This is a genomic window from Bifidobacterium sp. LH_413 (genome assembly GCF_056357015.1).
This window is the reverse complement of record NZ_JBKEVK010000005.1, coordinates 115,344-161,179: the sequence shown is the minus strand read 5'-3', so window position 1 is coordinate 161,179 and position 45,836 is coordinate 115,344. Positions and strand designations below refer to the sequence as shown.

At 65.5% G+C, this 45,836-nt stretch carries 32 protein-coding genes, 1 rRNA gene and 2 pseudogenes; 5 read left to right on the top strand and 30 right to left on the bottom strand.

The features are described 5' to 3' along the window. The 4 genes and pseudogenes from AC1AYN_RS08845 to leuS form a co-directional block, all read right to left on the bottom strand. Positions 1-367 (bottom strand): 16S ribosomal RNA (locus tag AC1AYN_RS08845); the annotation flags it as partial. A gap of 640 nt (positions 368-1,007) precedes the next feature. Then, positions 1,008-2,672 carry a ComEC/Rec2 family competence protein gene (locus AC1AYN_RS08840; RefSeq protein WP_476532961.1) on the bottom strand — a complete coding sequence of 555 codons (1,665 nt, stop codon included), beginning with the start codon at positions 2,670-2,672 and terminating at the stop codon, positions 1,008-1,010. 104 nt (positions 2,673-2,776) lie between these two features. Beyond that, positions 2,777-2,977, bottom strand: a pseudogene (locus tag AC1AYN_RS08835) (ComEA family DNA-binding protein); the annotation flags it as partial. A gap of 900 nt (positions 2,978-3,877) precedes the next feature. Next, on the bottom strand, positions 3,878-6,820 hold the full coding sequence (gene leuS, locus AC1AYN_RS08830; RefSeq protein ID WP_476532960.1) for a leucine--tRNA ligase: 2,943 nt from the start codon (positions 6,818-6,820) through the stop codon (positions 3,878-3,880). A gap of 317 nt (positions 6,821-7,137) precedes the next feature. Between leuS and AC1AYN_RS08825 the strand changes: the two genes are divergently transcribed. Beyond that, on the top strand, positions 7,138-7,284 hold the full coding sequence (locus AC1AYN_RS08825) for a hypothetical protein (protein WP_476532959.1): 147 nt from the start codon (positions 7,138-7,140) through the stop codon (positions 7,282-7,284). 611 nt (positions 7,285-7,895) lie between these two features. On the opposite strand, the pseudogene AC1AYN_RS08820 reads toward AC1AYN_RS08825, so the two are convergent. From AC1AYN_RS08820 to AC1AYN_RS08765, 12 genes and pseudogenes are all read right to left on the bottom strand, one after another. Beyond that, a pseudogene (locus tag AC1AYN_RS08820) lies at positions 7,896-8,427 on the bottom strand (ABC transporter ATP-binding protein); the annotation flags it as partial. A gap of 161 nt (positions 8,428-8,588) precedes the next feature. Next, entirely contained in the window at positions 8,589-9,836 is a 1,248-nt protein-coding gene (gene glgA, locus AC1AYN_RS08815; RefSeq protein WP_476502412.1) for a glycogen synthase, read from the bottom strand. 122 nt (positions 9,837-9,958) lie between these two features. Continuing rightward, positions 9,959-10,429, bottom strand: a complete 471-nt coding sequence (locus AC1AYN_RS08810) for a tripartite tricarboxylate transporter TctB family protein (RefSeq protein ID WP_476532958.1) — start codon at positions 10,427-10,429, stop codon at positions 9,959-9,961. Between the two features lie 294 nt (positions 10,430-10,723). Next, positions 10,724-10,834, bottom strand: coding sequence for a type I-E CRISPR-associated protein Cas6/Cse3/CasE (locus tag AC1AYN_RS08805; protein WP_476502410.1), 111 nt, complete (start codon positions 10,832-10,834; stop codon positions 10,724-10,726). A gap of 163 nt (positions 10,835-10,997) precedes the next feature. Further along, positions 10,998-11,402 carry a helix-turn-helix domain-containing protein gene (locus AC1AYN_RS08800; protein WP_476502409.1) on the bottom strand — a complete coding sequence of 135 codons (405 nt, stop codon included), beginning with the start codon at positions 11,400-11,402 and terminating at the stop codon, positions 10,998-11,000. A gap of 326 nt (positions 11,403-11,728) precedes the next feature. Beyond that, entirely contained in the window at positions 11,729-12,043 is a 315-nt protein-coding gene (locus AC1AYN_RS08795) for a hypothetical protein (protein WP_476502408.1), read from the bottom strand. Between the two features lie 317 nt (positions 12,044-12,360). Next, complete coding sequence (locus AC1AYN_RS08790) at positions 12,361-13,899, bottom strand: glutamate synthase subunit beta (protein WP_476502407.1); 1,539 nt, start codon at positions 13,897-13,899, stop codon at positions 12,361-12,363. A gap of 2 nt (positions 13,900-13,901) precedes the next feature. Beyond that, entirely contained in the window at positions 13,902-18,473 is a 4,572-nt protein-coding gene (gltB, locus tag AC1AYN_RS08785) for a glutamate synthase large subunit (protein ID WP_476532957.1), read from the bottom strand. A gap of 182 nt (positions 18,474-18,655) precedes the next feature. Beyond that, positions 18,656-19,693: a LacI family DNA-binding transcriptional regulator gene (locus AC1AYN_RS08780; RefSeq protein WP_476532956.1), complete on the bottom strand. Its 1,038-nt coding sequence runs from the start codon at positions 19,691-19,693 to the stop codon at positions 18,656-18,658. Positions 19,694-19,875: 182 nt separating this feature from the next. Continuing rightward, positions 19,876-21,456, bottom strand: coding sequence for an amidohydrolase family protein (locus AC1AYN_RS08775; protein ID WP_476532955.1), 1,581 nt, complete (start codon positions 21,454-21,456; stop codon positions 19,876-19,878). An 84-nt stretch (positions 21,457-21,540) separates the two neighbouring features. Further along, positions 21,541-24,900, bottom strand: a complete 3,360-nt coding sequence (locus AC1AYN_RS08770; RefSeq protein ID WP_476532954.1) for an ABC transporter permease — start codon at positions 24,898-24,900, stop codon at positions 21,541-21,543. Between the two features lie 2 nt (positions 24,901-24,902). Continuing rightward, on the bottom strand, positions 24,903-25,604 hold the full coding sequence (locus tag AC1AYN_RS08765) for an ABC transporter ATP-binding protein (RefSeq protein WP_476532953.1): 702 nt from the start codon (positions 25,602-25,604) through the stop codon (positions 24,903-24,905). Between the two features lie 281 nt (positions 25,605-25,885). On the opposite strand from AC1AYN_RS08765, the gene AC1AYN_RS08760 reads away from it, so the two are divergent. Continuing rightward, positions 25,886-26,500: a TetR/AcrR family transcriptional regulator gene (locus tag AC1AYN_RS08760; protein ID WP_476532952.1), complete on the top strand. Its 615-nt coding sequence runs from the start codon at positions 25,886-25,888 to the stop codon at positions 26,498-26,500. Positions 26,501-26,575: 75 nt separating this feature from the next. Here the strand turns inward: AC1AYN_RS08760 and AC1AYN_RS08755 are convergent, their stop codons facing one another. Then, positions 26,576-27,838, bottom strand: a complete 1,263-nt coding sequence (locus tag AC1AYN_RS08755; RefSeq protein ID WP_476532951.1) for an NADH:flavin oxidoreductase/NADH oxidase family protein — start codon at positions 27,836-27,838, stop codon at positions 26,576-26,578. A 72-nt stretch (positions 27,839-27,910) separates the two neighbouring features. On the opposite strand from AC1AYN_RS08755, the gene AC1AYN_RS08750 reads away from it, so the two are divergent. After that, positions 27,911-28,516, top strand: a complete 606-nt coding sequence (locus AC1AYN_RS08750) for a TetR/AcrR family transcriptional regulator (RefSeq protein WP_476532950.1) — start codon at positions 27,911-27,913, stop codon at positions 28,514-28,516. Positions 28,517-28,559: 43 nt separating this feature from the next. Here AC1AYN_RS08750 and AC1AYN_RS08745 read toward each other — a convergent pair whose 3' ends face one another. The 10 genes from AC1AYN_RS08745 to AC1AYN_RS08700 all read right to left on the bottom strand — a co-directional run bounded on the left by AC1AYN_RS08745 (position 28,560) and on the right by AC1AYN_RS08700 (position 39,172). Next, a complete protein-coding gene (locus AC1AYN_RS08745) occupies positions 28,560-28,883 on the bottom strand; it encodes a hypothetical protein (protein ID WP_476502398.1) in 324 nt (107 codons plus the stop codon). Positions 28,884-28,984: 101 nt separating this feature from the next. After that, entirely contained in the window at positions 28,985-30,406 is a 1,422-nt protein-coding gene (locus tag AC1AYN_RS08740) for a DHA2 family efflux MFS transporter permease subunit (protein WP_476532949.1), read from the bottom strand. 32 nt (positions 30,407-30,438) lie between these two features. Then, positions 30,439-31,677 carry a radical SAM family heme chaperone HemW gene (gene hemW / locus AC1AYN_RS08735; RefSeq protein WP_476532948.1) on the bottom strand — a complete coding sequence of 413 codons (1,239 nt, stop codon included), beginning with the start codon at positions 31,675-31,677 and terminating at the stop codon, positions 30,439-30,441. Next, entirely contained in the window at positions 31,677-33,557 is a 1,881-nt protein-coding gene (gene lepA, locus AC1AYN_RS08730; RefSeq protein WP_476532947.1) for a translation elongation factor 4, read from the bottom strand. Before lepA ends, hemW begins: the two co-directional genes overlap by 1 nt. A 121-nt stretch (positions 33,558-33,678) precedes the next feature. Beyond that, on the bottom strand, positions 33,679-33,939 hold the full coding sequence (rpsT, locus tag AC1AYN_RS08725) for a 30S ribosomal protein S20 (protein ID WP_476502394.1): 261 nt from the start codon (positions 33,937-33,939) through the stop codon (positions 33,679-33,681). A gap of 138 nt (positions 33,940-34,077) precedes the next feature. Next, the gene (locus AC1AYN_RS08720; protein WP_476532946.1) at positions 34,078-34,842 is read right to left on the bottom strand and encodes a trimeric intracellular cation channel family protein; all 765 of its coding nucleotides are present in this window, start codon (positions 34,840-34,842) and stop codon (positions 34,078-34,080) included. 19 nt (positions 34,843-34,861) lie between these two features. After that, positions 34,862-35,434, bottom strand: coding sequence for a hypothetical protein (locus AC1AYN_RS08715; RefSeq protein ID WP_476532945.1), 573 nt, complete (start codon positions 35,432-35,434; stop codon positions 34,862-34,864). A gap of 114 nt (positions 35,435-35,548) precedes the next feature. Continuing rightward, positions 35,549-37,012: a DivIVA domain-containing protein gene (locus tag AC1AYN_RS08710; RefSeq protein ID WP_476502391.1), complete on the bottom strand. Its 1,464-nt coding sequence runs from the start codon at positions 37,010-37,012 to the stop codon at positions 35,549-35,551. Positions 37,013-37,196: 184 nt separating this feature from the next. Further along, the gene (locus AC1AYN_RS08705) at positions 37,197-38,324 is read right to left on the bottom strand and encodes a branched-chain amino acid aminotransferase (protein ID WP_476502390.1); all 1,128 of its coding nucleotides are present in this window, start codon (positions 38,322-38,324) and stop codon (positions 37,197-37,199) included. Positions 38,325-38,542: 218 nt separating this feature from the next. After that, complete coding sequence (locus tag AC1AYN_RS08700; protein WP_476502389.1) at positions 38,543-39,172, bottom strand: 50S ribosomal protein L25/general stress protein Ctc; 630 nt, start codon at positions 39,170-39,172, stop codon at positions 38,543-38,545. A gap of 243 nt (positions 39,173-39,415) precedes the next feature. Here AC1AYN_RS08700 and AC1AYN_RS08695 point away from each other — a divergent pair, with 243 nt between their 5' ends. Next, positions 39,416-40,414 (top strand): alpha/beta hydrolase, encoded by a 999-nt coding sequence (locus tag AC1AYN_RS08695; RefSeq protein WP_476532944.1) that lies wholly within the window; start codon positions 39,416-39,418, stop codon positions 40,412-40,414. A gap of 196 nt (positions 40,415-40,610) precedes the next feature. Here the strand turns inward: AC1AYN_RS08695 and AC1AYN_RS08690 are convergent, their stop codons facing one another. From AC1AYN_RS08690 to AC1AYN_RS08680, 3 genes are read right to left on the bottom strand one after another with little or no spacing between them, the layout of a single operon-like run. Continuing rightward, on the bottom strand, positions 40,611-42,032 hold the full coding sequence (locus AC1AYN_RS08690; RefSeq protein ID WP_476502387.1) for an NAD(P)(+) transhydrogenase (Re/Si-specific) subunit beta: 1,422 nt from the start codon (positions 42,030-42,032) through the stop codon (positions 40,611-40,613). Then, the gene (locus tag AC1AYN_RS08685) at positions 42,033-42,332 is read right to left on the bottom strand and encodes an NAD(P) transhydrogenase subunit alpha part 2 (protein WP_034526141.1); all 300 of its coding nucleotides are present in this window, start codon (positions 42,330-42,332) and stop codon (positions 42,033-42,035) included. A gap of 18 nt (positions 42,333-42,350) precedes the next feature. Next, positions 42,351-43,502, bottom strand: coding sequence for an NAD(P) transhydrogenase subunit alpha (locus tag AC1AYN_RS08680; protein WP_476532943.1), 1,152 nt, complete (start codon positions 43,500-43,502; stop codon positions 42,351-42,353). A gap of 195 nt (positions 43,503-43,697) precedes the next feature. Between AC1AYN_RS08680 and AC1AYN_RS08675 the strand changes: the two genes are divergently transcribed. After that, positions 43,698-45,740, top strand: coding sequence for an AMP-dependent synthetase/ligase (locus AC1AYN_RS08675; RefSeq protein WP_476532942.1), 2,043 nt, complete (start codon positions 43,698-43,700; stop codon positions 45,738-45,740). Positions 45,741-45,836 lie beyond the last annotated feature (96 nt).

The following is a 45,836-nucleotide window of genomic DNA, read 5'->3' as shown; positions in this document are numbered from 1 at the left end:
AATATTCCCCACTGCTGCCTCCCGTAGGAGTCTGGGCCGTATCTCAGTCCCAATGTGGCCGGTCGCCCTCTCAGGCCGGCTACCCGTCGAAGCCACGGTGCGCCATCACCCCACCGTCAAGCTGATAGGACGCGACCCCATCCCATACCAGTAAAACCCTTTCCCAACACACCATGCAGCATATTGGAACATCCGGCATTACCACCCGTTTCCAGGAGCTATTCCGGAGTACGGGGCAGGTCGGTCACGCATTACTCACCCGTTCGCCACTCTCACCCACCAGCAAGCTGGCAGGATCCCGTTCGACTTGCATGTGTTAAGCACGCCGCCAGCGTTCATCCTGAGCCAGAATCGAACCCTCCACAAAAAAACTTCATGAAGAGAACCAAACAAACGGCTCCCAAAAAAGAAAAAAGACGGAACATCCTATAAGGAAGGACGTTCGCACAAAAACCCCGACCCCCATCAAACCCCCCCGGGTACTCGAAAACGAGCGGGAATCGGACTGGCAATCATTGACTATAAAGAAGTAAGTAGTACAACACACTCTTGAGTTCTCAAACCACCACACACAGCCAAGCAACCCGGAAACCAACCACACAAAGGAAAGAACCAGAAGCCGACCGGCAGCAAGAGAAAAACATACACCAACCCACGCCACACCGCAAACCAGCATGCGAAAACCACGCCCGAAACGTTGCAACGACGGCGTTCCCACGGCGTGTCGAAAACAGGCCCGACAAACCCGACAACCACATCATAACCCCACCCGACACACCACCACACCACCAAAAACCACCACCAGCCGGCGTGTCACAGGAATTCAACCAAACCAACCACCCCATTCACCAACACGACACCCCACAACCACAACCCGACAACCCCCTCAGCCCGCCCCCGGCGGGCAGCTCCCCCTCACAGGGGGAGCACACTCTCCCCCACCCGGCACAGCCGGGAGCCCCCTCCACAGAGGAGCCAAGCAAACGCCCGCCAAGCATCCGACGCCGCTACCAGGTGAGTTTACTGATCATATGGTGGGTGTCCATCCACCAAAGGCGAAGCCGGTTCCGGGGATTGCTGGTGAAGGGTTCGCCGAGCAGCATATGGGCTCCGGGCGGCGGCGAAATCCATCGTCGGACCAACTTGGTGCCGATCACCATCGCCGCTTCCACCGCGGCAAGCGCAAACGCACCTGTCACGCCCTCCATCCATGGAATCGTTGCCTGATTCCCATCCCCCAGACGTATCGCGACCTGCTCCATGATCCGCGTACCCCATGAGGAAAGCCATGCGCATAGACGCGCCGCATCCATGTTCACCCATGCGAGTGCAAGCCCTGCGAGCCCAGTCATCGTGGAGAAGGCGACCACGGGCGTGACGAGGAGGTTCGCGAGCACCGACCAGACCGGCAGCTGCGGTTCCATCAGCACCTGGATCGGCAATGTCGCCATCTGCGCGGCGACGGTCATGGCTATCGCATCGGCAAGGGAGTCGGGCAACAGCAACGCCATGGCGCCGGCCATGGGGCGCGCCATGAGGATGATGCCGAGTACGGCGGCGCAGGACAAGGCGAATCCGAAACTCCACGCCAAGGCGGGATTCGTCAGCAGCATGATGATCGAGGTGACGCATAGCGCGCTCAGCGCCTGCGCGCGTCGTCCGACGAATAGCGCCGCTGCGGAGAGCCATCCCATGGCCAATGCGCGGGTGACGCTGTCGCCGGGAGCCATCATCGCCGCCATCAGCGTCGTGGATACGACGGTCATGCATGCGACCATCTGCCGGGGCATGAGCAGGTACGCGCCCACTCTGCGGATCAGCGCGGCGACGATGACGAAGTGTCCGCCGGACACGGCCATGAGGTGCATGATCCCGGCACGGCGGAAGCAGTCCTCCACCCGGCCTGCATACGTCTCGTCGATCGGATCGGAATCCGCAGCCGAACTTGATTCAGGGACGCCCACATGGTCCTGCCCGAGAAACCCCATGGTGAGTCCGGGCACAAGTATGCGCCCCGAATCATCGAGACCGTCGGTCGCTTGGAAGAATGATTCCTGCACACGCTCGCGCCAACCGTCGAACAATGGCTGGCGTTCGGTCATGCGTATGCCCGACATGTCCGATATCGAACCGGGAATCCCGGCATCGGCCACTGCCTCATCATCATCTTCGGAGACGGTCAACCAGAGCGGCGTCACGCCGAGTTCCGCCTCCCGCAGTTCTCCGCTCGCCTCATAGCCGGCGCCACGGTGCAGTCGTCCGCAATCGGAGCCCGACGCAAGAAGCCGTACTCGCGCATGCGATCGTGTCGAAACGACGCCGTCGTCCATCGCGACGAGACGTGTCTCCGCCTGACAGTCGGCGTCACGCATGGACGACGTTTCGACCGGCTCGACGACACGCAGTCGTACCACGACCCTGGCGGGGCCGTCTCGTGCGCGCGTCATCGCAGGATCAAACCATGCGGCCGATTCCGCGGCCCATGTCGTGACGGCCCCCAGCAGGAACGCTCCCACGCAGACGACGACCGTAACGCGGCCGATTCCCCGGCGCGCGCACTGTTCCGCCACAATCCATACGAGAAGCACACCGATCGTCACGACGCATACGGCGACGATCGGCGCCATCGATCCGTCTGATTCCCCGGAGCCCGCACCGGCGAACAGCGCCATGCACCGGGAGAACAACCCGTGCGCGCCCAAACATGACGCCCACAGGACGACGGCGACGGGCAGCAGTCGCCGATCGTCACCGCCACGCTCCAACCGTCCACTCATCAGACCTTCACCTCTGGTCTGATTTTCTCCAACGTCTTCGCGCCGATGCCGGGCACGTCGAGCAGCTGGTCGACGCTGCCGAATCGTCCGATTGTTGCACGATGGTCGAGGATCTTCTGCGCGGTGACCGGACCGATGCCGGGTATCGCATCAAGCTGTTCCAACGTTGCCGTGTTCAGGTCGACGCGGGTATCGGCCGGTTGCGGTGGTTGCGCCTGTGCTTGCCCCGGCATCGTGCCGGAGCCGGCCGCCATACCGTCTCCAGACTGCGACGCATCGCCCTCTGGCGTCTCGTCACCCGCCGCAGTACCGCCCGACGTCGCTCCCCCGACGTCGTCGCCTTCCGTCACGCCGCCGGAAGCGACGGCGGACGTGGCGGACGCCGCTTCGATCGCCGCATAGTTCACGGCCTGCCGGATGAGCAGGGTAAGGCTCGCGCAGGTGGCCATCACCATGATGAGAATCATCGCCAGCGCCTGCGTGGCGCCGAACCGCAATCGTGGTCTACCATGGCGGGCGCGATCGGCGAAATGCTCGTCCCTGTCGCCTCCGCGCACGCCGGACAGTTCCGAAAGCACGGCTTTCGGTCGTGCAGCGGAGTCCGGAACGGCTGCCGGTGGCGGAACGGTTACGGCGTCCGGAACGGCTGCCGGTTCCACCGATGTCTCCGATTCCGCTGCCGCCGCCGTTGCGGCGGGAGGCAGCGGGACCGGCGGCACCGTGGAAGCCGGGTACCCGCCGTACGACGGACAGACATCGTACGCGTCATACGCGGTCGGCGTCTCCACCGCATCGTATCCGGCCGCGCCACCGCATCCGATGATGCCATCGCGTCCGACGGCATCATCGAAACCGACGGCACCGTCTCCTCCGATACCGTCGACGATGCCGTATCCGCCGTGCCGTGCGCGGCCGTTTCCGTTTCCACTATGACGAACGCCCATGCCTCCACTGTGGATGAGGCATGGGCGTCGAGTCCAACGCTGCGGTGAATGTGGATAGAGCCCCTGGAGTTCTTCACATTTGCCGCGGCGAGTGTCTAATTATCGTGTGTCGTCCGCGTCGCACGGGAACGCGAGACGCGGACGACACGGGCGGAATCATTCGGCCGGGACGATTGAGACGATCTTCGGGGCCTTGACGATCACCTTGCGCGGTTCTTTGCCGCCGAGACGGGCGGCGACGGCTTCGAGCGCGAGCTTCTCCAGCTCGGCCGGATCGATGTCCGGGGAGACCTCGAGCTTGGCGCGCACCTTGCCCTTGATCTGCACGACCGCGGTGACCGTGTCCTGGCCGACGTACTTGTCGTCGGCGACCGGCCACGGCGCGGCGGACAGGGACTCGGCGTGGCCGAGGCGCTGCCACATCTCCTCGCAGATGTGCGGGGCGATCGGGGCGAGCATGAGGATCAGCGGCTCGACGGCGGCGCGCGGTACGGCCTTGAGGGAGGTCAGATGGTTGTTGAGCACGATGAGCTTCGCGATGGCCGTGTTCGGACGCATGTTCTCCATCTCCACGGTCACCTCGGCGATCGTGTTGTTGAGGAGCTTCAAAGTCTTCACGTCCGGCGCGTCCTCGCTCACATGCGCCTCGCCGGTGGTCTCGTCGACCACGTTGCGCCACAGGCGCTGCAGGAAACGCATGCCGCCGACCACGTTGCGCGTGTTCCACGGACGGGACTCGTCGAGCGGGCCCATGCTCATCTCGTACAGGCGGAACGTGTCCGCGCCGTAGTTCTCATACATGTAGTCCGGCGTGATGATGTTCTTGAGGCTCTTGCCCATCTTGCCGAACTCGCGGTTCGCGTGCTCGCCGTTCCAGGTGAACGTGGGTTCGCCGTTCTCGTCGACCGGGCCCTCCACGACCTCGTCGGCCGGCACGTACTGGCCGCGGTCGTCGGTGTAGGCGTACGCCTGGATCATGCCCTGGTTGAACAGCTTGTGGAACGGTTCGGCGGAATCCACGTAGCCGAGGTCGAAGAGGATCTTGTGCCAGAAACGCGAATACAGCAGGTGGAGCACCGCGTGCTCGACGCCGCCGATGTACAGGTCCACGCCACCTTCGTCGCCCGAGTACTTGTTGTGGTTCGGACCCATCCAGTAGTCGAACTCGTCCTTCTCGACCATGTGGGCCGTGTCGGTCGGGTCGATGTAGCGCATGTAGTACCAGCAGGAGCCGGCCCAGTTCGGCATCGTGTTCGTGTCGCGATAGTAGGTCTTCACGCCGTCGCCCAGATCGAGCTCGACCTTCACCCAGTCCTCGTTGCGGCTCAGCGGCGCCTCGGGGTTGGATTCGGCGTCCATCGGGTCGAAGGTGCGCGGCTGGTAGTCGGGCACGTCCGGCAGGTTGATGGGCAGCGCGGAGTCGGGCAGCAGGTGCGGGGTGCCGTCCTCGCCGTAGACGATCGGGAACGGTTCGCCCCAGTAGCGCTGGCGGGAGAACAGCCAGTCGCGCAGACGGTAGGAGACGGTGCCCTTGCCGACGCCCGCGGATTCCAGCCATGCGTTCACCTTGGCGATGGCGTCGTCGACGCGAAGGCCGTCGAGGGAGAGCGCGTCGCCCTTCGCCTTGGTCGCTTCGACGGAGGAGTTGATGACGATGCCGTCGTGGGAGACGAACGGCGCCTTGCCCTCGTAGTTCGCGAGGTCGTCGCCGGATTCCGGCAATGGCTTGACGGTGTAGATGACCGGCAGGCCGAACTTGACGGCGAAATCATAATCGCGCTGGTCGCCGCCCGGCACGGCCATGATCGCGCCGGTGCCGTAGTCCATGAGCACGTAGTCGGCGGTGAACAGCGGCAGCTTCGCGCCGGTGATCGGGTTGACGGCGTACAGGCCGGTGAACAGGCCGGTCTTCTCGCCGGCCTCGTCGACGCGGTCCTTCGCGGTCTTCGATTCGGCGGCGAGACGGTACGCCTTCACGGCCTCGACCGGGGTGGCGTAGCCGCCCTTCCAATCCTCGGGGGTTTCGGCCGGCCATTCGGCGGGCACGTCCTCGAGCAGGTGGTGTTCCGGGGAGACGACGGCGAACGTGGTGCCGAACAGGGTGTCCGGACGCGTGGTGTAGATCTCCATGTCGCGCGTGCCGTTCGGGGTCTCGACCTGGAAGTGCACGGAGGCGCCGTGGCTCTCGCCGATCCAGTTGCGCTGCATGAGCTTGACCTTCTCCGGCCAGTCGATGCCGTCGAGGTCCTCGATGAGGCGGTGGCCGTACTTGGTGATGCGCATCGACCACTGGCGCAGCTCACGCTGGAAGACCGGGAAGTTGCCGCGTTCGGACTTGCCTTCGGCGGTGACCTCCTCGTTGGCGAGCACGGTGCCCAGGCCCGGGCACCAGTTCACCGGGGACTTGGAGATGTAGGCGAGGCGGAAGTCGTTGAGGATGTCCTGCTGCTCGGCCTCGGTGAGGTCGCCCCACGCCTTGCCGTCCGTCTCGTGGCCCGGGATGGCCTTCTCGCCGTTCTCGAACTTGGCGACGAGCTCGGAGATCGGGCGGGCGGAGCCCTTCGTGCCGGACGGGTTCGTGGCGTCCTCGTCGTACCAGGAATCGTAGATGCGCGAGAAGATCCACTGGGTCCAGCGCACGTAGCCGGGGTCGATGGTCGCGAAGGTGCGGCGGTCGTCGAAGCTCAGGCCCATGCGGTGCAGCTGGCGCGACATGTTCGCGATGTTCTGCTCGGTGGTGATGCGCGGGTGCTGGCCGGTCTGGACGGCGTACTGCTCGGCGGGCAGGCCGAAGGCGTCGTAGCCCATGGCGTGCAGCACGTTCTCGCCCTTCATGCGGTGGTAGCGGGACACCACGTCGGAGGCGAGGTAGCCGAGCGGGTGGCCCACGTGCAGGCCCTTGCCGGACGGGTAGGGGAACATGTCCATCGCGAAGTAGGAGGGGCGCCCCTCGGCGTTGCGGCCCTTGCCGTCTTTCAGGTCGCCGGAGACGTTGGCGGCCCAGAAGGTGCCCTCCTCATCCCACTTCTTCTGCCATTTGTTTTCGATGTCCTGCGCCAGAGCGGCGTTGTAACGGAACTTCGGTTCGGTCTCACTCATAGAGCACGATGATACACGCGGGGACGCCAATCACGGGCGGGACGGCGGCTTCTCTGGACAGTCGGGAATCTTTCACATTGTGCAACAACCGTATTCCCCTAATCTCATGCAGCATATTGAGCATCCGGAAATCCGACGGACAACCAGAGATACAGAGCTCTGTATCGTTTTCGTCCCATGCAACTGGGCGATGCCCATAAATGATGAAACAGTCATTTCACGCTCCCCGAGTGGGGAGCGACACGCGTCAGCGATCTTCGCCACGTCCGTCAACGTCAGTCATTTCACGCTCCCCGAGTGGGGAGCGACATACGGGCATGAGCGTGTGCGCATCGTCGGCGATCAGTCATTTCACGCTCCCCGAGTGGGGAGCGACGACGGATCTCGACGACATCGACGACGACACGTGCAGTCATTTCACGCTCCCCGAGTGGGGAGCGACGGCGGATATGGACATTCGATAGCCGCATTATGAACATCAAGCGCCCATTCTCGTAAATATTTTACCACCAGATTTCAGAAATCAGCGTCTGCCTCCAGATTGCACGAGGATGCAACACTATTCATTTCTCAAACCACAATGAAACACGAATTCTACTCGCCCGATTTATTGATCTTAGAGTGCGAAGGCTCCAGCAAACCATGAGAGCTCGGGGCTCGCACCTAGTTACCTCAACATGTCAGTGTGCATCGCCCCCCTTCATCGTCGTCAAACGGGGAACAATCTAGGAGTACAAATGAAACGCAGCTCCTTCTCACACCGCGTAGGCGGCCCAGCGGTTGTGGGAGCGTTCGACTTCGATGGGCATGCCGAACAGGTCGGAGAGGCGTTCGTCGGTCAGGCCCTGCTCGAGCGGGCCGGTGTAGACGATGGTGCCGGCGCCGGGGTTGCCCATCGAGTCGACGCCATCCTCGGTCGCGTCCTCGGCGGGAATCGGCTTCCTGCCCATGATGGCGATGTGGTCGAATCCGGCGGGGATCTCCTCCAGACGGTGCGTGACGAGCACGACCGCGCGGTCGGAGTTCTCCTCGCCGATGCGGCTCAGCGTGCGCATCACCTGTTCGCGGCCGCCCAGGTCGAGACCGGTGGTCGGCTCGTCCATGATGAGCAGCTCCGGGTTGCCCATGAGCGCCCTCGCGATGAGCACGCGCGTGCGTTCGCCCTCCGAGAGCCGCCACATCTCCTTGCCTTCGAGGTAGCTCACGCGGAAGTCGCGCAGCAGGCCGCGGGCGCGCTCGTATTCGGCTTCGGTGTACGTGTCGCGCCAACGGCCAGTCACGGCGCTCAGGCCGGTGACGACCGCGTCGAGCGGATCCTCGAATTCGGGGAACTGGCGGCCCAGATCGGCGGAGGCGAGGCCGATGCGTGTGCGCAGCTTGAACACGTCGTATTTGCCGAGTTGGTGGCCGAGGATGAACACGCGGCCCTCGGACGGGAACGTGCGCGTGGCAAGCATGCCGACGGCCGTGGATTTGCCGATGCCGTTCGGTCCGAACAGCACCCACCGCTCCCCCGCGCGGATCGTCAGGTTCACGTCGGTGATGATGACGCGGCGGTTGCGGCGGAATTCGACGTTTTCGAGTTGGAGTACGACGTTGTCGGTCATGCGGATCTCCTCAATGAATGAAAAACCGGCTCCCGCGAACGGGGAGCCGTCAAGTATGGAAAGCCGAGGGAGAGATGCGGGCTCCCGTTGAGCGCCGCAATCTCTCCCTCCGTCACGCTTCGCGTGCCGCCTCCCTCATCGGAGGGAGGCCTTTGATGGTCTTACTTCTGTTCGGCGAGGACGTCCTCATAGACCTTGACGGTGGCGTCGGCGATGGACTCCCAGCTGAACACGTCGCGGGCGCGCTCGTAGCCGGCCTGTCCCATCTTCTTCGCGAGCTCCGGGTCGGCCATGACCTTGTTGATCGCGTCGGCCATGTCGTGCACGAACTTGTCCGGGTCCGTGGGGGTGCCGGTGCCGTCGCGCAGCTGGTCGATCGGCACGAGGTAGCCGGTCTCGCCGTCGACGACGACCTCGGGGATGCCGCCGGTGGCGGAGGCGACGACCGGCAGGCCGCACGCCATGGCCTCGAGGTTGACGATGCCGAGCGGCTCGTAGATGGACGGGCAGATGAACGCGTCGCAGCCGTGCTCCAGCGCGGAGAGCTCATTCTTCGGCAGCATCTCCTCGATCCAGATGATGTTGCCGCGCTTCTCGTCGAGCTCGGCGAAGGAGTTCTTGACCTCCTCCATGATCTCCGGGGTGTCGGGAGCGCCGGCGCACAGCACGACCTGGATGCCCGGATTGACGAAATGCAGCGCCTTGAGCAGGTACGGCAGGCCCTTCTGACGGGTGATGCGCCCGACGAACAGCAGGGTCGGCTTGCTGCGGTCGATGTGGTAACGCTCGAACACCTTCCAGCCCGGATCGTCGTCCGCCGGGGTGGCGAATTCGGACATGGTGATGCCGTTGTACACGACGACGACCTTGTCCGGATCGAGGTTCGGGTAGGCGGTGAGGATGTCCTCGCGCATGCCGCCGGACACGGCGATGACGCGATCGGCGTGTTCGTAGGCGTCCTTTTCGGCCCAAGAGCTCAGGTTGTAGCCGCCGCCGAGTTGCTCGCGCTTCCACGGGCGGAACGGCTCGAGCGAGTGCGCGGTGATGACGAGCGGCGTGCCGTGCAGCATCTTGGCCGCGTAGCCGGCGAGGCAGGCATACCAGGTATGCGCGTGCACGATGTCGGCGTCCACGTCGTTGGCGATCTGCAGGTCGACGCCGAAGGTCTTCAACGCGGGGTTCGCGTCCTTCAGCTCGGCGGGCGTGTCATAGCCGACGACCTTGAGGGAGCCCTTCGCCTCGGCGGCGTTCGGGATGGCGGGGATGTCCGCTTCGGTGCGGGGGCCATCGAACGCGCGCACGGTAACGTCCACGCGCTCGGCGAGCACCTTGGACAGCTCCTCGGCGTGCACGCCTGCGCCACCGTAGACGTGCGGCGGGTATTCGCGGGTCAGAATGTCAACCTTCATTGGTCTGCTACCTCTCTTTCCATCCGGAAAACTCAAGCACAACCAACTTTACGGCACGACATACGGAAAACGCACGACTTCCGTCGTGCGTTTCGCGTGTGTTCATGGTTTCGACGCCGAAATCAGACTGCGGTGCCGTTTTCGTCGAGGTTCGGATTGTGCTTCGAATCACCGGCGGTGAAGAACAGGCTCAACACGCCGACGATGAACACGGCGGACACGGTGATGATCAGCCACATGGGACGCACGGCGGTCGGCAGCCACATGACCACGAAGAACGCGATGATGGACAGGGTGATGAGCGTCCAGCTGCCCACGCGGAACCACTGGCGCACCGAATGCGGCGCCTTGAACGCCTTCGGATTGCGGTAGTTCGGATTGGTGGTCATCGTGGTGTCGGTCTCGGCGACCGGCCCGCCGCTCGGCTTCCACGGTCCCAGGCTCTCGCCTTCCTGCAGCCTGCGGGAACGCTCCTGCAGCTGGTATTCGTCGATCATTCCGGCACGGCCGCGGCCGCGCGTGGCATCATACTGGGAAGGCACTCCCCTGCGATCGGCCTTGGCCTTGGCACGACGTTCCGCTCGATTCGGCATTGTTGCTGCTCCTTCATAGCACTTCATTGACGGCTGCATGATACTTTACGCCATCTTATCCATTCACCGCGGTTCTCAGCCGTATTTTCGCGCGGCCCTCCATTTGCTGGCGTTGCTCCACCCGGTCCGCCGCAGGCCGTTGTCAGCCTGCCGCCGGTTCGCGGGGCGCTTGATGAGCTCCAACCCGTCACGATCCACGGGAGTGTTTGAAGTATGCAAACGAGAGACGGTCCTCGGCACGCACGAGTTCGCCGAGTTCGGGAGGCGGAGTGCCGGGAACCCGTCGCCCGGCGCTCATGCCTGCGGCTCCCGGATGGAAGCCACGATCAGCAGGCCGCATCCGAACCCCTTCGCCCGGCCGATGCCATGGCAGAGCGCATGACGGAACAGGTCGGCGTCGGTCACCACGAGCCTGCCGTCGAACACCGCGGTGGTCAGGGACCGTCCGGCCTTCGCGCGTGAACCGTTCCCGGTGACGCTGGCTGACGATCACCGAGGGGTCGCCGTTACGCCGGCAAAAGACGCACGCATCCCATCTCGATGGAATCAACCATCCACGGTCTTAAAGTCATCTCGTCCGGACCGGGATACGCTCCCCGGGGGTGTCGTACATGCCTATCTCCTCTGCGGTATCCCGCATATTCTCCAATGCCCTCCTGCGCCGGCGCTCGGACTCCCGCTTGAACCTGAGTACGTCGTCGACCATGACCATCCGCTGCCCGGCGCGGCCGTCCCTCTTGAACGGAATCGCCCCGGAATCCAGGATACGATCGACGGTCTTCGGAGAGACACGGAGCAACCGTGCCATCTCAGCAGTGGTCATCATCCGACAATCCGACGGAGCACGAGCGATGACATCTCGGAACAAACGCACCTGTTCCTCATCGATCTCATAAGCAGAGCCATCCACCTCCACGAAATACGCCCTGCCCGGCACCAACTGCCCTACAGTCGTCCGTGTTGCCGTCACCATAGTTTTCTCCTTCAGATGATGGTCCGGAATGCCATGAAACGGTCAGACAAGCGCGGCCGCACACGGAATACATTCTATGCCTTTCAATCCGTCAGGATTTCGACGATGATGGGCGGATATCTTTTACCACATGCAGGCCCATGTCGGAACACCAATCATTCCCGCGCGCGAGGGAACATTTGACGTCCTCCGCGCTGACGCCGCGCGTGGACGGCCATTCTTGTTGCGATGCCACACATGGCTGCGCCCACCCGCACGGGGATGCGGGTGTGAAATTCGAGGGGTATGAGAAAAAGCCACTCGAATAGCGGCTTTCATGAACGGCGTTACTTGACGGCTGCCGTTTCCGTGCCCCTGTCTCGCACGTATTCGAGGAAGTCCTGATAGTCCTCATCGCATCCAGGGAATTCGGAGTGGACGGTCTCGAACAGCGGGGCGACGGATGTCGGGTCGATGCGGCGGTTGATGATGTCGATGACGCATGCGTTGACCGCGGTGCCTGAGCCGTCCTCGTCGAGCATGGATTGCGCGAAATCCGCGCCGTCATTGTTCCCGTTGGTGCGGAGCAGGGCGATCATGTCAGCGGCAAGTTGGTCATAACGCCGTTCGGCGAGCTGGATGTCGGCCAAGGACTTCGACATGGCTTTCCCTATCGGGTAGATGGTGGTGACGTAGACCGGATCATCCCCGCATACGCGGGGAACACAGTTCGAAAACCGCGGTATCCCAATAATATGATACACAATCCACGGCTTTTTCATTCGGTTTGCCATTCCGATTATCCGGTACGAACGTGTCCGTCACGAGCATCTGACCGAGGCTTTCGGAACCGACGTCACACGTGGACGGACATGTGGATGAGAATCCCCCTTGTCTCCGATGTCTCCGAAAAGCGAAAGGTCTCCTATATCTGCGACGCAGACATAGGAGACCATACACGTCACTGGCCGCTGAAGAATCAGCGGGGCAGCATCATCGGCCTGGTGCTCGCCTTGATCGGGGCGGGCAGCTCGCTGGTGTGCTCGCTGGACAGGTACTCGTCGACGGCGGCCGCGCAGGAGCGGCCTTCGGCGATGGCCCACACGACGAGGCTCTGGCCTCGGCCGGCGTCGCCGCACACGAACACGCCGTCCTGCGAGGTGGCGAACTTGTCGTCGCGGGCGATGTTGCCGCGCTTGTCGAGTTCGACGGGCAGCTGGTCGACGATGGTCGTGGTGTCCGGGTGGAGGAATCCCACGGAGATGAGCACCAGGTCGGCGGGCAGCACGCGTTCGGTGCCGGGCTGTCGGGTGAACGGGCCGTTCTCGCCGGGCGCGACGGACACGACCTTGAGGCCGGTCACGTGGCCGTGCTCGTCCGCCACGAAGCCTTCCGCGGTGGTGGAGTTCTCGATGTGGATACGCTCCTGCTCCTCGTCGGAGCCGATGAAGTTCACCGAATCCGTGGAGTACAGGTACTCGCCGCCCTCGGCCATCGACGTGGTTTTCTGGTAGAGACGCGCGAACGTCGGCCACGGCTGGTTGTCGGGACGCGTCGAAGGCTCCTTCGGCATGATCTGCAGCACGGTGACGTCCTTCGCCCCCTGGCGGATGGACGTGCCGAGGCAGTCGGAACCGGTATCGCCGCCGCCGATGACGATGACGTGCTTGTCCTTGGCGGTGATGTCGTGCTCGAGCGGAGCGCCGTAGATGCGGCGGGTCGCGTCGGGCAAGAAGTCCATCGCGAAGTGGATGCCATCGAGCTCGCGGCCGGGGATCTTCATATCGCGCGGCACGCGGGAACCGATGGCGACGACGACCGCGTCGTACCGGTCACGCAGGTCGTCCCAGCTGATGTCCTTGCCAATCTCCACGCCGGTCTCGAAGCGGGTGCCTTCGGCCTCCATCTGCTTGACGCGTCGGTCGAGCAGCGTCTTCTCGAGCTTGAAGTTCGGGATGCCGTAGCGCATGAGGCCGCCCAGAGCGTCGTCCTTCTCGTAGACGACGACAGTGTGGCCGGCGCGCGTGAGCTGCTGCGCGGCGGAGAGGCCGGCGGGGCCGGAGCCGACGACGGCGACGGTCTGGTCGGTGAGTCGCTGCGGCGGCATCGGCTTGACGTAGTCGAGATCCCATGCCTGGTCGATGATCGTGCACTCGTCGTTCTTGATCATCGTCGGCGGCTGGTGGATGCCGAGCACGCACGCCTGCTCGCACAGGGCAGGACAGATGCGGCCGGTCACTTCCGGGAAGTTGTTGGTCAGGCTCAGACGCTGGTAGGCGTCCTCCCACTGCTCCTGGCGGACCAGGTCGTTCCACTCGGGGATGAGGTTGCCGAGCGGGCAGCCGGTCATGCAGAACGGGGTGCCGCAGTCCATGCAGCGGGCCGCCTGTTCGGTGGTCCACGACTGCAGACCGGATTCGGCGTGCACGTCGAACCAGTCCTTGATGCGCTGCTCGACCGGACGCTCGGCCAGCTCGCGGCGGGTGCGGACTTTCAGGAATCCTCTCGGGTCGCCCATGTTCAGCGCGCTCCTTCCATGACGTGCTCGTACACCTGCTCCCAGGCGCCGGGCGTATTGAAATCGATATGTGCGGCTTCCGCGTCGGCCATGGCCTTCTCCATGGCGATGAAGTGCTTCGGCACGACGTGCGTAAAGCGCTTGGCGCTCTCGTCCCAGTTCTCGAGCAGCGAGGCAGCGAACTCGGAGCCGGTCTCCTCGGCGTGCTTCTTGACGAGCGCGCGCACGAGGTCGGAGGTCTCCGCGTCGAGCGGCTCGAACAGCAGCGCGCCGGATTCGACGCCCTCCGGGTTGACCTGCTTCATGTCGAGGTCGAGCACATACGTGTTGCCGCCGGAGAAGCCGGCGCCGAAGTTGCGGCCGGTGGGGCCGAGCACGACGACGGTGCCGCCGGTCATGTACTCGCAGCCGTGGTCGCCGACGCCCTCGACCACGAAGGTCGCGCCGGAGTTGCGCACGGCGAAGCGTTCGCCGGCACGGCCCGCGACGAACATCTCGCCGGAGGTGGCGCCGAAGCCGGTCACGTTGCCTGCGATCACGTTCTCGTGGCGGTCGAAGGTGACGCCGTCCTCGGCGCGGACGATGAGGCGTCCGCCGGACAGGCCCTTGCCTGCGTAGTCGTTGACCTCGCCGTACACGCGGATGGTCTCGCCGCGCGGGATGAACGCGCCGATGGACTGGCCGCCGGAGCCGTGCAGGGTCATGTCGATCGTGTCGTCGGGCAGGCCGGCGGCGCCGTAGCGGCGGGTGATCTCATAACCGACCATCGTGCCGACGGTGCGGTTGACGTTGCGGATCGGCACGTCGATGCGCACCGGCTCCTTCTTCTCCAACGCCGGCTGGGCGAGTTCGATGAGACGGTTGTCGAGCGCCTTCTCCAGCTCGTGGTTCTGCGGCTCGGTGTTGTGCAGGATGGTGCCGGGCACCGGGCCCGCCTGCTTGAGCACGTTGGTCAGGTCGATACCGTCCGCCTTCCAGCGCTTGATGGCCTCGTCCTGGTCGAGACATTCGACGTGGCCGACGGCCTCCTCGAGCGTGCGGAAGCCGAGCTGGGCGAGGATCTCGCGCACCTCCTCGGCGATGAACATGAAGAAGTTGACCACGTGCTCGGGCTTGCCGCGGAAGCGGGCGCGCAGCTCCGGATCCTGGGTGGCGATGCCCTGCGGGCACGTGTTCTTCTGGCAGGCGCGCATCATGACGCAGCCTTCCACGATCAGCGCCGCGGTCGCGAAGCCGAATTCCTCGGCGCCGAGCAGGGCGGCGATGACGACGTCGCGGCCGGTCTTGAGCTCGCCGTCGCACTGGACGACGATGCGGGAGCGCAGGCCGTTGAGGATCAGCGTCTGCTGCGTTTCGGACAGGCCGATCTCCCACGGGGTGCCCGCGTGGCGGATCGCGTTGAGCGGGGCCGCGCCGGTGCCGCCGTCGTAGCCGGAGATGAGCACCACGTCGGCATGGCACTTGGCCACGCCGGCAGCGATGGTGCCGACGCCGAACTCGGAGACGAGCTTGACGTGGACGCGGGCCTTCGGGTTCGCCATCTTCGCATCGTTGATCAGCTGCTTCAGGTCCTCGATGGAGTAGATGTCGTGATGCGGCGGCGGGGAGATGAGCTCCACGCCCGGCGTCGCGTGACGCACGGTCGCGATCCACGGCGGAACCTTCGCGCCCGGCAAGTGGCCGCCCTCACCCGGCTTGGCGCCCTGGGCGAGCTTGATCTGCAGGTCGGTGGCGTGCACGAGGTAGTCGGAGGTGACGCCGAAGCGCGCGGAGGCGATCTGCTTGATGCGGCTGTAGCGCAGCGGATCCTCGATGCGGTCGTCGGATTCGCCGCCTTCGCCGGAGTTGGAGCGCGCGCCGATCTGGTTCATGGCGATGGCGAGCGTCTCATGCGCCTCCTGGGAGATGGAGCCGTAGCTCATCGCGCCGGTGGAGAAGCGCTTGACGATCTCGCTGGCCGGCTCGACCTCGGAGATGTCGATCGGCTTGCGGTTGTGGTTGAACTTCATCAGGCCACGCAGGGTCATCAAACGGTTCGAAGTGTCGTCGATGTGGTGCGTGTACTTCTTGAACATGCCGTAGTCGCCGCGCTGGGTGGACTGCTGCAGCAGGAAGATGGCCTCCGGATCGTTGAGGTGGTCCTCGCCGGTGCGACGCCACTTGTAGATGCCCCCGGTCCTGAGGTTGCGGTGCGGCGAGGCGGTCCACTGGTTCGGATAGGCGACGCGGTGGCGGGAGGCGACCTCCTCGGCGATCTCGTCGAGGCCGACGCCGCCCACGCGGGTGGTGGTGCCGGTGAAGTACTCGTCGACGACGTTCTGGCTCAGACCCACGGCCTCGAACAGCTGGGCGCCGCGGTAGCTCATGATGGTGGAGACGCCCATCTTCGCCATGATCTTGAGCACGCCGATGGAGAGGGCCTTGGTGAGGTTCTTCACGGCGGTGGCCGGATCGACCTTCACGTAGCCTTCGCGCGACAGGTTCTCGACGGATTCGAACGCGAGGTACGGGTTCACGCAGGCCGCGCCGTAGGCGATGAGCAGCGCCACGTGATGGATCTCGCGCACGTCGCCGGCCTCGACGGCCATGGAGATCTGCGTGCGGGTGTGGCGGCGCAGCAGGTGGTGCTGCACGGCGGAGGTGAGCAGCAGCGACGGGATCGGGCCCCACGTGTGGTTGGAGTCGCGGTCGGACAGCACGATGAAGTTGCTGCCGTTGTCGATGGCCTCGTCGATCTCGGCGAAGATCTCGTCCAGACGCTCCTGGAGGGCGTCGCCGCCGCCGGCCACCTGGTAGAGGCCCTTGACGACGTACGGACGATAGTAGCCGCCGAGGATGCGCGCCTTGTCGAGGCGCTTGAGCTGCGCCATCTCGTCGGAGTCGATGACGGGCAGCGGGATGAGGATCTTCTTCGCGTGCAGTTCGGAGTCGGCGAGCAGGTTCGGCTCGGGGCCGATCGCGGATTCGAGGCAGGTGACGATCTCCTCGCGCTCCCAGTCGAGCGGCGGGTTGGTCACCTGCGCGAACTTCTGGTGGAAGTAGTCGAAGAGCATGCGCGGGCGCTTGGAGAGCGCGGGCAGCGGGGTGTCGTTGCCCATGGAGCCGAGCGGCTCCTTGCCGGTGTTGGCCATCGGCGTGAGGACGATCTTGAGGTCCTCCTCGGTGTAGCCGAAGGCGCGCTGGCGGCGCTGCACGGACTGGCCGGAGTGGTTGACGTGCTCGCGGGCGGGCAGGTCGCTCATCTCCACGGAGTTGCCCTCCACCCACTTGCGGTACGGGTGCTGGGCGGCGAGGGACTTCTTGATCTCCTCGTCCGGGATGATGCGGCCTTCGGCCGTGTCGACCAGGAACATCTTGCCGGGCTCGAGACGGCCCTTGGCGACGATGTGCTCCTGCTCGGTCTCGGGCAGGACGCCCGCCTCGGAGGCGAGCACGAGGTAGCCGTCGTCGGTGAGCTGCCAGCGGCCGGGGCGGAATCCGTTGCGGTCGAGCAGGGCGCCCACCTGGGTGCCGTCGGTGAAGACGATGTCGGCCGGGCCGTCCCACGGCTCGATGAGCGTGTTGTTGTACTCGTAGAACGCCTTGAGGTCCGGGTCGAGGTCGTCGTTCTTCTCCCAGGCCGGCGGCAGCATCATGCAGATGGCGTGCGGCAGGGAGCGGCCGGCGAGGTGCAGCAGTTCGAGGCACTCGTCGAAGGTGCCGGAATCGGAGTAGCCGGGCGTGGTGATCGGCAGCAGCGGCTCGAACTCGCCGAGCAGTTCGGAGCTCAGGCGGCCTTCGCGCGCGGACAGCCAGTTGCGGTTGCCCTGGATGGTGTTGATCTCGCCGTTGTGGGCGAGCAGGCGGAACGGCTGGGCGAGCGGCCAGCTCGGGAACGTGTTCGTGGAGAAGCGGGAGTGGACGATGGCGACGGTGGCCTTCATGCGCTCGTCGACCAGATCCGGGAAGAAGTGGGTCAGCTGCATGGTGGTCAGCATGCCCTTGTACGTGATGGTGCGGGCGGACAGGGAGGCGAAGTACACGCCCACCTCGTGTTCGACGCGCTTGCGGACGCGGAACGTCCTGCGGTCGAGTTCGATGCCGGCGAGGCCGCCTTCCGGGTCGGCCAGGACGAGCGTCTTGAAGCTCGGCATGGCGGCGAGCGCCTGCAGGCCGAGGCCGTCGGGATTGGTGGGCACGACGCGCCAGGCGAGGACTTCGAGGCCCTCCTCGCGGGCGATCTTCGCGATGGCCTGCTCCTGCTGGCCGGAGGTCTCGATGTCGCGGTCGAGGAACGCGATGCCGGCGGCGTAGTGTCCGGCTTCGGGCAGTTCCGCGGGCACGGTGGCGCGCATGAACTCGTCCGGCATGCTCATCAGGATGCCGGCGCCGTCGCCCGTGTTCTCCTCGGCACCGACCGCGCCGCGGTGGTCGAGGTTGACCAGCACCTCGATGGCGTCCTTGACGATCTTGTGTTCGGGGCGCTTGTTGAGCGTGGTGACCATGCCCACACCGCAGGCGTCATGCTCGTTGGAGGGGTCGTACATTCCATCCGGAGCGTGGACCGTGAGATCAAGCGGGGCTTTGAATGTCACCGAAATCACCTCAATTGGTTGCGGGCGCGCGGAAACGCGCCACTTGGGTCAGTTGCTGTTGACAGCGTAGCGTCGCACTATGTCCTCCGCGTTTCGCTGTCCATATACCGAGTTGCTGAAAAAGTCAATACCCAATTTTAACCGTTTCCGCGGCGCGGCCCGCCGCGACGCTTGACGGCGTGTCAACGCCAGGGAACGTATTCGGTCTCGGAGTCGCGGAGCGCGGGCTGGCCTTCGACCACGTCGACGCGGGCGGGCGGCGGTTCCACGCCGTCACGTCGCGCCTTCACCTGCTCGTAGAGCATGCGGAAGGCGCGCCGCCCCATCTCGAGATAGTTCTGGCCGTAGCTGGTCAGCGCGGGCGACCACATGGCGGCGAAGTTGCGGTCGTCGAATCCGACGACGCTCACGTCGTCCGGCACCTGGCGCTCCTTCTCCTTCAATCCGCGGATCACGGCGATGGCGGTCTCGTCGTCGCCGGCGAAGACGGCGGTCACGTCGTCGCGCTCCCCCAGCGCGCGGCCGGCCACGGCGGCCTCCTCCAGATCACGGGAGACGACGATCGGCTCGTGGATTGCGGCACCGCGTTCCTCGAGCGCGTCGCGCCAACCGTCGGTGCGCGTGTTGTCGGTGGGGCCTTTCGGACGGGTCACGTGGAAGACGGTCTCGTGCCCCAGGTCGAGCAGGTGCATGGTCATCCATCGTCCGGCCTCGCGTTCCGCGTTGACGATCTGCCGGTCGGCATCGCCGAATCCGCCGCCGACGACAACCAGCGGCAGGTCCTTCGGCAGGTAGTCGAGCGCCTTGATGCCGGCGCGGTCGTACTGGTAGACGATGGCGCCGGCGGGACGCACGGACAGGCCCATCCTGACGCGCGCCTCGACGGAGTCCATGTCGGATTCGTCCAGGGAGACGATGTTCATGAGGAACCGGCATGCGCGCGCCGCCTTCTCGACGCCGTGATTGGTCTCGGACGTGGAGAAGGCCTCCGGGTTGGCGGCGAACACGACCACCGTGTCCATCTCCCGGTTGGACAGGGCGCGTGCGACGACGCTCGGCTCGTAGCCGAGCTCCTCGATGGCCTTGGCGATGCGCGCGCGCTTCTCCTCGGAGACCTTCACCGTGCCGTTGAGGTAGCGGGAGACGGTGGGCGCGGAGACGCCGGCGAGTTTGGCGACGTCCTTGATCACCGGACGGGAATGTCCCGTGCTTCTCGCCATGCGTCCCTCCCGATCTCCCTCTGCACGGCCATCCGGCCGATGTCGACATATCAAAACGCAGTTATATATAAGAGGCCAAGCAGGACAAGGGTGGCGCGGTGAAAGACCCGAAAGACCCGGGACCTCATGGACCGGCAACGGGGCCGCATGCCTCCGGCGGGTCCATGCGGGAGCGATGGAGATCACGATGCCGGAGGAATCGCCGCAATCCGGTTCCCGGTGAGCCTCATGGGTCTGCGGTGGGGAGCCGTCGCGACGCCGCGCACCTTGCCGGAACCTTCGTCCATCGTCACGTCGAGATGCACGTCCAGCGGGCCGAAGGGCAGCCGCACACGGATGTCGAAGGCGTATTCCGCGTCTTCCGTCCCCGTATCCCGGGCCACGCGGCGTCCGTCATGATATGCGGCGACGAGGCCCATGACCTTCGCCTTGCCGTGGAACGTCGTCCTGCCGGCGTCATCGAACACAACGATCACCGGAATGACGATCTCGCCGACGGGCGATGCGACATACACGACGTACCGGTCCGCGAGCTTCGGATCGTCCGAGGCGTCGAGATCGAACCGCAACGCCCTCTCCTCGGCGACGGTATGTCTCACGGCCAGTTGCGCGGCCTTCGGCGGCACCGGGACCGGCAACGCCACGTGACGTTCGGAGAACAGCCGATGGCGGAGACGCTCCATCCAATGGCGACGGCCGGGGCGCGGACGCGGGGCATCGCCGGCCGCCGCGATCGATCGGACGCGGATCTTGTCCCGGGCGGCCGGCGACGGTTCGCGAGCGGCTTCGGCAAGGGTCGGGATCGAGGCCAACCGCGGGTTGACGGCGAGCGCGTTGCCAGTGAAGAGCGTCCTCTTCTGCGTGTCGGTGAGCTTGTCGGTCTCCTCCAACGCGCGCGCCTGTCCGAGGCACGCCTCGATCGGCGTATAGGGCGTGTCCGATCCGTAGAGCAGGTGCGATTCGGGCACGTCAAGCAGCAGGTCGGCGAGCTGTTTGGGCTCGCTGAATCCCGCCACGTCGAAGTACACGTGGGCCATGGCCTCCTTGAAGTCGGCGCGGCGGTCGGGGTCGTTCATGCGCAGGATCAACGCGAAGCTTTCGAACCTGTCGGCGAGGATCGACGTGAACGCGCCGGCGTGCGGCAGCACCCATGTGATGTCCGGGAATCTGACGAACGTGTCGTTCATCACCATGTTGGCGAACGCGCGCGTGGTCTCCACGAAGTATTCGAACGCGGGCAGGGACAGCCCCTCGCATGCGCCGGGCACGTGTGCGGCCGGCGCCGTGGGATGGATGATCGCCAGAGCTCCGCGCGCGTCGAGTTCGCGCATCAGCGGGTCGAGACGGGAATCGCCCAGATAGCATCCGTGGTGGTTGGTGGTCAATCCGATGCCGTCCGCGTGCAGCTCGTCCATCGCACGCCTCGCCTCGGCCACGGATTCACGCTCGTAGGGCAGCGGCAACGTGGCGATCAGGCCGAAACGCGAGGGATCGGAGGCCGCCGTCGCGGCACCCTGATCGTTGATGCGCCGTGCCAGGCCGAGGCATTCGGAGGCGTCCGGCATCCAGATGTTCGGTGAGGAGAGCATCAGGTGTGCGTAGGAGACGCCCAACAATCCCATCTTGTCGCGCTGCCAGTCCATGTTCCAGTAGTCCGGCGTCGGGTAACCGTCCGGGTCCCCGGGGTGATGTCGTTTGAGGAAATCCAGGTACGCCGGCGGCAGGTAATGCGATTGGAAATCTATCTTGTGGGTGTATCTCATGATTCATTCCGATGTGTGATTCGTTCCGACGTGGTTGATCGCACGTTGATCGCGCGTTGGTTCGGCATAATCGTCCGGCCCCGTTCATTCCACCGACTTGAGGGCGGCGAGCATGTCCACGTCGCGCAGCCTGCGGTAGACGACCAGCCCGAGCGCGGCGAGGACGAGGGCGATGAGGACCAAGGGCGCGGCGAACGCCGCCCATCCGAGCGCGGGGTCGAACATGACCTCGTCCGGAGGCACCTCGGTGATGATGTACCGGTGGAGGCCGGCGCCGATTCCGTATCCGGCGAGGATGCCGATCGCGGAGAGCAGGATGGTCTCCCGGTAGATGTACATCGTGGTCTCGTTGGTGTGGAAGCCGAGCACTTTGATGGTGGACAGCTCGCGTATGCGTTCGGACACGTTGAGGTTGGTGAGGTTGTAGAGGATCACCACGGCGAGGAGCCCCGCCACGAGAATCAGCACCTCCATGATCTGGTCGAGCGAGTCGACGATCGTGGCCACCTGGTTCTTCATCGTGGTGTTCTGCACCACTCCCCTGACGCCGTCCACGTTCATGAACGAGGCGCCCTGACGCCCGGCATTGCCGATGCCGCCGTCCTTGAGCCGGACCATGTAGGCGTTCGACCGGTAGGTCTTGTGGAACGTGCGGCCGTATCCGCCGGAGGTCATCACCATGAAATGCCCGATGTACATCTCGCTGACGCCGTCCACGCGCACCTGACGGTCCACGCCTTCGGCGTCGGTGACGGTGATCGTGTCCCCCACGTCCGCGCCCAGCATGTCCGCCATGCGTTCGGAGATCACCGCCCCGCGGTCGGTGAGCACCTGGGGCTTGTGCCCGATGCGCGAACGCAGGGTGAGGTAGTCGCCGAAGTTGTAGGCGTCGTCGGTGACGAGCAGTGTGATGGTCTGCTTGTCGTGCTCCTCGCTCGCCGTTTTGGTGAGTTCCTCGTATCTGATCGGGGTGGAGGATTCCACGGCGTCACGACGCATCGCGTCGGCCACGGCCTTGCGTTCCTGCTGGTTGTCGTCGGCGCGTTCGGCCACGATGAGGTCGTAGTGGATGAGCTCGTCGAACTGCCGTTCGCCGATCTGGCCGATGGACGCCTGCACGCCGAGTCCGGCGGTGAGCAGCGAGACCGCGCCGGCCACGCCGAGGATGGTCATCAGCCCGCGCGACTTGTAGCGGAACAGGTTGCGCGCGGTGACCTTGCGCGTGAAGTTGAGCCTGCCCCAGATGAATCCCACGCGTTCGAGGAGTATCTTCGAACCTTTCGCTGGAGGTTTGGGCAGCAGCAGGGCCGCCGGCTTGTCGCGCAGCTCGCGGGCCGTGGCGAGCATCGCGGGCACGATGGCGCTCGCCCATGCGAGCAGGAACGCCGCCACGGTGACGAGGGGGTGGAACGCCAGTCGGATGCGAGGCATCGTGAAGCCGCTGTCGTAGGCGTGGTAGACGATCAGCGGCAACAGCGTATGTCCGGCGGTCACGCCGATGACGGTGCCGATCGTGGAGGCGGTGAACCCGTAGAACACGAATTTCCCGAGGATGTCCGCGTTCCCGTAGCCGAGGGCTTTGAGCGTGCCGGAGTTGACGCGTTCCTCGTCGACCATGCGGCCCATCGTGGTGAAGGTGACGAGCGCGGCCACGAGGTAGAGGAACACGGGGAAGATCATGGCGAGTTTCTCCACGATGTTCGCGATGATCTCGTACACGCGGTAGCCCTCGGAGGTCAGTCCCTCGCGCCGCCCGTCGATCGAGTAGGCGGGTACTTCGAGCGTGTCCACCTTCTCGCGGGCGAGCGCGATGTCGTGTTCGGCTTTCTCGATCTTCTTCTCGGCCGCGGGTTTGGCGGCGTTGAATTCGGCGAGTCTCGCGTCGTACTCATCCTGCGCCTTCTCGATCCGCCGTTGGCCCTCGACGAGCTGGGAGACGCCGGATCCCGTCTCTGCCCCATCGGAGCCGCTGTCGGCCAACGTGGAGACGACCGTGCCGAGTTCGCTTTGCTTGTCGGCGAGCTGGTTTCGCGCGTCGGCGATGGCTGCGGCGTTGCTCTGGTATGCCTGCGAGCCTTGTTCGAGCTGCGACGCCCCGTCGTTCCATTGTGCGAGCGCGTCATTGTAGGCGGCGAGTTTCGTGTTGTACTGCGCTGCGGCGTCGTTGTAGGCGGCGAGCGCCTTGCCGTATTGCGCTTCGGCGCTGTCGTACGCGCCGCCGGTCAGGCCGCTTGACTCCCATTGCGCGAGGAGCGCGCCGATCTTGTCGAGCACGGTTTTGGCGGCGTCGAGCTGGGTGCGTGCCTGGTCGAGTTGGCTGTTCGCTTGGACGAGTTCGGTCCATGATTCGTCGAGTTCGCCTTGGCCTTGGCCGAGCCGTTGCGCGCCGGCGGCGAGCGCGGTCTGCGCGGCGTCGAGCTGGGAGTCGGCGGAGGCGATCTGCGCGGTCGCTCCGGCGAGTTCCGCCACGGCCGCGGATGCCTGGTCGGTGGCCTGGATGGTGCCGTCGGCGAGTTGGTCCTTGCCGTCTTCGATCTGGGTTTTCGCGTCGTCGAGTTGTCGCTGCGTATCGGCGAGCTGTTGCTTGGCGTCGTCGACCTTGCGCTGCGCCTTGTCGATCTGCGCGCGTCGGTTTTCGCGGATGGAGGCGGCGCGCGCGTCTGGCTGGTTGGCGAGCCGCTTGGTCAGTGCGGTCTTGTGCGCGTTCACCCGGTCGCGGTAGTCGGCGGTCCAGTAGCCGATGTCGCGGGTGTCGCGGAAGGTGATGCGTCCGATCATCGTCACGTCGGAGTCGAACACGGTTTTGGTGACGACCGCGTAGCCGTCGAGTTCGCCCGTTCCGGCGGTGGATTGGCCCATGTTGAGGTTGGAGACGGTGTCGCTGGCGTCAACGAATCCGACGACGGTGAAGCTGTCGCGCGTGAGCACGGTGTCGCCGGCGATGTCAGGGCGTTCGGTGAGTGTGATGGTGCTGCCGACCGCGTATGTGTCGCGTTCCGCCCGGTCGAGCGCGATCTCGTCCGCGTGTTCGGGCAGGCGGCCTTCGATCACCTCGTAGGTGGAGACCGTGTCGGGTTTCGAATAGACGCGCAGGCTGTGGTTCGAGTTCCGGATGACGACGTCCTTGAAGTAGCCGAATTCGGCTTGTGCGACGCCGTCGGTCGTGCGGATGATCCTCTCGTCGTCGCGGCTCAGCCCGTAGTCGCTGATGACGGTGACGTCGGCGAGGTCGTGGCGGTCGTAGAAGTCGGTGCCGGTGATGCGCATGTCGGGTCCGGTGACGAACAGTCCGACGAGCGCGAACGAACCGAGGACCATGAGGCTCACGATGGAGAGGAACCGGCCTTTGGATTTGCGCAGGGTGATGCGGATGTCCTTCCACAGCATCCGTTTGCGCGGATGTTTCGCGCGGCCCTTGCGGTGTGTGCGGGAACGGTACGCCATGCTCACCACTCCAGATCCTCGATGTCCATCGGATGCGCGTTGGTCTCGATGGATTTGACGCGGGCGTCGTGCATGTGGATGACGCGGTCGGCGATCGGCGCGATGGCCGAGTTGTGGGTGACGATGACGACGGTGGCGCCTTTCTCGCGGCTCTGGTCCTGCAGGATCCTCAGGACCTGTTTGCCGGTGTTGTAGTCGAGCGCGCCGGTGGGTTCGTCGCATAGGAGGATCTTCGGGTTCTTGGCGACGGCGCGGGCGATGGCGACGCGCTGCTGTTCGCCGCCGGAGAGCTGCGCCGGGAAGTTGTCGATGCGGTGTTCGAGGCCGACCTCGACGAGCACCTGCACCGGGTCCTGCGCGTCGCGCACGATCTCGGAAGCGAGTTCCACGTTCTCGCGCGCGGTGAGGTTGGCGACGAGGTTGTAGAACTGGAACACGAAGCCGATGTCGTAGCGGCGGTAGTCGGTGAGCTGCCGCGCGGTGTAGTTCGAGATGTCCTTGCCGTCGATGATCACCTGGCCTTCGGAATTGGTGTCCATGCCGCCGAGGATGTTGAGCACCGTCGATTTGCCGGCGCCGGACGCGCCGAGGATGATGGCGAGCTCGCCTTGCTCGATGCCGAAGCTCACGTCGTTGTTGGCCGTGATCGTGGTGTCTCCCATGTGGTACCGCTTGAAGCTGTGCACCATCTCGATATATGCCATGACGGTCTTCCTTTCCCTGTGTTTCCTCGGCTCCCCCTGTCAGGGGAGCTGTCGGTGAAGCCGACTGAGGGGTAGTCGCAGGTCGCCGCCTGCGTACCATGAATGAACAACGTGTTGATTGTGTTGTCACGATGGTAGGGACGCATGGGAACGGCGGTCAATGAACGGTTTCCCCGATTGCGTTCAGATTGGACACATCGGAGGAAATTGGTGATTCACCACCCTATATCGACAACATGTTGATAGAATCGGGTGTCAGGTTCGACGAAGACGGGAGGATCATGGCAGGCAAACGCCACACGAAGACGGAGGCGAAGATCAAGGCCGCGTTCACCACGCTTGTGCAGTCGAAGGGATTCGACGCGATGACGGTGAGCGACATCGCCCGCACGGCCGGCATCAACCGCGGCACGTTCTACATGCACTATCTCGACAAGTTCGATCTGCGCCAGCAGCTCATCGACGACACGATCGCCGATCTGACGACCATCCTCATCGACAACGCCGACTCCGACGCCCGCACCGTGTCCGACACCACCGGGCGGGCGATCTGCGACGCGTTCCAGGCCGAATCGATCTCCGCCGCGTTGCGCTACGTGCGCGACGACTATGCGTTCTTCAACGCGATCTCCCGTTCCGGCAACGACATGCAGCTCTACGACAAGCTGAAGAAGGTGCTGAAGCAGCTGATCGTCACGCAGGCGCAACGGCTCGGTGCCGACCCGCAGTCGGCCTACAACGGCATCCCGGCGGACTATGCGATGGAGATCCTCGTCTCCGCGGTCTCCTCGATCATCTGGCTGTGGATCCGCCGAGGATGCCGGGAGACGCCCGAGGAGATCTGCCACATCATCGAGAAGAACAAGACCACCGCCCCCATCGACGTGCTGTGGTGACGCGATGGCCCATCGGGCGCTGGGCCATCGCCGCAACCGTGCGGGAACACGTCACCGGCGGGCCGGACACGGTCATCACTGCCGCCCTTTGCGTCGGCGCGGGGTGAGGGCGGCGGGGCCGTGCCGCTTGATGGCGAACATGAGCGCCCTGAGGCCGCCGATGCGCAGGTCGGGGCGTTCGCCCCGCGCGATGCGGTTCATCTGCAGTTCGAACCAGCTGATGACGAGGATGCCGCCGAACGCCTTGTCGAGCGTCGTGATGCCGGTCGTCACACGCGGCAGGTCGACGGAGCCGTCCCACCGGTCGCGGATGATGCGGTTCGGCAGGTCGGGCACGAGCGCCAGAGGGCGGGCGATGCCGATCATCTGCGTGATGCCTTCGTCCAGCGCGCGTTCCATGTCGCGCGCGTTGCGGAAGCCGCCGGTCAGGGCGACCGGCACGGTCAGTTCGCCTTTGATGCGGCGCGCGAAATCGGTGAAGTAGACGCCGCGACGGCGGTCCTCCGCAGCGCCGCCGCTGGTCTGGATGACCGGTTTGGCGTAGGTGCCGCCGGAGATGTCGATGAGATCGACGCCGCGGACTTCGAGCTGCTTCATGACCCAGATGGATTCCTCCTCGCTGAAGCCGCCCGGCACGCCGTCCTGCGCATTGAGCTTGACCGCCACGGGGAAATCGGGGCCCACCGCCTCGCGCACCGCGTCGAACACGTCGAACAGGAATCGGGCACGGTTTTCGAGGCTTCCGCCGTATTCGTCGGCGCGCCGGTTGTCGAGCGGCGAGAGGAACTGGTTGATGAGGTAGCCGTGCGCCGCGTGGATCTCCACGCCGGTGAAGCCCGCCTTCTTCGCGATGCGCGCCGTGGCGGCGAACCGGCGGACGATGTCGCGGATCTGCCCGTGGGTGAGTTCGGTCGGTTCGGCGAAGAACCTGCCGTATTCGCCGTCGACGCCGCCGGCGCTCGGGGCGAGCGGATGCGGGTTGATGGTGATGGGCGACTGTCGTCCCGGGTGGTTGATCTGCATCCAGCAGTGCGCGCCATGCCCGGTGCCGGCGGCGGCCCACCGGCGCAGCATGTTCAGGTCGCGTTCGTCCTCGACGGCCACGTTGCCGGGTTCGCCGAGCTGCGTGCGGTCGACCATCACGTTGCCGGTGACGAGCACGCCGGCCCCTCCCCTCGCCCATGTGCGGTAGAGGCGCACATGGGCTTCGGCCGGCTCGCAGTCGCGGCCGGCGAGCGCCTCGTTCATCGCGGATTTGTAGAACCGGTTCTTCACTCTCACGCCGCAGGGCAGGGTCAACGGTTCGGCGATCGGCGTCGCGGTCTTGTCGTTCGTCATGATTCCAGCTTTCCATACGTCCATGTTTGTACAGTTGTCCAACTTATCATAAAGTTGGACACATGCAAAATCATGGACGATGGGCTATGCTGGACGATCATGAAGAAGGATCTCAACGCCAAACTCACGCGCGGCACGCAGCGCACGCTCGACGCGTTCTTCGACGCGATGACCGCCCTGCTCGCCGAGAAGCCGTTCACCGGCATCAGCGTCAACGCGCTGTGCGAACGGGCCGGCTATCCGCGCGCCACGTTCTACAACTATTTCGAGGACCGCGACGACCTGCTCGACTACTGCTGGACGGCGTTGTCCGATCAGGCGAATCTCTCCGATCTCGCGTCATCGGAACCGGAACATCGGGTGGATACGGCGCTCGACGCGATGGCCGACCTGCTGGAGTCCAACGCGGACCTGCTGCGCGCGGTGCTGGAGCACAATCCGCCCGAGGGGCCGCTGTTCTCCAGTCTGCGCATGTTCATCGAGCGGAAGTCGCATGAGATCATGAGCACCTGCGTCGACCGTGACCGCTTCGACCTGCCGGCCGATCTGATCGCCGACCATTACGCGAACACCGTGATGCTCGTCCTCGACTGGGCGTATCTGCGCGGGCACACGCTCACCCGCGAGCAGCTGCACACCTATACGCATACGCTGCTCGCCGGCGTGGAGCGGGGATAGGCGAAGGCCCACCGTGAATCACCGGGCGGGAGCACTCCGCATCTCAGACGAACAGGCCGACCATCTGCGCCGCCAGCGCGATCAGCAGGGCACAGGAGATGACGAACCACACGCCGCCGACCACCGCGGTTCCGATGCCGACGCCCTTGCACCATGACGGCACGGGCTTGCGGCGGTACACGCGCCAAGCCCTCCACGCCAGCAGCGCCGCCCCCTCGACGGCGAGCAGGAAGGCGATGCCGAGGCATACGCCCGCTCCGACGGCCAGAGCCGCTCCCACGCCCAGGATGGCCAGCTCGACGGCCATGACGGCGAGCATGACGATATACAGCGCGATCAGCACTATGAACAATCCGGCGATGATCATCGGCCCCTCCCCCTATGCTCCGGGCGCTCCGGATCCGTCAGCGGACGCGGACGCCGCGACGTCTCCGGCGTTCCTTCGATTATCCCTGCCGCACCGGACCGTCAGCCCCTGCGACGGCCCGCGCCTTCGCCGCGCAGGAACACGAGCGGGATGACGATCAGCGGGACGGCGCATGCGCCCATGGCCAGATACGTCAGGTTCAGGCCATGCATGTCGGCGGCGGCCATGCCCATGCCGCCGGCGTGCGCGGACGCCGCCAGCGCGGTCATCATCCCGACGAACACGGCCTGGCCGATCGCCCCGGCGATGGTGCGCAGCGCGGTGAGCAGCGCGTTCGCGTCGGCGAGACGCCCCTCGCCCGCCGCGCTCGTGCCCCAGGTGACCAGCGGCATCATCAGGCAGCCGATCGCCAGCGAGCGCGCCACGTTGATCGTGGCGGCCACCCAGATCGACGCGGACAACGGCAGCAGTCCCATGCACAGGTTGCTGGCGGTCAGGCAGACGCCGCCGACGAGGAACAGGCGCTTCACGCCGAACCGGTCGTAGAGACGGCCTGCCATCGGGCTGATGACGGCCATGGCGAGCGAGCCGGGCAGGCTCACCAGACCGGCCATCGACGCGGAGCCGCCTTTGATGGTCTGCACGTAGAGCGGCAGCATCACCGACGATCCCATCATCGCGAAGTACAGCAGCATGCTGCCGACCACGCTCAACGCGAATCCGCGACGACGCAGGATGCGCACGTCGAGGAACGGGCGTTCGTGCCTCAGCTGCAGCATCACGAACCATACGGACGCCGCGACGCCCGCCGCCAACGGGAGCAGCACCGTCATGCTCGTGAACGGCATGGAGCCGATGTTGCCGATGCCGAGCGTCACGCCGCCGAACGCGACGACGCTCACCGCGAACGACAGCATGTCGAAGGACCGTTCGGACGTGTTGAGCACGTTGCCGAACACGAGGCACGCGGCGGCCAGCGACACCGCCATCACACCGGTCACCAGGTAGAAGATGGAACGCCAGCCGAACGCGTCGACCATCATACCGGACAATGTGGGCGCGATCACCGGCGTGACGCCGACGGCGAGCCCGTACCAGCCCATGACCGTGCCGCGGCTGTCCGGATAGATGGTCATGAGCACGACCTGCGCCATCGACATGAGCAGTCCGTTGCCGCACGCCTGGATCACGCGGCCGACCATGATGGCGGCGAACGGCACCGGGGCAACGCAGACCAGCGAGCCGACGATGAACAGCGCGGCGCCGGCGAGGTAGAGCGGCTTGGTCGGGAACCGCGTGATGAGGAACGCGGTCAGCGGCATGACGATGCCCATGGCGAGCGAGTAGCCGCTGGTGAGCCACTGGCCGGTCCGCATGTCGATACCCAGATCGTGCACGATGGGCGGCAGCGCCGTGGTGAGCGCCGTGGCCATGATGGTCGTCGCGATGCACGAAAGCATGATGTTGACGAAGATGAGCGCGCGGCGACGCTCGCTCAACGAGGTGGGTTCAAGATAGGACATGGTGCTGCTTCGTACGGTTTCGTTTCTGGGGTTCACACGCCGGCGAGGTCGAAGACGCGTTCGATGACGGCGTCGTTGAGCAGACGCCCCTTGCGTGTGGGGATGACATGGGTGCGGCCTTGCGCATCGGTCTCGATGACGATGAGGCCGTCCTCGACCATCGGCCGCAGTTGCGCGGCGTCGATGGGTCGCAGGGACGTGGAGCCGTCCGACTCGCGTGCGGAGTCGATGGCCCGGTTGATGCGGGTCAGGTCGAGACCTTCGCGGATGCGCAGGCCGAGCATGATGAGCTCCTCGAGGTTCTCGCCCGGCGTAATCGCCTCGCTGCCTCCCCACGGGACGCGGCTCTCGTTGATGGCTGTGGCCCACATGCGCGGGTGGGCGATGTCCCACGCGCGCAGGGCGTGCGTCGCGGCGTTGCCCCCGGAGGCGACGGCGGCGTAGTGCGAATGCGCGCCGGGGCCGATGCCGGCCCAGTCGACGTTGCGCCAATAGCCGAGGTTGTGCCGGCTCTCATACCCGGGTTTCGCCCAATTGGACACCTCGTACCATGCGAGGCCCGCGGCCGTGAGCAGGTCGTCGGCGATCTCGTATTTCGCGGCCTCGTCGTCGTCGTCCGGCTTGGGCAAGGTGCCGGCGGCAATCCGACGGCCCATCTTGGTGGTCGGTTCCACGGTCAACGCATAGGCGGAGATGTGGTTCACGCCGAGATCGATGGCCGTGCGCACCGACGTGCGCCAATCATCGAGGCTCTCCCCCGGCGCGCCGTAGATGAGGTCGACGCTGGAACGCAGACCGGCCTTGTCCGCCGCGTGCACACCGGCTGCCACGTTTTCGGGCGTATGCGTACGGTCGAGCGTCTTCAGCACGTGCGGCACGGCGGACTGCATGCCGAAGGAGATGCGGGTGAACCCGCCTTCGGCGACACGGTCGATGTAGTACTCGTTGACCGTGTCCGGATTGGCTTCGGTGGTGATCTCCGCGCCGGGAGCGATGCCCCAGATGCGGCGGACGGCGTCCAGCATGGCCACGAGGTCGTCCGCGGAGAGGATGGTGGGCGTGCCGCCGCCGAAGAACACGGTGTCGGCCGGAGGCTCCTCGATGCCGTGCGCCAGCTGCCATTCACGCGTGAGCTCCATCTCGCGCACGACCATGTTCGCATAGTTGCCGCGCGACGCCCCCGCTCCGAGGTCGCGCGCGGTGTACGTGTTGAAATCGCAGTACCCGCAGCGCCGCATGCAGAACGGCACGTGGACGTAGACCTCGAACATCAGCCTTCGGTCTTCTGGGCGGCGCGGATCTTGTCCTTGGTGTCGCGGTCGTTCGCATCCTCGCCGGTGGACAGGGCGGCGATGAACGCCTCCTGCGGCACTTCGACGTGGCCGAGCATCTTCATGCGCTTCTTGCCGGCCTTCTGCTTCTCGAGGAGCTTGCGCTTACGCGTGATGTCGCCGCCGTAGCACTTGGCGAGCACGTCCTTCCTGAGCGCGCGGATGTTCTCACGCGCGATGATGCGCGAGCCGATCGCCGCCTGGATCGGAATCTCGAACTGCTGGCGCGGGATGAGCTCGCGCAGCTTCTTCGTCATCATCACGCCGTAGGAGTACGCCTTGTCGCGGTGCACGATGGCGCTGAACGCGTCCACCTTCTCGCCCTGGATGAGGATGTCCACCTTGACGAGGTCGGCCGACTGCTCGCCGTCCTCATGGTAGTCGAGCGAGGCGTAGCCCTTGGTGCGGGACTTCAGCTGGTCGAAGAAGTCGAACACGATCTCCGCCAGCGGAATGCGGTAGTGCATCTCCACGCGGTCGGTGGAGATGTACTCCATCGTGCCCATCTGGCCGCGATGGTCCTGGCACAGGTCCATGACCGCGCCGATGAAATCCTTCGGCGTGATGATGTCCGCCGCGACCATCGGCTCGACGATCTTCTTGATCTTGCCGTCCGGGAACTCGCTCGGATTGGTGACGTGGTGCTCGGATCCGTCCTCGCTGGTCACCTCGTAGGTGACGTTCGGCGCGGTCTGGATGAGGTCGAGTCCGAATTCACGACTGAGACGCTCGGAGACGATCTCCATGTGCAGCAGGCCGAGGAAGCCGCAGCGGAATCCGAAGCCCAGCGCGACGGACGTCTCCGGCGTGTAGACGAGGGCGGCGTCATTGAGCTTGAGCTTGTCGAGCGCCTCGCGCAGTTCGGGGAACTGCGCGTTGTCGATCGGGAACAGGCCGGAGTAGACCATCGGCTTCGGATCGCGGTAGCCAGGCAGCGGCTCCGTGGCGGGGCGCACGGCGGAGGTCAGGGTGTCGCCCACCTTCGACTGGCTCACGTCCTTCGCGCCGGTGATGATGTAGCCGACCTCGCCGGCACCGAGCGCCTTGGTGCGGGTCATGTCCGGGCTGATCACGCCGATCTCGATCGGATCGTGCGTCATACCGATGCCCATCATGTGCACCTTCTCGCGGTCGTGCAGTTCGCCGTCCTCCATGCGGATGTAGGTGACGATGCCGCGGTAGGAGTCGTACACGGAATCGAAGATCAGGGCGCGTGCCGGCACCTCGGGGTCGCCTTCCGGAGCCGGCACCTCCATGACGATCTGGTCGAGCAGGTCGGCGACGCCTTCGCTGGTCTTGCCGGACACACGCAGCACGTCGCTCGGCTCGCAGCCGATCAGGCCGGCGATCTCCTCGGCGTGTTTGTCCGGTTCGGCGCTCGGCAGGTCGATCTTGTTGAGCACCGGGATGATGGTGAGATTGTGGTCGATGGCCATGTACAGGTTCGACAGCGTCTGCGCCTCGATGCCCTGCGTCGCGTCGACGAGCAGCACCGCGCCCTCGCATGCGGCCAGCGCGCGCGACACCTCGTAGGTGAAGTCCACATGGCCGGGGGTGTCGATCATTCCCAGCGTGTATTCGGTGCCGTCGAACGTCCACGGCACGCGCACGGCCTGCGACTTGATGGTGATGCCGCGCTCCTGTTCGATGTCCATGCGGTCGAGGAAGCGGTCGCGCATCTCGCGTTCCGGCACGATGCCGCTCAGCTGCAGGATGCGGTCCGCCACGGTGGACTTGCCGTGATCGATGTGCGCGATGATGCAGAAGTTGCGGATCAACGACTGGTCGGTGGAACCGGGCTGGTTGTGCTGGGTGGCCACTGAGCATGCCTCCTAATCGACTGTAGTCAAACCTACATTAGTGTACGCGAAATAAGAGACCCCGCAAACCGACGGGTTTGCGGGGTTCCTCGACCATCCGCTCAACGGAGCGGATTCAGTCTCACAGGGCGTTGATCGCGAGGGCGAGGCCGGACTTGCGGTTGGCGGCCTGGTTCTTGTGGATCACGCCGGCGCCGGCGGCCTTGTCGAGCTTGCGGGCGGCGACCTGGTAGGCGGCCTGGGCGGCGGCCTTGTCACCGGCGGCGATGGCCTCGCGGGTGGCGCGGACGGCGGTCTTCAGACCGGACTTGACGGCCACGTTGCGCTTGTGCGCCTTCTCGTTGGTGATGACGCGCTTCTTCTGCGACTTGATGTTTGCCAATGTAACTCCAAACGACGTTTGCTATAAGGACATACGAGACGTAGATGATAGCACGCCGTGCGGATAACACGACGCGCCGTCTTCGGCCGGCCGGCGCGGCTCTCCCGCCCCCGTACCGGACGGGCGTCGGGAGGGACGTCAGACGTCGTCGTCATCGTCCCAGCGGGCGCGCGGCCCGCGGCCCACGGAGCCGGATTGCGGCGTGATGTCGGGGCGCCTGAGGTAATGGCTCTCCCCCGGCAGATAGACGTTGTGCCGCTCCACGGCGCCCGGGAACGTGATGTTGTAGATCACGGAGGCCAGACGCATCCCGACGATGAGCACGATGATGAGCACGTCGAGCCCGATCTCCTGTTCGGCGTTCAACAGTCCCGCCATACGCCCCTTGCACACGAACACGGTACACACGCATCCGATGGCGGAGGGCACCGCATACCAGTGTTTGTCGCGGATGATCATCGGCACGTCGTTGAGCAGGATGTCGCGGGTGAGGCCGCCGCCCAGCGCGGTCGCCATGCCGAGGAACCCGGCGGTCATGCCGGACGTGCCGAGGTACATGGCCTTCGCCGTGCCGTTGACCGCGAACAGGCCGAGCGCGAGCGCGTCGAGCGTGATCATCGACCATTTGAGCTTGTTGACCTCCGGGTGGACGATCGCGATGGCGACGCCGGAGACGAGCGCGGTGACCACCGACCATCGGTCGGTGATGCCGACGGGAGGCACCTCGAGCAGCACGTCACGCAGGATGCCGCCACCCAGGGCGGTGAGCCACGCGATCACGAGGATGGCGAACAGGTCGTACCGCTTGCGCACGGCCGCGAGCCCGCCGACGAGACCGCAGCAGAACACCGCGAGATATTCCACGCCCATGAAGAACGCGTTGCTCTCCAACGCCACCTGCATGAGCAGCCCCCTTCCGTCGTTACAGGACGACGACGCATACGACGACCGCGATCAGCACGACGGCGACCGCGGATCCCGCCAACAGGCCGACGGACGGTCCACGCCTGCGGGCGGCGTGCCGCCTCGCCTGGCGTTTGCGGTCCCCCCGCGGCTCATCGGCACCCCCGCGTCGATGGCGTCCGCGCCTCGCCCCCCTCTTCCTGCCGGCGGCGGCCCCGTGCCGTCGTCGGGTACGCGCCGGCCGCGATGCATCCGCATCGTCGTTCCCGTCGACGCCATCCGCTTCCGATGATGCGGGGACCGCCGGCTTCTCGTCGTCCTCGGTCCGCAGCCGTGAGATGTCGTATTCCGGCATCGTACGCGCCAAGGCGGTGAGTTCGGCGCTGACGTGTGATTCGGAGCATTGCTCCGCGATGCGCCTCACGCGGTTGAGCATGAGGTCGAAGGACTCCTCGTCCGCATGCGTGGATTCGCTCTCGTCATCCTCGAATCCGGCCATGTGCTGCCGCTCGATCAGATCGTTCACATACGAGTGGACGTCGATATGGAGGTTCTCATCGAGATCGAGCAGGACGGAGCGGGACTCCGGCACATGTCGCGATGCACCGTGAGTCTCCGTTTCCCTAGTCTGTGCAACGTCCACGAACGCACCCGTCAATCGAATCTAGTATGCAATGACCATGTCCCGGCTCCCCGGCGGGATGGATCAGATGAAGCTGTCGGTGGCCCCCGACGACGACTTCAGGCTGCCGGGGAACTTCGACGGATCGACCAGCGAGGGATCCGTGTCGCCGCCGGCGTCCACGCCCACCAGCACGTTCTGAATCGTCTTCTTGGCGTATTCGCCGCCCGAGACGCGGGAGCGTCCCGCCGCCGCGGACAGGGAGCCGTCGTCCAGGGAGTCGAAGGAGCTCAGCAGCACCGAGCGCATGTCGCTCACACGGGTCATGAGCTGGGATTCCATGTCGCGCAGGCTGTCGATGCGTGACTGCAGACGCGAGATCTCGCGGTCGGCGGCGGCGCGGCGCTGACGGGTCTCTTGCTCGGAGGTCTCCTTGGCCTCCTGGATGATGGAGACGCGGAACTTCTCCGCCTCCTCCTCCTTCTCGGTGGCCACCTGATTCGCGTTGGCGAGCACCGACTTGGCCTTGGCGAGGATGTTGTCGGACTCCTGCTGGGCCTCCAGACGGCGCTGGTTGATGCTCTTGAGCATGTCGTTGATCTCGGCGGAGGTGTCCTCGCGCTGCTTGGTGATCACGGAACGGGCCTGCTCGAGCTCGTCGGCGGCCTTCTTCAGCGTCTCGGCCTTCGAGATCTCCGCATCGCCGAGAATCTGCTTGGAACGTTCGTTCGCGTCGCTGAGCATCTTCGCCGATTTCGCCTTCGCGTCGTTCAGCATCGCTTCGGACTTGCTGCGGGCCTCGTCGAGCTGGCGACGGGATTCCGTGAGATTGCGCTGGGCCTCCTCGCTGGCGCCGGCCTTGATGCGTGCGGCCTCCTGCTCGGCGTCCTGGCGCTGTGCGGCGAGGGTCTTCGCCTGCTCCACCTTCTCGGCGGCGAGCGTGGTCTGCCAGATGGCGCGCTGCTTCTCCAGATCGGCCTTGGTGGCCTCGCGCATGTTCTCGAGTTCCATGTCCAGGGCGCTGCGACGTTCCGAGATCTCCTTGGCGGCACGCTTCTTGTCGGCGTCGATCTTCTCCGCCGTGTTCTTCTGCAGCAGCTTGGCCTCCTCGTTGGCACGTTCGAGGATGCCCGCGGACTTCTTGCGTGCCTCGGCGAGGATGAGCTGCACGTCGTTGTTGGCCTGCTGGACCATGTCCGCGATCTGCTGCGTGGATTCACGCTTGTGGTCGGCCGCCTCCCTCTTGGCGCGGGCGATGAGCTCCGTGCTGGTCTTCTCGGCGGCGTTGAGCAGCTGCTGCGCGCTGGCACCCAGATACTTCACCGAGTTCTGGGCCGTGTTCTGGGCCTCCTCCTCGGCCTTGGCGGCATGCTTGCGTGCATCGGCGAGCTGCATCTGGGAGGACTGGTAGTCGCTCTGCAGCTGGGAGAGGGAGTTCTTCAGATCGTCGATCTGCTGCTGCAGCGTCGAAGTTTCCTGGGCCATGTGCGTGACGTATCCGTCGACCGACTCCTTGTCATAGCCGCGGAACGCTGTAGGAAACCCCATCTCCATCTGCCCTATCCCTTTCTCATGGATGCCTCGCCGTGTATGCTGCTCCACATAATAGCATGGCGGTCAGCGCATCCTCGTATATGGCTCCATTTTCCCCGCCGCGAACGGCATCGTCCCCCTACTGCAAGGCCCCCGCGGGTGCGAATCGCACCGCGGGGGCCGGATTCGGCGAAACGCCTCAGCAGACCTTCCACATCCAGTTGTGCGGATCCTCGATCTCGCCGAGCTGGATGCCGAGCAGTTCGTCGCGCAGCGACTGAGTGAGCTCGCCGACGCCGCCCTCGGCGACGGTCACGTCGAACTTCGGGGACTTGAAGCGGCCGATCGGCGTGATGATGGCGGCGGTGCCGCAGGCGAACACCTCGGTGACCTCGCCGGACTTGATGTCCTCGAGCAGCTGCTCGAGGGCGATCATCGTCTCGACCACGTCGATGCCGCGGTCCTGCAGCAGCTGGATGAGGGAGCGGCGGGTCACGCCCGGCAGGATGTTGCCGGTCAGCGACGGGGTCTCCACATGGCCGTCCTTGTGGACGACCATCATGTTCATGCCGCCCAGCTCCTCGAGGTAGGTCTTGGTCGCCGCGTCGACGAAGCAGACCTGCTCGCAGCCGTTCTCGATGCCCGTGTACTCGCCGAGCAGGGAGGCGGCGTAGTTGCCGCCGCACTTGGCGAAGCCGGTGCCGCCGGGGCCGGTGCGGAACCACTTGTCCTCCACCCAGATGCTCACCGGCTTGACGCCGCCCGGGAAGTACGGGCCGGACGGGGAGGCGATCACGCAGTAGTCGACCTCGTGCGGGGCGCGCACGCCGAGGAACGGCTCGGAGGCGAACATGAACGGACGCATGTACAGCGTGTACTCGCGGCGGGACGGGACCCAGTCCACGTCACGCTTGACGAGCGCGGCGACGGAGCCGATGAAGTCGTCGACCGGCAGCTCGGGCAGGTACAGGCGCTTCGCGGAGTTCTGGAAACGCTCGGCGTTCGCGTCCGGGCGGAACAGCCAGGTGGAGCCGTCGGCGTGACGGTAGGCCTTGAGGCCTTCGAAGCATTCCTGCGCGTAGTGCAGCACGGATGCGCCCGGGTCCATCTTGAGCGGCGCGTACGGCTCGATGCGACGGTCGCCCCAGCCCTCGCCCTTGGTCCACGTCATGTGGGCCATGTTGTCGGAGAAGACCTGGCCGAAGGCCGGCTTGTCGATGAGTTCGGCGCGCTTGGCGTCGGAGGCCGGATTCTCGTTCGGCAGTACGGTGAACGGCTCGACCAGCTTGTCGAGCGCCGCCGGATCGTGATGCGTGTTCTCAGTCATGTTCACTTCTTTTTGTTGCATTCGGCCGTGCGATGGCGGCCTTTCGAAGGGGATTGCCGCGCGCTTGTGGCGCCCGGTGCTGTCAGTTACTTTCGCACATCCCGCAACCGCGGATGTGCGCCGGTTCACATTATGAAAAGCAAAAGGGAAGACCCGCGAGACGTGTCGCGGGTCTTCCCGGGGATCATATCGTCAGGCCGGCCTCACGCCGGCGGCGATCACTTGGCGTCGGCGGCCGGGGCGGCAGCGGCGTCGGCGTCGGCGGCCGGGGCGGCGGCCTCCGGGGCGGCGGTGGACTCGGTGGCGTCCTCCGGCACCTCGACGGTCACGACGGACTCCTCGGCGTTCTCGACGTCGAGCTCGACGCCCTCGGGCAGGACGACGTCCTTGGCGAACACCTTGGTGCCGTCGGTCAGGCCTTCGACGTTCACGACGATGCGCTCCGGCAGGTTGGCGACGTCGGCGCGGACCTTGAGCTCCTGGATGTCGACGAACGCGACGGCGGCGCCCTTCGGGGTGCCCTCGACGAAGACCGGCACCTCGACGTCGATCTTCTCGCCGGCCTTGACCTCGTAGAAGTCGATGTGCTCGACGATGCGCTTGACGGGGTTGCGCTGCACGTCCTTGACGACGGCCATGGCCTTCTCGTCGCCGAAGTTCAGCTCGAACAGGGCGTTGGTGTGGCGCAGGGAGAGGGTGGTCTCCTTCATCGGCAGGGTGAGGAACTTCGGATCGGCGCCACCGGCGTAGATGGTGGCGGGGATGAGCTTGGCGACGCGCATGCGGCGGGCAGCGCCCTTGCCGAACTCGTTGCGGACTTCGCCGTTGAGGACGATCTTGGTAGCCATATCTGGCCTCCTTGGGTTGTAATGGACGTATGTGTCACTTGTCGTTCTGTCTTTTGACGCCACGACGCGCCGCAGAACGCCCCCTAGGAGGTTCATCACGCCGAGTCGATAACGGAAGAAGCGGACTCCGATGGAATCCTCGTCTTCCCTCGCCAAAGCAACAGCAACCAAGTATACGGGAACCGAGGACAACCTCGCGGCTACAATCAAGGGAGGAAACGTTTTTCAGGGAATCGAGTTGCGATGAGGCGAGTCACCAGGAACATGCTGATCGGGGCGGGCGCGGGCGTGGGCGCCGTGGCCGCCGGATTGCTCACGACGGCCGAGCTGATGTTCCATCTGTCGCTGGACCAGGAATGCTCGCATTGGATGGAGCGTCTGATGAGCAACGGCGCGGCGTCGGACTATCTGGAGACGCCTCATCGGGACGCCGACGAGGAGACGGAGGCCGCGCACTGGTTCGAGACGGCGAAGCAGCCCGTCTCGATGCGTTCCGAGGACGGTCTGAAGCTCCACGGCTGGCTGTTCGACCCGGACCGCGCCTCCCCCGCCCGGCATTTGTATGCGGTCTGCATGCACGGCTATGCCGGCAGACCCTCGGAAATGGCGAAGTACGCGCACCGGTTCGCCCGCATGGGATTCACCGTGCTCGTCCCGGCGCAGCGCGGCTACGAGCTGAGCGAGGGACGCTACATCGGCATGGGATGGCTGGAGCGCCGCGATCTTCTGGGTTGGATCACCCTCATCACCGCGAGCGACCCCGAGGCCCGCGTCCTGCTGCACGGCGTCTCGATGGGCGCCGCCACGGTGATGATGACGACCGGCGAACCGGAGCTGCCCCGCAACGTCGTCGCCGCGATCGAGGACTGCGGATACACGTCGGTGCGCGACCAGTTCCTGTTCAACGCGAAGCACATGTACCATCTGCCCCATCGTTGGATGGGCGCGCCGATCGTCGACCTCATGTCCGCGATCTCGCGCCGGGTCGCCGGGTACGGCTTCCGCGAGGCGTCCTGTGTGCGCTCGCTGCGCCATACGATCATTCCGATGATGTTCATCCACGGCGAGGCGGACGCGTTCGTCGACCCCGCGTTCCTCGACCGCAACATCGCCGCATGCGCGGGGCCGGACCGCGAACGTCTGCTGGTGCCGGGCGCCGGTCATGCCCTCGCCGCAAGCACGGATCCGGAGCTCTATTGGAGCCGCGTCGCCGCGTTCGTGACGCGCGTGTTCGCCCTGTGACGGTTCGTCCCGTGGCCGGCATCGCCTCCGGAACGACCTGGAAACGACGGGAGCCCCTCCGAGGAGGGGCTCCCGTGCGGTTGAAGCCGGTACGCCGGCACAACGAATCGTTCGCGTAATGCGTGCGGCCTCTAGGCGCACCGAAGGAAGCGGTACGAAGGTGCCGCGACCGAGGAGCGACGACGAGGACGCTCCATTACGCCAGCAATTCCTTGACGGCGGCGATGACGGCCTGCAGGCTCTTCTTCGCGTCGCCGAACAGCATCTGCGTGTTGTCCTCGAAGTAGAGCTCGTTCTGGATGCCGGCGTAGCCGGTGCCGCGGCCGCGCTTCATGACGACCACGTTCTGCGCCTTGTCGACGTCGAGGATCGGCATGCCGGAGACCGGAGTGCCCGGACGGCGGGCGGCCGGGTTGGTGACGTCGTTGGCGCCGACGACGAGGGCGACGTTGGCGGACGGGAACTGCGGGTTGATCTCCTCCAGGTCGACGAGCTCCTCGTAGGGCACGTTGGCCTCGGCGAGCAGCACGTTCATGTGGCCGGGCATGCGGCCGGCGACCGGGTGGATCGCGTAGGAGACCTCGACGCCGTGGTTCTTGAGCAGCTCGCCGAGGTCGGCGAGCTCGCGCTGGGCCTGCGCCTGGGCGAGGCCGAAGCCGGGCACGAAGATGACCTTGTCGGCGTAGACGAGCTGGACGGCGAGATCGTCCGGCGAGGTCTCCTTCATCGTGCCCTCCGGGCCGTCGCCTGCGGCCGCGGCGTCGGAGCCGCCGAAGCCGCCGGCGAGGACGGACAGCAGCGGACGGTTCATGGCCTGGGCCATGAGGATGGACAGGGTCACGCCGGCGGAGCCGACGAGCGCGCCGGCCACGATGAGGGCGACGTTGTCGATGGCGAGGCCGGACATGGCGACGGCGGTGCCGGTGCACGCGTTCAGCACGGAGATGACGACGGGCATGTCGGCGCCGCCGATCGGGATGACGAACACGAGACCGTAGCCGAGGGCGAACAGCGTCGTGAGGATCGACCACAGGAGGCGCTGGCCGGGCTGGACGCACAGCATGACGAAGCTGGCGACCGTGAGGACGATGAACGCGATGTTCCACACGCCCTTGCCGGGCAGGGTGAGCTTCTTCACCCACTTGACGCCCTGCAGCTTGCCGGCGGCGATGAGCGAGCCGGTGAACGTGACGGAGCCGATGAGGATGCCGAGGCCGGCGGTGATGAGCACGACGAGGTCCGGCACGCCCTCCTTGGTGAGGATGTCGTTGAGGGCGACGAGCGCGGCCGCGCCGCCGCCGACCGTGTTGAACACGGAGACGAGCTGCGGCATGTCGGTCATCTTGACCTTCTTGGCGGAGACGACGCCGGCGACCGCGCCGATCAGGATGCCGACGACGAGCACGACGACGGCGACCGTGTTGACGAAGCCCTTGGCGAACAGCACGATGAACGCCATGAGCACGGCGACGACCATGCCGAACGCGGAGATCTGGTTGCCCTTGCGGGCGGTCTTCGGCGAGTTCATGAAGTGCAGACCGACGACGAACATGACGGCGGAGAACAGGTAGACGAACCATGCGACGATGTCGATGGTTCCGACGGTTGCGGAGGCCATTTACTTATCCTCCCCCTTCTTCTTGTTGGACTTGAACATCTCGAGCATGCGGTCGGTGACGACGTAGCCGCCGACTACGTTCATCGTGCCGAGCACGGCGGCGAGGAAGATGAACACGTAGGCGAGCGGCGAGTTCGCCTCGGCGGCGACGATGACGACGCCGACGATGACGATGCCGTGGATGGAGTTCGCGCCGGACATGAGCGGGGTGTGCAGGGTGGCGGGCACCTTGCCGATCACCTCGATGCCGATGAGCAGCGCCAGCACGAACAGTGTGATGGAGACGACGAGCGTGGGCATTTGCGTTCCTTCCCTTCCTTACTTCTCTTCGGCCGCGGTCCCGGCGGCCCCGACGTGGCCGGCGACGACGAGCGCGGCGTCCAGCTCCTCGGACGGGTCCTGGGACAGTTTGCCGTCACGCACGAAGTGGGCGAGCACGTCGGCCACGTTGCGCGCGAGCAGGTCGGACGCGGTGGTGGCGACGCCGGAGGCGAGGTACGGCGCGCCGATGATGGTGACGCCGCCTTCGGTGGTCCGCGTGCCGATGGCGGATCCCTCGACGTTGCCGCCGAGCTCGGACGCGGCGCAGTCGACGATCACGGCGCCGCGCTTCAGGCCGTCGACGCCGGCCTTGGTGAGCAGCACCGGGGGCCTGCGGCCCGGGACCTTCGCGGTGGTGATGACGATGTCGAAGCCGGCGGCCTTCGCGTCGACGGCGGCCTGCTGCTCCTTCTGCTCCTCGGGCGTCAGGGCGCGCGCGTAGCCGCCCTCGCCCTGGCCCTTCGAGAAGTCGAGGCCGAGGTCGAGGAACTTCGCGCCGAGCGATTCGACCTCGCCCTTGGAGGCGGGGCGCACGTCGTACGCGGTGACGACGGCGCCGAGACGGCGCAGCGTGCCGATGGCCTGGAGTCCCGCGATGCCGGCGCCGAGCACGAGCGCCTTCGCCGGACGGATCGTGCCCGCGGCGGTGGTCATCATCGGCAGGAACGAGCCGTAGGCGTCGGCGGCGAGGATGGCCGCCTTGTAGCCCATCACCGAGTTCTGCGAGGTCATCTCGTCCATCGACTGCGCGCTGGACAGCTGGCGCGGCAGGCGTTCGATGGCGACGCCCACGATTCCGGCCTCATCGAGCGCGGCGACGTAATCGGCGTCGGTGAACGAGCCGAGCATGCCGATTACCCATTGGCCGGCCCTGAGCTCGGCGACGGTCCCGGCGGACGGACGGTCGACGAAGCCGAGCGCGTCGGCCTTGGCGATCACCTCGTCGCGCGGGGCGACCGTGGCGCCCGCCTTCGCATAGTCCTCGTCCGTGTAGTGAGCCGCGGCGCCGGCGCCGCGTTCGATCAGGCAGGAGATTCCGCTCCGCCCGAGCCTGGTGACGATGTCCGGGGTAAGCGCGACGCGGGATTCCGTATCCGACGTCTCGTCCAGCACACCGAAAGCCACCGTGGCTTCCTTGATTTCAGCCATGAGAGCCCTTTCTGACATTGGCCGTATCGTGTCGTACGTCGCCCAAGTGTAGCCGAAGACCGGCGGCGCGCCGGGAGAAACGTCCACGGACGCCTGCGTTTCCTACGCCACCGTAAGGTGACGTGTCGCGTTCCGGGCGCTAAACTGGCTGTTCTGAGACAGGACCAGACAAGGAATTGGGTCAAGGAGCAGCACGTGTCCGTTTTTTCCACGTTGAAGCAGCAAACCACGAACATCACGCGCAAGGCGTTGCGTCTCGGCACCGACTTCGTGCATCCGGTCGGCGACGACGCCGGCAACGAACCCGACTACGCCGGCGAGGACATCGCCCGCGAGGAGTCCATCGAGCTGCCCCACACCGACGTGTGGGGGCCGGACCGTCCGACGGTCACCGAGATCGACCCGGCTTCGGGGCTGCTGACCACCACCACGCAGGGCAATCCTCCGCTGGACATGGGCATGTCGATCTACGACATCTACGCCGACCGCGCCGAGCGCATGGGCGACGAACCGCTGTACACGTACAAGGAGGACGGCGAGTGGGTCACGAAGACCGCGAACGAGTTCCTCGCCGAGGTCCGCGAGATCGCCAAGGGACTGCTGCACTACGGTCTGAAGAAGGGCGACGGCGTGGCGTTCATGTGCCGCACCTCCTATGAATGGGATCTGACCGATGCGGCCGTCATGGCCTGCGGCGGCGTGCTGGCCACCATCTACGACACGGATTCCGCCGAGCAGATCCGCAACATCGTCAACAACTCCGACGCCCGTCTGCTCATCGTGCAGGACACCGCCATGCGCGACAAGGCCGACGGCGCCGTCGAGGAATGCCCGTCGTTGGAGCACATCGTGTGCATCGAGACCGGCGGTCTGGACGAGATCAAGGCGTACGGCAAGTCCGTGTCCGACGAGGAGCTGGACGAGCGCATCGACTCGGTGCAGAAGACCGACCTGTGCTCGATCGTCTACACGTCCGGGTCCACCGCCGCGCCGAAGGGCGTCGAGATGACGCACGAGCACTACTGCCAGACGGCGCTGAACCTGCCCGACTACATGCCGGACCTGCTGCATGACAAGAAGAACACGATTCTGCTGTTCCTGCCGCAGGCGCATTCGTTCGCGCGCGCCATCAACTACATCGTCGTCGCCTCGAACGTCCACATCTACATCGCGACCGGCATCAGGACGCTGATCTCCGACCTGCAGGTCGCCAAGCCGTCCATCATGATCGTCGTGCCCCGCGTGCTGGAGAAGGTGTACAACGCCGCCTCCCAGAAGGCCGGTCACGGCGCGAAGGGCATGGTGTTCGCCTCCGCGGTCGTCGCCGCGCAGGACTACATGAAGGAGGTCTCCGAGAAGGGCCATGCGGGCGCGTTGACGCGCACCAAGCGCGCCGCGTTCGACCCGGTGGTCTACAAGTCGCTGCGCGAGGTGCTGGGCGGCCGCGCCAAGTGGATCGTCGCCGGCGGCGCCCCGCTCGACCCGGAGCTGATGGCGTTCTTCCGCGGCGCCGGCGTGCCCGTGTACGAGGGCTACGGCCTGACCGAGACGACCGCGCCGTGCGCGTTCAACGTGCTGGGCGTCCCGTTCCACGCCGGTTCGGTCGGCATCGCGTTCCCCGGCTTCTCGCTGCGCATCGCCGAGGACGGCGAGATCCAGGTCAAGGGCCGCGCCGTGTTCCCCCGCTACCACAAGAACGAGGAGGCCACCGAGACCTCCTTCACCGAGGACGGCTGGTATGCGACCGGCGATCTGGGCCGCATCGACAACGACGGGTTCCTCTACATCACCGGCCGCAAGAAGGACCTCATCATCACGGCCGGCGGCAAGAACGTGGCGCCCGGCCCGATCGAGGAGGTCATCCAGCGTTGCGAGATCGTCTCGCAGGCGCTGGTGCTCGGCGACAAGCGCCCGTTCATCTCCGCGCTCATCACGCTGGACGAGGAGTCGCTGCGCCCGTGGCTGGAGGCGAAGGGTCTGGACGAGAACATGTCCATGGAGGAGGCCGCGAACAACGCCGCCGTGCGCGCCGAGGTGCAGAAGTGGGTCGATCAGGCCAACGAGGGCGTCTCCCGCGCCGAGTCGGTGCGCAAGTTCATCATCCTGCCCGAGGAGTTCACGCAGGAGAACGGCCTGATGACCGCGTCGATGAAGGTCATCCGTCCGAAGGTCATCAAGCGCTACGCGACGCTGCTCGCCACGCAGATGTACACGAAGAGGACCGCGCCGCGCCAGTGAGGCGCCTCTCCTCGTCCGCGCGACAGGGAGATATATGGAGGGGGGCCCGTGACGGAACCGAATGACAGGTTCCGTCACGGGCCCTTCCGTATGCGG

Coding starts and splice junctions, on each gene's coding strand:
- AC1AYN_RS08710 (WP_476502391.1), bottom strand. CDS start 37,012: ATGGGGTTTCCTACAGCGTTCCGCGGCTATGACAAGGAGTCGGTCGAC.
- AC1AYN_RS08685 (WP_034526141.1), bottom strand. CDS start 42,332: ATGCCCACGCTCGTCGTCTCCATCACACTGTTCGTGCTGGCGCTGCTC.
- AC1AYN_RS08760 (WP_476532952.1), top strand. CDS start 25,886: ATGGCAGGCAAACGCCACACGAAGACGGAGGCGAAGATCAAGGCCGCG.
- AC1AYN_RS08780 (WP_476532956.1), bottom strand. CDS start 19,693: ATGGCGAGAAGCACGGGACATTCCCGTCCGGTGATCAAGGACGTCGCC.
- hemW (WP_476532948.1), bottom strand. CDS start 31,677: ATGTTCGAGGTCTACGTCCACGTGCCGTTCTGCATGCGGCGCTGCGGG.
- AC1AYN_RS08795 (WP_476502408.1), bottom strand. CDS start 12,043: ATGTCGAAGTCCTTGGCCGACATCCAGCTCGCCGAACGGCGTTATGAC.
- AC1AYN_RS08705 (WP_476502390.1), bottom strand. CDS start 38,324: ATGACTGAGAACACGCATCACGATCCGGCGGCGCTCGACAAGCTGGTC.
- AC1AYN_RS08695 (WP_476532944.1), top strand. CDS start 39,416: ATGAGGCGAGTCACCAGGAACATGCTGATCGGGGCGGGCGCGGGCGTG.
- AC1AYN_RS08720 (WP_476532946.1), bottom strand. CDS start 34,842: ATGCAGGTGGCGTTGGAGAGCAACGCGTTCTTCATGGGCGTGGAATAT.
- AC1AYN_RS08740 (WP_476532949.1), bottom strand. CDS start 30,406: ATGTCCTATCTTGAACCCACCTCGTTGAGCGAGCGTCGCCGCGCGCTC.
- AC1AYN_RS08690 (WP_476502387.1), bottom strand. CDS start 42,032: ATGGCCTCCGCAACCGTCGGAACCATCGACATCGTCGCATGGTTCGTC.
- glgA (WP_476502412.1), bottom strand. CDS start 9,836: ATGAAGGTTGACATTCTGACCCGCGAATACCCGCCGCACGTCTACGGT.
- AC1AYN_RS08770 (WP_476532954.1), bottom strand. CDS start 24,900: ATGGCGTACCGTTCCCGCACACACCGCAAGGGCCGCGCGAAACATCCG.
- AC1AYN_RS08800 (WP_476502409.1), bottom strand. CDS start 11,402: ATGGTGACGGCAACACGGACGACTGTAGGGCAGTTGGTGCCGGGCAGG.
- AC1AYN_RS08750 (WP_476532950.1), top strand. CDS start 27,911: ATGGACGATGGGCTATGCTGGACGATCATGAAGAAGGATCTCAACGCC.
- AC1AYN_RS08700 (WP_476502389.1), bottom strand. CDS start 39,172: ATGGCTACCAAGATCGTCCTCAACGGCGAAGTCCGCAACGAGTTCGGC.
- AC1AYN_RS08765 (WP_476532953.1), bottom strand. CDS start 25,604: ATGGCATATATCGAGATGGTGCACAGCTTCAAGCGGTACCACATGGGA.
- AC1AYN_RS08840 (WP_476532961.1), bottom strand. CDS start 2,672: ATGGCGCTGTTCGCCGGTGCGGGCTCCGGGGAATCAGACGGATCGATG.
- AC1AYN_RS08680 (WP_476532943.1), bottom strand. CDS start 43,502: ATGGCTGAAATCAAGGAAGCCACGGTGGCTTTCGGTGTGCTGGACGAG.
- AC1AYN_RS08755 (WP_476532951.1), bottom strand. CDS start 27,838: ATGACGAACGACAAGACCGCGACGCCGATCGCCGAACCGTTGACCCTG.
- AC1AYN_RS08790 (WP_476502407.1), bottom strand. CDS start 13,899: ATGGGCGACCCGAGAGGATTCCTGAAAGTCCGCACCCGCCGCGAGCTG.
- leuS (WP_476532960.1), bottom strand. CDS start 6,820: ATGAGTGAGACCGAACCGAAGTTCCGTTACAACGCCGCTCTGGCGCAG.
- AC1AYN_RS08825 (WP_476532959.1), top strand. CDS start 7,138: ATGAGCGTGTGCGCATCGTCGGCGATCAGTCATTTCACGCTCCCCGAG.
- AC1AYN_RS08745 (WP_476502398.1), bottom strand. CDS start 28,883: ATGATCATCGCCGGATTGTTCATAGTGCTGATCGCGCTGTATATCGTC.
- AC1AYN_RS08775 (WP_476532955.1), bottom strand. CDS start 21,456: ATGAGATACACCCACAAGATAGATTTCCAATCGCATTACCTGCCGCCG.
- AC1AYN_RS08810 (WP_476532958.1), bottom strand. CDS start 10,429: ATGCCGAATCGAGCGGAACGTCGTGCCAAGGCCAAGGCCGATCGCAGG.